This window comes from Streptomyces shaanxiensis, from assembly GCF_039537145.1.
GTDB classification, from domain to species: domain Bacteria; phylum Actinomycetota; class Actinomycetes; order Streptomycetales; family Streptomycetaceae; genus Streptomyces; species Streptomyces shaanxiensis.
The window spans coordinates 255581-311944 of the sequence record NZ_BAAAZY010000028.1; the positions used below are offsets into that span (position 1 = coordinate 255581).

The 56364-nt window shown below is 71.6% G+C and carries 52 protein-coding genes and 2 pseudogenes (1 of these 54 running past the window's edge); 26 read left to right on the forward strand and 28 right to left on the reverse strand.

All coding sequences use genetic code 11. From position 1 onward, the window contains the following. Positions 1–32: 32 nt before the first annotated feature. The 4 genes from ABD932_RS39375 to ABD932_RS39390 all read right to left on the reverse strand — a co-directional run bounded on the left by ABD932_RS39375 (position 33) and on the right by ABD932_RS39390 (position 3231). Complete coding sequence (locus ABD932_RS39375; protein ID WP_345020694.1) at positions 33–995, reverse strand: electron transfer flavoprotein subunit alpha/FixB family protein; 963 nt, start codon at positions 993–995, stop codon at positions 33–35. Positions 996–1068: 73 nt separating this feature from the next. Further along, complete coding sequence (locus ABD932_RS39380; protein ID WP_345020695.1) at positions 1069–1857, reverse strand: electron transfer flavoprotein subunit beta/FixA family protein; 789 nt, start codon at positions 1855–1857, stop codon at positions 1069–1071. 242 nt (positions 1858–2099) lie between these two features. Beyond that, entirely contained in the window at positions 2100–2609 is a 510-nt protein-coding gene (locus ABD932_RS39385; protein ID WP_345020697.1) for a flavin reductase family protein, read from the reverse strand. Between the two features lie 208 nt (positions 2610–2817). Next, the gene (locus ABD932_RS39390) at positions 2818–3231 is read right to left on the reverse strand and encodes a TlpA family protein disulfide reductase (protein ID WP_345020699.1); all 414 of its coding nucleotides are present in this window, start codon (positions 3229–3231) and stop codon (positions 2818–2820) included. Positions 3232–3307: 76 nt separating this feature from the next. Here ABD932_RS39390 and ABD932_RS39395 point away from each other — a divergent pair, with 76 nt between their 5' ends. Further along, on the forward strand, positions 3308–3724 hold the full coding sequence (locus ABD932_RS39395) for a DUF4395 domain-containing protein (protein WP_345020701.1): 417 nt from the start codon (positions 3308–3310) through the stop codon (positions 3722–3724). Between the two features lie 188 nt (positions 3725–3912). Further along, positions 3913–4641, forward strand: a complete 729-nt coding sequence (locus ABD932_RS39400; RefSeq protein WP_345020703.1) for a lysophospholipid acyltransferase family protein — start codon at positions 3913–3915, stop codon at positions 4639–4641. A 12-nt stretch (positions 4642–4653) separates the two neighbouring features. Here ABD932_RS39400 and ABD932_RS39405 read toward each other — a convergent pair whose 3' ends face one another. The 5 genes from ABD932_RS39405 to ABD932_RS39425 all read right to left on the reverse strand — a co-directional run bounded on the left by ABD932_RS39405 (position 4654) and on the right by ABD932_RS39425 (position 9285). After that, complete coding sequence (locus ABD932_RS39405; protein WP_345020705.1) at positions 4654–5349, reverse strand: B3/B4 domain-containing protein; 696 nt, start codon at positions 5347–5349, stop codon at positions 4654–4656. Between the two features lie 8 nt (positions 5350–5357). Next, positions 5358–5951, reverse strand: a complete 594-nt coding sequence (locus tag ABD932_RS39410; RefSeq protein ID WP_345020707.1) for a transglutaminase domain-containing protein — start codon at positions 5949–5951, stop codon at positions 5358–5360. A 75-nt stretch (positions 5952–6026) separates the two neighbouring features. After that, a complete protein-coding gene (locus ABD932_RS39415) occupies positions 6027–7097 on the reverse strand; it encodes a threonine aldolase family protein (protein WP_345020709.1) in 1071 nt (356 codons plus the stop codon). Then, positions 7094–7843 carry an SDR family NAD(P)-dependent oxidoreductase gene (locus ABD932_RS39420; RefSeq protein ID WP_345020951.1) on the reverse strand — a complete coding sequence of 250 codons (750 nt, stop codon included), beginning with the start codon at positions 7841–7843 and terminating at the stop codon, positions 7094–7096. Before ABD932_RS39420 ends, ABD932_RS39415 begins: the two co-directional genes overlap by 4 nt. Before the next feature lie 44 nt (positions 7844–7887). Beyond that, a complete protein-coding gene (locus ABD932_RS39425) occupies positions 7888–9285 on the reverse strand; it encodes a DUF6421 family protein (RefSeq protein ID WP_345020711.1) in 1398 nt (465 codons plus the stop codon). A gap of 389 nt (positions 9286–9674) precedes the next feature. On the opposite strand from ABD932_RS39425, the gene ABD932_RS39430 reads away from it, so the two are divergent. After that, positions 9675–10358, forward strand: a complete 684-nt coding sequence (locus ABD932_RS39430) for a glycerophosphodiester phosphodiesterase (protein ID WP_345020712.1) — start codon at positions 9675–9677, stop codon at positions 10356–10358. Between the two features lie 19 nt (positions 10359–10377). Here ABD932_RS39430 and ABD932_RS39435 read toward each other — a convergent pair whose 3' ends face one another. Then, entirely contained in the window at positions 10378–10929 is a 552-nt protein-coding gene (locus ABD932_RS39435; RefSeq protein ID WP_345020714.1) for a GNAT family N-acetyltransferase, read from the reverse strand. Positions 10930–11000: 71 nt separating this feature from the next. On the opposite strand from ABD932_RS39435, the gene ABD932_RS39440 reads away from it, so the two are divergent. Continuing rightward, positions 11001–11393 (forward strand): VOC family protein, encoded by a 393-nt coding sequence (locus ABD932_RS39440; RefSeq protein ID WP_345020716.1) that lies wholly within the window; start codon positions 11001–11003, stop codon positions 11391–11393. On the opposite strand, the gene ABD932_RS39445 is transcribed toward ABD932_RS39440, so the two are convergent. After that, complete coding sequence (locus ABD932_RS39445; protein ID WP_345020718.1) at positions 11390–12301, reverse strand: GNAT family N-acetyltransferase; 912 nt, start codon at positions 12299–12301, stop codon at positions 11390–11392. The genes ABD932_RS39440 and ABD932_RS39445 overlap by 4 nt on opposite strands. Before the next feature lie 166 nt (positions 12302–12467). Between ABD932_RS39445 and ABD932_RS39450 the strand changes: the two genes are divergently transcribed. Continuing rightward, the gene (locus tag ABD932_RS39450; protein ID WP_345020720.1) at positions 12468–13232 is read left to right on the forward strand and encodes a VOC family protein; all 765 of its coding nucleotides are present in this window, start codon (positions 12468–12470) and stop codon (positions 13230–13232) included. A 7-nt stretch (positions 13233–13239) separates the two neighbouring features. Here the strand turns inward: ABD932_RS39450 and ABD932_RS39455 are convergent, their stop codons facing one another. The 3 genes from ABD932_RS39455 to ABD932_RS39465 form a co-directional block, all read right to left on the reverse strand. Continuing rightward, positions 13240–15834 carry a cellulosome protein gene (locus ABD932_RS39455; protein WP_345020722.1) on the reverse strand — a complete coding sequence of 865 codons (2595 nt, stop codon included), beginning with the start codon at positions 15832–15834 and terminating at the stop codon, positions 13240–13242. 157 nt (positions 15835–15991) lie between these two features. Continuing rightward, complete coding sequence (locus ABD932_RS39460; RefSeq protein ID WP_126389111.1) at positions 15992–16528, reverse strand: MarR family winged helix-turn-helix transcriptional regulator; 537 nt, start codon at positions 16526–16528, stop codon at positions 15992–15994. Further along, entirely contained in the window at positions 16525–18039 is a 1515-nt protein-coding gene (locus ABD932_RS39465; protein ID WP_345020724.1) for an FUSC family protein, read from the reverse strand. The genes ABD932_RS39460 and ABD932_RS39465 overlap by 4 nt, the downstream gene beginning before the upstream one ends. Before the next feature lie 179 nt (positions 18040–18218). Here ABD932_RS39465 and ABD932_RS39470 point away from each other — a divergent pair, with 179 nt between their 5' ends. The 6 genes and pseudogenes from ABD932_RS39470 (at position 18219) to ABD932_RS39490 (ending at position 22045) form a co-directional block, all read left to right on the forward strand. Next, positions 18219–18758, forward strand: a complete 540-nt coding sequence (locus tag ABD932_RS39470) for a DUF5134 domain-containing protein (protein ID WP_345020726.1) — start codon at positions 18219–18221, stop codon at positions 18756–18758. A gap of 56 nt (positions 18759–18814) precedes the next feature. After that, positions 18815–19171: pseudogene (locus ABD932_RS44170) on the forward strand (M56 family peptidase); the annotation flags it as partial. A 145-nt stretch (positions 19172–19316) separates the two neighbouring features. Next, positions 19317–19988: a phosphatase PAP2 family protein gene (locus ABD932_RS39475; RefSeq protein ID WP_345020728.1), complete on the forward strand. Its 672-nt coding sequence runs from the start codon at positions 19317–19319 to the stop codon at positions 19986–19988. Beyond that, positions 19976–20500, forward strand: coding sequence for a hypothetical protein (locus ABD932_RS39480; RefSeq protein WP_345020730.1), 525 nt, complete (start codon positions 19976–19978; stop codon positions 20498–20500). The genes ABD932_RS39475 and ABD932_RS39480 overlap by 13 nt, the downstream gene beginning before the upstream one ends. A gap of 10 nt (positions 20501–20510) precedes the next feature. After that, the gene (locus tag ABD932_RS39485; protein WP_345020732.1) at positions 20511–21242 is read left to right on the forward strand and encodes an HAD family hydrolase; all 732 of its coding nucleotides are present in this window, start codon (positions 20511–20513) and stop codon (positions 21240–21242) included. Positions 21243–21391: 149 nt separating this feature from the next. Next, on the forward strand, positions 21392–22045 hold the full coding sequence (locus tag ABD932_RS39490; protein WP_345020734.1) for a TetR/AcrR family transcriptional regulator: 654 nt from the start codon (positions 21392–21394) through the stop codon (positions 22043–22045). Positions 22046–22074: 29 nt separating this feature from the next. Here ABD932_RS39490 and ABD932_RS39495 read toward each other — a convergent pair whose 3' ends face one another. Continuing rightward, positions 22075–23577, reverse strand: coding sequence for an LVIVD repeat-containing protein (locus ABD932_RS39495; RefSeq protein WP_345020736.1), 1503 nt, complete (start codon positions 23575–23577; stop codon positions 22075–22077). Positions 23578–23639: 62 nt separating this feature from the next. On the opposite strand from ABD932_RS39495, the gene ABD932_RS39500 reads away from it, so the two are divergent. Beyond that, complete coding sequence (locus tag ABD932_RS39500) at positions 23640–24329, forward strand: DUF305 domain-containing protein (RefSeq protein WP_345020738.1); 690 nt, start codon at positions 23640–23642, stop codon at positions 24327–24329. Positions 24330–24365: 36 nt separating this feature from the next. On the opposite strand, the gene ABD932_RS39505 is transcribed toward ABD932_RS39500, so the two are convergent. Further along, complete coding sequence (locus ABD932_RS39505) at positions 24366–24824, reverse strand: DUF6214 family protein (RefSeq protein ID WP_345020740.1); 459 nt, start codon at positions 24822–24824, stop codon at positions 24366–24368. A gap of 219 nt (positions 24825–25043) precedes the next feature. Between ABD932_RS39505 and ABD932_RS39510 the strand changes: the two genes are divergently transcribed. Next, positions 25044–26387: an FAD-dependent oxidoreductase gene (locus ABD932_RS39510; protein WP_345020742.1), complete on the forward strand. Its 1344-nt coding sequence runs from the start codon at positions 25044–25046 to the stop codon at positions 26385–26387. 131 nt (positions 26388–26518) lie between these two features. Continuing rightward, positions 26519–27928 (forward strand): nucleobase:cation symporter-2 family protein, encoded by a 1410-nt coding sequence (locus ABD932_RS39515; RefSeq protein ID WP_345020744.1) that lies wholly within the window; start codon positions 26519–26521, stop codon positions 27926–27928. Here ABD932_RS39515 and ABD932_RS39520 read toward each other — a convergent pair. Next, positions 27848–28201, reverse strand: coding sequence for an ArsR/SmtB family transcription factor (locus ABD932_RS39520; protein WP_345020746.1), 354 nt, complete (start codon positions 28199–28201; stop codon positions 27848–27850). The genes ABD932_RS39515 and ABD932_RS39520 overlap by 81 nt on opposite strands. Positions 28202–28321: 120 nt before the next feature. On the opposite strand from ABD932_RS39520, the gene ABD932_RS39525 reads away from it, so the two are divergent. After that, entirely contained in the window at positions 28322–29401 is a 1080-nt protein-coding gene (locus ABD932_RS39525) for an NADH:flavin oxidoreductase/NADH oxidase (protein WP_345020748.1), read from the forward strand. Positions 29402–29404: 3 nt separating this feature from the next. Here ABD932_RS39525 and ABD932_RS39530 read toward each other — a convergent pair whose 3' ends face one another. From ABD932_RS39530 to ABD932_RS39540, 3 genes are all read right to left on the reverse strand, one after another. Further along, positions 29405–33736 (reverse strand): cation-translocating P-type ATPase, encoded by a 4332-nt coding sequence (locus ABD932_RS39530; RefSeq protein WP_345020750.1) that lies wholly within the window; start codon positions 33734–33736, stop codon positions 29405–29407. 181 nt (positions 33737–33917) lie between these two features. Next, on the reverse strand, positions 33918–35231 hold the full coding sequence (locus tag ABD932_RS39535; RefSeq protein WP_345020752.1) for an extracellular catalytic domain type 1 short-chain-length polyhydroxyalkanoate depolymerase: 1314 nt from the start codon (positions 35229–35231) through the stop codon (positions 33918–33920). 48 nt (positions 35232–35279) lie between these two features. Beyond that, positions 35280–36086, reverse strand: coding sequence for a non-reducing end alpha-L-arabinofuranosidase family hydrolase (locus ABD932_RS39540; RefSeq protein WP_345020754.1), 807 nt, complete (start codon positions 36084–36086; stop codon positions 35280–35282). Positions 36087–36384: 298 nt separating this feature from the next. Between ABD932_RS39540 and ABD932_RS39545 the strand changes: the two genes are divergently transcribed. Both ABD932_RS39545 and ABD932_RS39550 read left to right on the forward strand, forming a co-directional pair. Continuing rightward, positions 36385–37365: a pectate lyase family protein gene (locus tag ABD932_RS39545; RefSeq protein ID WP_345020756.1), complete on the forward strand. Its 981-nt coding sequence runs from the start codon at positions 36385–36387 to the stop codon at positions 37363–37365. Between the two features lie 59 nt (positions 37366–37424). After that, positions 37425–38207: a pectate lyase gene (locus ABD932_RS39550; protein WP_345020758.1), complete on the forward strand. Its 783-nt coding sequence runs from the start codon at positions 37425–37427 to the stop codon at positions 38205–38207. A 131-nt stretch (positions 38208–38338) separates the two neighbouring features. Here ABD932_RS39550 and ABD932_RS39555 read toward each other — a convergent pair whose 3' ends face one another. Further along, positions 38339–39130, reverse strand: a complete 792-nt coding sequence (locus ABD932_RS39555) for a PaaX family transcriptional regulator C-terminal domain-containing protein (RefSeq protein WP_345020760.1) — start codon at positions 39128–39130, stop codon at positions 38339–38341. Between the two features lie 74 nt (positions 39131–39204). Here ABD932_RS39555 and ABD932_RS39560 point away from each other — a divergent pair, with 74 nt between their 5' ends. Beyond that, complete coding sequence (locus ABD932_RS39560) at positions 39205–40902, forward strand: DNA alkylation response protein (RefSeq protein WP_345020762.1); 1698 nt, start codon at positions 39205–39207, stop codon at positions 40900–40902. A gap of 637 nt (positions 40903–41539) precedes the next feature. On the opposite strand, the gene ABD932_RS39565 is transcribed toward ABD932_RS39560, so the two are convergent. Then, the gene (locus ABD932_RS39565; protein ID WP_345020763.1) at positions 41540–42127 is read right to left on the reverse strand and encodes an Rv1733c family protein; all 588 of its coding nucleotides are present in this window, start codon (positions 42125–42127) and stop codon (positions 41540–41542) included. 277 nt (positions 42128–42404) lie between these two features. Here ABD932_RS39565 and ABD932_RS39570 point away from each other — a divergent pair, with 277 nt between their 5' ends. The 4 genes from ABD932_RS39570 (at position 42405) to ABD932_RS39585 (ending at position 46272) form a co-directional block, all read left to right on the forward strand. Next, a complete protein-coding gene (locus tag ABD932_RS39570; RefSeq protein WP_345020765.1) occupies positions 42405–43490 on the forward strand; it encodes a WD40/YVTN/BNR-like repeat-containing protein in 1086 nt (361 codons plus the stop codon). A gap of 73 nt (positions 43491–43563) precedes the next feature. Continuing rightward, positions 43564–44241: a uracil-DNA glycosylase gene (locus ABD932_RS39575; RefSeq protein WP_345020767.1), complete on the forward strand. Its 678-nt coding sequence runs from the start codon at positions 43564–43566 to the stop codon at positions 44239–44241. Next, a complete protein-coding gene (locus tag ABD932_RS39580; RefSeq protein WP_345020769.1) occupies positions 44238–45212 on the forward strand; it encodes an N-acetylglucosamine kinase in 975 nt (324 codons plus the stop codon). The genes ABD932_RS39575 and ABD932_RS39580 overlap by 4 nt, the downstream gene beginning before the upstream one ends. A 136-nt stretch (positions 45213–45348) precedes the next feature. Further along, positions 45349–46272, forward strand: a complete 924-nt coding sequence (locus ABD932_RS39585) for a sirohydrochlorin chelatase (protein WP_345020770.1) — start codon at positions 45349–45351, stop codon at positions 46270–46272. Positions 46273–46344: 72 nt separating this feature from the next. Here the strand turns inward: ABD932_RS39585 and ABD932_RS39590 are convergent, their stop codons facing one another. The 4 genes and pseudogenes from ABD932_RS39590 to ABD932_RS39605 form a co-directional block, all read right to left on the reverse strand. Then, a complete protein-coding gene (locus tag ABD932_RS39590; RefSeq protein ID WP_345020772.1) occupies positions 46345–47397 on the reverse strand; it encodes a lactonase family protein in 1053 nt (350 codons plus the stop codon). Positions 47398–47625: 228 nt separating this feature from the next. Beyond that, a pseudogene (locus ABD932_RS39595) lies at positions 47626–47712 on the reverse strand (LysR family transcriptional regulator); the annotation flags it as partial. Between the two features lie 32 nt (positions 47713–47744). Continuing rightward, entirely contained in the window at positions 47745–48224 is a 480-nt protein-coding gene (locus tag ABD932_RS39600) for a MarR family winged helix-turn-helix transcriptional regulator (RefSeq protein WP_345020774.1), read from the reverse strand. Positions 48225–48300: 76 nt separating this feature from the next. Beyond that, positions 48301–49803, reverse strand: a complete 1503-nt coding sequence (locus ABD932_RS39605) for an FUSC family protein (protein WP_345020776.1) — start codon at positions 49801–49803, stop codon at positions 48301–48303. A gap of 194 nt (positions 49804–49997) precedes the next feature. On the opposite strand from ABD932_RS39605, the gene ABD932_RS39610 reads away from it, so the two are divergent. From ABD932_RS39610 to ABD932_RS39620, 3 genes are all read left to right on the forward strand, one after another. Beyond that, on the forward strand, positions 49998–50477 hold the full coding sequence (locus ABD932_RS39610) for an Lrp/AsnC family transcriptional regulator (protein WP_126389169.1): 480 nt from the start codon (positions 49998–50000) through the stop codon (positions 50475–50477). Positions 50478–50496: 19 nt separating this feature from the next. After that, complete coding sequence (locus tag ABD932_RS39615) at positions 50497–51177, forward strand: HAD family hydrolase (RefSeq protein WP_345020778.1); 681 nt, start codon at positions 50497–50499, stop codon at positions 51175–51177. A 119-nt stretch (positions 51178–51296) separates the two neighbouring features. After that, a complete protein-coding gene (locus ABD932_RS39620) occupies positions 51297–54137 on the forward strand; it encodes a beta-L-arabinofuranosidase domain-containing protein (RefSeq protein WP_345020780.1) in 2841 nt (946 codons plus the stop codon). 64 nt (positions 54138–54201) lie between these two features. Here ABD932_RS39620 and ABD932_RS39625 read toward each other — a convergent pair whose 3' ends face one another. Next, positions 54202–54987 (reverse strand): LysR family substrate-binding domain-containing protein, encoded by a 786-nt coding sequence (locus tag ABD932_RS39625; RefSeq protein ID WP_345020782.1) that lies wholly within the window; start codon positions 54985–54987, stop codon positions 54202–54204. A gap of 58 nt (positions 54988–55045) precedes the next feature. On the opposite strand from ABD932_RS39625, the gene ABD932_RS39630 reads away from it, so the two are divergent. Further along, positions 55046–55426 (forward strand): DUF5997 family protein, encoded by a 381-nt coding sequence (locus tag ABD932_RS39630; protein WP_345020784.1) that lies wholly within the window; start codon positions 55046–55048, stop codon positions 55424–55426. A gap of 72 nt (positions 55427–55498) precedes the next feature. Here ABD932_RS39630 and ABD932_RS39635 read toward each other — a convergent pair whose 3' ends face one another. Next, positions 55499–56364 carry the 3' portion of a Dyp-type peroxidase gene (locus ABD932_RS39635; protein WP_345020785.1) on the reverse strand. 88 nt of this gene lie beyond the right edge of the window, so only the last 866 of its 954 coding nucleotides appear in the window; its start codon lies beyond the right edge, outside the window — the gene reads right to left on this strand; it ends in the stop codon at positions 55499–55501.

Genomic DNA, 56364 nt, shown 5'->3' on the forward strand with positions numbered 1-56364 from the left:
GTCACGGGGGCCTCGATGCGCCTGTTCGGGGATCAGCCCTTGCGGGACTTGATCTCCTCGGTCAGGGCGGGGACGACGTCGAAGAGGTCGCCGACCACGCCGTAGTCGACCAGCTCGAAGATCGGGGCCTCGGCGTCCTTGTTGATCGCCACGATCGTCTTCGAGGTCTGCATGCCCGCGCGGTGCTGGATCGCGCCGGAGATACCGGAGGCGATGTACAGCTGCGGCGAGACCGACTTACCGGTCTGGCCGACCTGGTTGGTGTGCGGGTACCAGCCGGCGTCCACCGCGGCACGCGAGGCACCGACGGCCGCGCCGAGGGAGTCGGCGAGCGCCTCGATGATCGCGAAGTTCTCCGCGCCGTTGACGCCACGGCCACCCGAGACCACAATCGCGGCCTCGGTCAGCTCCGGACGACCCGTCGACTCACGCGGCGTGCGCGCGGTCACCTTGGTGCCGGTGGCCTGGGCGGAGAAGGACACGGACAGGGCCTCGACCGCACCGGCGGCCGGAGCGGCCTCCACGGCGGCCGAGTTCGGCTTGACCGTGATGACCGGGGTGCCCTTGGAGACACGGGACTTGGTGGTGAAGGACGCGGCGAACACCGACTGGGTGGCCACCGGGCCCTCGTCGCCGGCCTCGAGGTCGACGGCGTCGGTGATGATGCCGGAGCCGATGCGCAGCGCCAGACGCGCGGCGATCTCCTTGCCCTCGGCGGAGGAGGGTACGAGGACGGCGGCCGGGGAGACGGCCTCGACGGCGGCCTGGAGGGCGTCGACCTTCGGGACGACCAGGTAGTCGGCGTACTCGGCGGCCTCGTGGGTGAGGACCTTGACGGCGCCGTGCTCGGCGAGGGCGGCGGCGGTGTCGGCGGCGCCGTTGCCCAGCGCGACGGCGACCGGCTCGCCGACGCGGCGGGCCAGGGTCAGCAGCTCCAGCGTGGGCTTGCGGACGGCACCGTCCACGTGGTCGACGTAGACGAGAACTTCAGCCATGGGAATGCACTCCTGCGGATTGCGAAGTCTGAGGGGCGGTAAGGGGATTGAGCCTCAAGCGGGCCAGCGACCCTTAGATGAACTTCTGGCTCGCGAGGTACTCGGCGAGCTGCTTGCCGCCCTCGCCCTCGTCCTTGACGATCGTGCCGGCGGTGCGGGCCGGGCGCTCGGCCGCGGTGTCCACGACGGTGTACGCACCCTCGAGACCGACCTCCTCGGCCTCGATGTCGAGGTCCGACAGGTCCCAGGACTCCACCGGCTTCTTCTTGGCGGCCATGATGCCCTTGAAGGACGGGTAGCGCGCCTCGCCCGACTGGTCGGTGACCGACACGACGGCCGGCAGGGAGGCCTCGAGCTGCTCGGAGGCGGCGTCGCCGTCCCGGCGGCCCTTGACCGTGCCGTCCTCGACGGAGACCTCGGACAGCAGGGTGACCTGCGGGACACCCAGACGCTCGGCGACGAGCGCCGGGACGATGCCGCCGGTGCCGTCGGTGGACGCCATGCCGGAGATCACCAGGTCGTAGCCGGCCTTCTCGATCGCCTTGGCCAGCACCAGGGAGGTGCCGATGGCGTCGGTGCCGTGCAGGTCGTCGTCCTCGACGTGGATCGCCTTGTCGGCGCCCATGGACAGCGCCTTGCGCAGCGCGTCCTTGGCGTCCTCCGGGCCCACCGTCAGAACGGTGATCTCCACGTCGTCGTCGGAGTTCTCGGAGATCTGCAGCGCCTGCTCGACCGCGTACTCGTCGAGCTCGGAGAGCAGACCGTCCACGTCGTCCCGGTCGACGGTCAGGTCATCGGCGAAGTGCCGGTCGCCAGTGGCGTCGGGCACGTACTTCACAGTGACAACGATCCTCAAGCTCACGCCGGCTCTCCTACTGCGTCGACATTTCTCTGCTGCCTACTTGCAGGCAGCATAGGCGCCCCAAGCGGCCGATCCCGATCGGGGCGACCCGCGCCCCGAGCGAAATATTACTCGTCAGTACACCCAGTTCTCGCTCGCTAAGCAAGCGCTTTGAACTGTGACCTTTGCAACGCAGCGTAATCGGAGTTCGACGGCTTCGCAGAACGACGGAGGGGCTGATCGGTCACATCGGCACGGTGAGGTCAGTCACGCAGGCCGTTGAACCGGCCCTGGTGGTACACGAGGGGACGGCCGGGACCGGCGGGATCACCGAGGACGACCTCGGCCACCACGATGCGGTGATCGCCCGCGGGCACCCGCCCCACGATCCGGCACACCATCCAGGCGGGGACGCCGTCGAGAACGGGGACGCCCTCGGGGCCCTCGCGCCAGGCCGTGGGCGAGCCGAAACGGTCGGCACCACTGCGGGCGAAGGTGGCGGCCAGTTCCTGTTGGTGCTCGCCGAGTATGTGGACACCCACGTGGTCCGTGGCGGATATCGCGGGCCAGCTGGAGGCGCCCGTGCCGATGCCGAAGGAGAGCAGCGGGGGCTCCGCGGAGACGGAGCTGAGGGAGGTGGCGGTGAAGCCGACCGGGCCCGACTCACCGCGGGCGGTGATCACGGCCACCCCGGCGGCATGGCGCCGGAAGACGGAGCGGAGCAGGTCGGGAGAGGCGAGCTGGGCGGTGCCGAGGTCGGACGTGGCCGTCATGGAGTTGTCCTTCTGCGAGGGGAGGCGTACGGACCGGTGACTGCTCAACGGCCCGGACAGCACGCGCTCGCGGTGCGGGCCAGGTCGACATGGGCCCGCCCGAAGAGAAGGAGTTCCTCTGGCATACGGTCAGGCTGACGATAGTTGGCGTGCACAGTCAAGTACGTTCCGCTATGTGGGAGATGACTCACCCTCCCCCTGAAGTCCGTCAAACCGCCTCCCCCAGAGCCGCGATCACGTCCGCCTTGCGGGGCTGACCGGTGGCCCGCCGTACGACGTTGCCGTCGGCGTCGAGGACCAGCACGGTCGGTGTCTTGAGGATGTCGAGCCGGCGTACGAGGTCCAGATGGTCCTCGGCGTCGATCTCGACGTGGGTCACACCGGGGACCATGCCGGCGACCTCGCCGAGCACTCGCCGGGTGGCCCGGCAGGGCGCGCAGAAGGCGCTGGAGAACTGCACGAGGGTGGCGCGCTCACCGAGCGCCTCGCCCAACTCGGCCGCCCCGAGCCGCTTTCCGTCGTCGCGCCCGCGCACCCGTACTCTCCCGCTCCGCCGCCGGTGCAGCACTCCATAGGCGCTCGCCACCGCGAGCACCACCACACACGCCACAAGTCCGGTCATCACCCTCCTCAAGCATTCACGAGACTGCAAAGATTCCCGGCTCCCCCGAGCCTTGCCACTACGGAATGCTTGATTCATGGACATCGATGTGAGGGGGCCGCGCTTCGGCGCGGCCCTGACGACCGTGGTGCTCGCGGTCGTCCTGGTCACTGGAAGCGCCTGGCTGCTGGCCTGGCAGACGCTGGCCTTCGCGCTGGGCGCGGCGGGCGGGGTGCCCCGTTCGCCGTACGGCTGGCTGTTCCGCAGGGCCGTACGTCCCCGGATCGGGCCGCCGACCGAGTTCGAGGCGCCCGAACCGCCTCGGTTCGCACAGGCGGTGGGGCTGGTCTTCGCGGGCCTGGGGCTCGTCGGCTACACGCTCGGGCCCGACTGGCTGGGGCTCGCCGCGACCGGTGCCGCGCTCGCGGCCGCCTTCCTGAACGCCGTGTTCGGGTACTGCCTGGGCTGCGAGATGTACCTGCTCGTCCGGCGGGTGACGGTGCGCGCAGAGTAAGGGTGGCGGCGGGATCCGGGGTGGATCGCTGGGCCGACGTGACGAGGATCTCGCCGTTCCCAGGCACTTGGGCTTGGCCCTCGGCCGTTCTTGGGGCACGATCTGCGACATGCCGTATACCTACGGCTGCGTAACTTTCCCACTGGGAGCTTCCTTCCCAGGCAAAGAAGGAAGGGTCCACCCCGTCCATGGCAGAGCTTGTCTACCGTCCCGTCGTCGGTTTCGCCCAGACGTTGTTCAAGGCGTGGGACCTCAAGATCGACTGCAAGGGATCGGAGAACATTCCACGCTCGGGCGGCGCTGTGCTGGTGAGCAACCACATCAGCTACCTGGACTTCGTCTTCAACGGGCTGGCGGCGCTCCCGCAGAAACGTCTCGTTCGTTTCATGGCGAAGGAGTCCGTCTTCCGGCACAAGATCTCGGGTCCGCTGATGCGCGGCATGAAGCACATCCCGGTGGACCGCAAGCAGGGCGAGGCAGCGTACGCCCACGCGCTCGACTCACTCAAGTCCGGTGAGATCGTCGGAGTCTTCCCCGAGGCCACCATCTCGCAGTCGTTCACGCTGAAGAGCTTCAAGTCGGGTGCCGCGCGACTGGCCCAGGAGGCGGGCGTACCGCTGGTCCCGATGGCCGTGTGGGGCACGCAGCGGCTGTGGACCAAGGGCCACCCGCGCAACTTCAAGCGCAGCCACACCCCGATCACGATCCGGGTCGGCGAGGCGCTCGAGGCGTCCAAGGACAAGTACGCGGGTGCGATCACCCGCCAGCTGCGCGAGCGCGTCCAGGAACTCCTGGAGGCCGCGCAGCGGGCGTATCCGGTGCGTCCGAAGGACGCCAACGACACCTGGTGGATGCCGGCCCACCTCGGCGGTACCGCACCGACGCCGGAGCAGGTGCGCGAGGCCGAGGCTCGCTGAGACCCACCGGTTTCAGGAGGCCGGGGGACGGACCGTGATCCGCGCTCCCGGGCTGAACTTCTCCAGCAGTTCGGCGAGTTCGGCTGCCGCCCGCTCGACGTCGGGGACGGGCATCGGCGCCAGGCTCTCCAGCAGGAAGACACCCGAGGTGGTCCCCTCGGTGAGCCGGGTGCGCGGCCCCTGGCGCCAGTTCCAGCGGCGGCAGGTCACGCCGGCCTCGTCACGCCACACGACCTCGCCCGCGTCGGGGTGCTCGACGACCTCCTCGCCGCCCGCGACGGTCACGAAGTCCTCCTCGCCGGTCGCACGCACCAGGCGCATACCGCCCTCGATGCGGTCGATGTCCTCACCGCCCACGGGGATGAGGTGGGCGACGCTGATGGCGTTGTAGAGGTCCACCAGCTGGTTGATGCGGGGCAGTCCCGCGTCCGACAGGGCCCGCTTGGCCAGCGCCTCCGCGGAGTTTCGGGTGCGGGACGGCTTCGACCCGAACGCCGTGTAGGCCTCCCGCCAGGCCACCATGTGCGGGTCCTCGTGCGGGGCGCGCCCGTCCAGGCGTAGAGCGAGGCGGCGGGCCGCGTCGTCGAGCAGCGCGGAACTGGCCTCGGTGGTCGGGCCGTTGACCAGACCGTGCGCCTCGATCGCCACGTGGGTGAAGCCCGGCGCGAGGGCGCGTACTTCGTCGGACACGGTCAGGGAGAGAGTCATCGTCTGCCTCAGAGTGCGGTGGGGAGCGTCTTCCACAGATACGGCCGGTCGGGGGCGGCCTTGAGGGCACCGAGCACGGCCGGGTGTGGTTCAGCGTACAGGACCGGATAGTCCACCTCGCTGGACTTGGCGTCGGCCACGAAGGCCAGCCGCTCGCCGTCGAGCGAGAAGCGGGCGTCCACTCCCGGCTTGTTGCCGCGCGGATCCTGCCGATGCCACGCACCGTTGAACCGTACGGCGATCATGCCGTGCACGGCGTATCCATCGCCGTCGTCGTGCGCGAGGCGCTGGTAGCACAGCGCGGTGGGGATGTCCTCGGCCCGCAGCAGCGCGGCCAGCGCGTGAGCCTTGGCGTAGCAGATGCCGGTGCCCTGTTCCAGGACGTCGGAGGCCCGCCAGGTGACGCGCATGTCCCCGGAGTCCTGTGAGTGCGGAATGGTGTCACGCACGAACTCGAAGGCCAGCCGCGCATAGGCATACGAGTCATCGGCCGCCCTGGCGAGGCGCGCAGCCGCCTCCAGGACGACCGGATGGTCATGATCGATGGCCTCGTCCGCAACCAAGTACGCGGAAAGATCGGGGGTGTTCTGGATCAGCTCCATATCCGCAGAGCATAGGAAAGCGATCACCCGACAGTCAATTACTTTCCGGGTGACCGCATACCTATGCATTACTTCCTAGCGGGCCGTCTCCTCCTTCAGCGCCGCCACGAACGCGTCCACGTCCTCCTCGGTCGTGTCGAACGCGCACATCCAGCGCACGACGCCCGCCGCCTCGTCCCAGAAGTAGAAGCGGAACCTCTTCTGCAGGCGCTCGCTCACGTCGTGCGGGAGCTTGGCGAAGACGCCGTTGGCCTGCACCGGGTACAGGATCTCCACGCCGTGGACGGCGCGTACGCCCTCGGCGAGACGCTGAGCCATCTCGTTGGCGTGCCGGGCGTTGCGCAGCCACAGGTCCTTGGCGAGCAGCGCCTCCAGCTGCACCGACACGAAGCGCATCTTGGAGGCGAGCTGCATGGACAGCTTGCGCAGGTGCTTCATGTGGCTGACGGCGTCCGGGTTGAGGACGACCACGGCCTCGCCGAACAGGGCGCCGTTCTTCGTGCCGCCGAGGGAGAGGAGGTCGACGCCGACCGCGTCGGTGAACGTCCGCATGGGCACGTTCAGGGAGGCGGCCGCGTTGGCTATCCGGGAGCCGTCCAGGTGCACCTTCATGCCGTGCGCGTGGGCGTGGTCGCAGATCGCGCGGATCTCGTCCGGCGTGTAGAGGGTGCCGAGCTCGGTGCTCTGGGTGATCGAGACGACCTGCGGCATCGCGCGGTGCTCGTCCTCCCAGCCGTACGCCTGCCGGTCGATCAGCTCGGGCGTGAGCTTGCCGTCGGGTGTGGGCACGGTGAGCAGCTTCAGGCCGCCGATCCGCTCCGGCGCCCCGCACTCGTCGACGTGGATGTGCGCGCTCTCGGCGCAGATCACCGCGCCCCAGCGGTCGGTGACCGCCTGGAGCGCGACGACGTTCGCGCCGGTGCCGTTGAAGACCGGGAACGCCTCCGCCGTGGCGCCGAAGTGGCTGCGGATGATCCGCTGGAGGTTCTCGGTGTAGTCGTCCTCGCCGTACGCGACCTGGTGCCCGCCGTTGGCCAGGGCAAGGGCGGCGAGCACCTCCGGGTGGGCGCCGGCGTAGTTGTCACTGGCGAAGCCGCGGACGTCCGGGTCGTGATGACGCCGGGCGTCGGTCTTCGGAGGGTTCACGGCTTCTCGGTCAGCCACAGACGGTTTCCGTTCACTTCGGCGGCGGGCTTGTCCCAGACGCCGACGACAGCGTCGGCCAGGTCCTTGACGTCCGTGAAGCCCGCGAACTTCGCGTTGGGTCGCTCGGCGCGCATCGCGTCGTGCACCAGCGCCTTCACCACCAGGATGGCAGCCGCGGACGTCGGGCCCTCGGGACCCCCGGCCTTGCGGAAGGCGTCGGCCAGCGCGAGCGTCCACGCCTCGGCGGCGGCCTTGGCGGCGGCGTAGGAGGCGTTGCCGGCCGTCGGCTTCGTGGCGCCGGCGGCGCTGATCAGCACGTACCGGCCGCGGTCGCTGCGCTGCAGGGCCTCGTAGAAGGCCAGCGACGTGTGCTGCACGGTGCGGATCAGCAGCAGCTCCAGGAAGTCCCAGTCGTCGAGGCTGGTCTTGATGAAGGTCTCGCTGCCGCGCCAGCCGCCGACGAGGTGGACCAGGCCGTCGACGCGGCCGAAGTCCTTCTCGATGTGGTCGGCCCAGTCGCGGGCGGACTGCAGGTCGAGCAGGTCGACGGGCTCACCGGTGACGGTAGCGCCGCCCGACGCGTAGCGGGCCGCGTCCACGGCCTCCGCGAGCCGCTCCGGATCGTTGTCCGCGCCGACGACGGTCGCGCCCGCCTCGGCCAGTCGCAGCAGCGCCGCCCGCCCGGCGGGCCCGCCCGCGCCGGCCACCGCGATCACCGCACCGCTGAGAGCTCCGTTCCCCGCCATCTTCTTCGCCTCCTGCTGAGCCGTGTTCTCGGTGCCAAGGTCGCTCACGCGGCGACTCGCTCGGCGCTCTCCGCCGTGATGCCCTTCGTGGAGGCGATCACGTTCTTGAGCTTCTTGGAGAGAGCCTCATAGAACATGCTCAGCGGAAACTCGTCCGGAAGCACGTCATCGACGAGTTTGCGCGGCGGCTGGGTCAGGTCCAGGGCGTCCGGGCCCTTGGCCCAGCGGGAGCCCGGGTGCGGGGCGAGATAGGTGGAGACGAGCTCGTAGCCGGCGAACCAGTGGACGAGCTTCGGGCGGTCGATGCCGTCGCGGTACAGGTTCTCGATCTCGGCGCACAGCTGGTTGGTGACCTGCGGGGCACGGTCCCAGTCGATGTGCAGCTTGTTGTCGGTCCAGCGGACGACGTCGTGCTTGTGCAGGTAGGCGAAGAGGAGCTGGCCGCCGAGGCCGTCGTAGTTGCGCACGCGCTCACCGGTGACCGGGAAGCGGAACATGCGGTCGAACAGCACGGCGTACTGCACGTCACGAGCCTGCGGTACGCCGTCCGCCTGCAGCTTCACGGCCTCCTTGAAGGCGGTGAGGTCGCAGCGCAGCTCTTCGAGGCCGTACATCCAGAACGGCTGGCGCTGCTTGATCATGAACGGGTCGAACGGCAGGTCGCCGTGGCTGTGGGTGCGGTCGTGGACCATGTCCCACAGGACGAAGGCCTCCTCGCAGCGCTTCTGGTCGTGAACCATCGCGGCGATGTCCTCGGGCAGGTCGAGGCCCAGGATGTCGACCGCGGCGTCGGTGACCCGGCGGAAGCGGGCGGCCTCGCGGTCGCAGAAGATGCCGCCCCAGCTGAACCGCTCGGGCGCCTCGCGCACGGCGATCGTCTCGGGGAAGAGGACGGCGGAGTTGGTGTCGTACCCGGCCGTGAAGTCCTCGAACTTGATGCCGCAGAACAGCGGGTTGTCGTAGCGGGTGCGCTCCAGCTCGGCCAGCCAGTCGGGCCAGACCATGCGCAGGACGACCGCCTCGAGGTTGCGGTCGGGGTTGCCGTTCTGCGTGTACATCGCGAAGACGACCAGGTGCTGGAGGCCGTCGGCGCGGCCCGCGGCCGGCTGGAAGGCCAGCAGCGAGTCGAGGAAGTCGGGCACCGCGAAGCCGCCCTCGGCCCACCGGTTCAGGTCCTTCACCAGGGCCTGGTGGTACGCGGCGTCGTGCGGCAGCAGCGGGGAGAGCTCCTCGACGGCTTCCACGACACGCCGTACGGCGGCCTCGGCGTCCGTGCGGGAGGGCGCGCCCTCGGCCTCGAAGTCGATCGACCCGTCCTTGGACTGCCATGGCCGGATGCGTTCCACGGCGTCCTTGAGCACCGGCCACGCCGGGTGCTCGACCACCCTGGTCGCGGGAGGAATCCGCTCCTCCGTAGCCGCCTGCACAAGAATTTCCGTCATGTCCCATCCTCCACGGGAGAACCTCGCGTAAGGACACCGTATGCATACGAGGTTTCTCCCAGCAAGAGGAACCTCGGGAAATTATCCTGCATGTCGCCAAGGTCACCGAACTTTTTCCTGTCGGTCATCGCGACGGCGCATACTCCGGCAGCGCGTGGGCATACGCGGAGCCGACCGACGCATACCGGTCAATCGCCGCGGGACTCGCCCACGCCAGGGTGACCACCCGGAGCCGCACGATCCAGCTACGACATGTCCAGCGCCGCAAACGCAGTGCACACGTGGGGTTCATCACGCGCCCGGGCCACTAGGCTGCGGCACTGCCGCGTGAACAGTCCGCTCCGGTTCGCGCGTGAGCCGAGCCGCCGTCGACGGAAGCGAGTTGAATCTTGAACTTCCTTACCATCGGTCACCGCGGAGTCATGGGTGTCGAACCCGAGAACACCCTCCGTTCCTTCGTCGCCGCCCAGCAGGCCGGCCTCGACGTCATCGAACTCGATCTCCACCTGAGCAAGGACGGCGCCCTCGTCGTCATGCACGACACCGACGTGGACCGCACGACCGACGGCACCGGCCCGATCGCCGACAAGACCCTCGCCGAGCTGCGCGCCCTGGACGCGGGCCGCGGCGAGCACGTGCCGGTCTTCGAAGAGGTCCTCGACGCCGTGCGCTCCCCGCTCCAGGCCGAGATCAAGGACGTCGCGGCGGCACGAGCGCTCGCCGAGGTCATGACCACGCGGGACCTGATCTCCCGGGTCGAGGTGTCCTCGTTCCACGACGAGGCGGTCGCCGAGATCGCCCGCCTGGTTCCCGGTGTACGGACCGCGCTGATCGCCAGCCGCTACGGCACCGACATCGTGGAGCGCGCCGTCGAGGCCGGCGCGGCGACCGTCTGCCTGAACATCCGCCGGCTCACCCTGGAGGTCGTGGAGCACGCGCGCAAGGCGGACCTCAGGATCATCGGCTGGGTGGTCAACACCCAGGACCACCTGCGGCTGGTACGGGCTCTGGGACTGGACGGCGCGACCACCGACTACCCGGAGATCAAGCGCACGGGTCGTTTCACGGCCTAGTCGCCCACGGGCGGAACGATTATGCGAGTTCCTTGACCAAGAGCTCGAACTGCAGGTCGTCGCGCTGCGGGATGCCGAAGCGCTCGTCGCCGTACGGGAACGGGGTCATCCGGCCCGTACGGCGGTAGCCGCGCCGCTCGTACCAGGCGATGAGGTCGTTCCGTACGGAGATCACGGTCATGTGCATCTCGCGCACGCCCCAGGCCGCACGGGCCTGCCGCTCCGCCTCCGTGATGATCACCTTGCCGAGGCCGGCGCCCTGGAGTGCGGGGCTGACCGCGAACATCCCGAAGTAGGCGTGGCCGTCGCGGTGTTCGAGCTGGCAGCAGGCGACGACCTGCCCGTCCCGCTCGACCGTCAGCAGCCGGCTGTCGGGCGACTTGATGACCGCCAGCACCCCTTCCGGGTCGGTCCGCTGCCCTTCGAGGATGTCCGCCTCCGTCGTCCACCCGGCCCGGCTGGAGTCCCCGCGGTAGGCGGACTCGATCAGCACGACCAGCGTGTCCACGTCGGCGTCGGTGGCGTCGCGGAAGGTGAGTCCGGAGGCGGCGGGGGTCGCGGCGGTTTCCATGGGGCGCTTCTCCAGTTCTCGGGCGCGGCTCGGGCACCGCTGAGCGTAACGCGCCATTAGGCTCCGGCTGCATGGTGCACGTACTGAGCGGACGGACCCTCCTCCAGCCCCTCGACCCCGAGCGCTCCCGCGTCTTCTACGGTGAGCAACTGGGCCTGTCCGTCTACCGCGAGTTCGGGACGGGGCCGGAGCGTGGCACGGTCTACTTCCTGGGCGGGGGCTTCCTGGAGGTCTCGGGGCGGTCCGAGACGCCGCCCTCCCCCGCCGTCCGGCTGTGGATGCAGGTCGCGGACGTGGCGGCGGCGCACGACGAGCTGCGCGCGAAGGGCGTCGAGATCGTGCGGGCTCCGGTGAAGGAGCCCTGGGGCCTGATCGAGATGTGGATCGCCGACCCGGACGGGACGCGGATCGTGCTGGTGGAGGTGCCCGCCGACCATCCGCTGCGCTACCGGCCAGGAATCTAGGGCCGGTGTTCCCAGCCTCGGTCGGTTCGGGTCAGCTCCCGGAAGCCGGCCGAGGTCAGGTGGTCGATCGTCGTGCCGTCGGCGGCCGCCTCGTAGGCGAGGAGGCGGTCCACCCCGCACAGGCGCAGCCAGTCGGAGGCCTGCCCCAGCAGCCAGTGCTCCAGGCCCTCGCCGAGCGCCGTCGGGTCGATGTGCAGGTTGCCGATGTCGGCGAGGCCGAGGCCCCGGGTGTGGCGTTCGGGGCGGGACAGGGCGGTGTCGACCTCGATGAATCCGAGGGCACGACCGTCGGCGTACGCCGTCAGGCGCGTGCCGCACTCCCCCAGCGTGCGGTCGACGGTGACTCCGGGCCGCGGTTTGTGCAGCGGCAGGTCGGTCGTCCGCGCGATCAGGACGACCTCGGTGTCGCCGACGTGCCGGAAGCCCGAGCGTTCGTAGAGGGCCCGGATGTGCGGCCAGTTGCGGGGCAGTCCGTAGACGGCCGGGGCCGGGAGGTCGCCGCTCGCGTACCGGGCGCGTACGTTCCAGCGGGCCAGCCGGGCCAGGCAGGCGCTCATCAGCAGGTCCGCGGCCTCGTCGGAGTCCGGCCAGAAGGTGGCGGGCGGACGGTGGACGAACCAGTCGATCTCGCCGATGTCCCGGTGGTCCGCGCCGACCTCGTCGTCCGCCCGGTAGCGCAGCAGATGGGCCGCGGCCACGACGTGGTCGCGCTGCTCGGCGACGAGGGTCACGCGCTCGCTCACCCAGGGGTCGGTGATGAACTCGTCCGGCTGTCGCTCCAGAGCGCTGAGCACCGTGTTCACGGAGACGGAGACGCCGGGGACGACGGTGGCGACATGCAGGTTGATCAGTTCGGTGAGCTGGTCGCGGTCGGCGCGGCGGAAGGGGCGCACTTCGAGCGCGGGCATGGGGGACCTCCGGTCGGAGAACGGTGTCGGGAGGCCGCCATGCGGTGCGGTACGGGGTCGAGCGTACGGCGTCGGCGGCGCCGGGCTCCAGTGGGTTTCGCCGGATGGCCGGGGCCCGGGGCGGGGCTTAGCGTGCTGGAGGGGGTTTCCCTTCGGAAGGAACGCCATGAAGCTCGACAAGCCGGTGACCGGTGGGCCCTGCTGGACCGAGCTCGGGACCAGTGACCTGGCATCCGCCAAGCGGTTCTACGAGGGGTTGTTCGGCTGGCGGGCCGAGACCGATCCGCGTCAGGAGGCGGGCGGTTACACGATCGCGCACCTCGGGGACGCGGCGGTGGCCGCGCTGACCCCGCTGTACCAGGAGGGGCAGCCGGTGGCGTGGAACGTGGCGTTCGCGGTGCCGGACGCGGACGCCGCCGCCGCGCAGGTGACTCAGGCCGGCGGTGTGGTGCTGGTCGGTCCGATGGACGTGTTCGACGTGGGCCGCTTCGCGGTGGCCGTGGACCCCACCGGTGCGGCCTTCCAGCTCTGGCAGGCCCGGGCGTTTGCGGGCGCGGGCCTGCTCAACGCGCCCGGCTCGCTGGGCTGGGTGGAACTCATGACCCGGGAGCCCGAGCGGGCCGTGGACTTCTACACCACGGTGTTCGGCTGGAGCGTCAACGCCTCGGAGCACTACACGCAGTGGGGCATCGAGGGCGCCGACTTCGGCGGCATGGTCACGATGGACGACAAGTTCCCCCACGAGGTGCCGGCGCACTGGCTGCCGTACTTCGCCGTGGCCGACGTGGACAGCACGGCGGCGGACGCGACGCAGGCGGACGGCACCGTCCTGATGGAACCCACCTCCGTCCCCGACGGACCGCGCATCGCCGTGCTGCGGGACCCGCAGGGGGCGATGTTCGGCGTGTACCGCGCGGACTACGAGCGCTGACCGCGCCCTAGTCCAGCGGGTCGCCCGGTCGCCACGGGCCCAGCGGTGTCACCACCACGCGGTCGATCACCGGCGCGTACGCGGAGCGCTGCCCGTGCGCGTTCCTGGACTCCCCGTCGAAGTCCGGGAGTTCGTCGGCGGTGAAGGTGAGGGTGTTGGCGCCCCGGGCGAGGGTGACGGGGACGGTGAGGGTCCAAAAGGCGTTGAAGTGAAAGGTGGTGGGGAACAGGACCCGGTGCGGATCACCGCCGTTGACCGTGATGTCGGCGTGGCGGCAGATCGGGTCCGGGTTGTAGTGGGTGGCCGGGGCCTGTTCGCCGTTGGAGTAGCGGATCGTCAGGGCGTGACGGCCGGCGTGCCCGGCCGTGACCGTCAGGGTGAGGGCGTTGTCGGGGCCGGCACCGATGCCGTCCACGGCCTTTCCGCCGGTGGCGTACGGGTACGCGGTCACCTTCGCGGTGCCGGTGAGGGTGCCGTCCTCGGCGGCGTACGCCGCGTCGGCCAGCAGGCCGCGGGACGGGCCGACGCACAGCCGGTCGACTATCAGGCGTTCCGAGGTGCCGGTGACCGTGATCTTGTTGATGCCGCCGGCCAGGAAGAGCGGCAGCGCGCCCTCCTCGGCGCGGCCGACCTCCTCTCCGTTGACCGTCACGACGCCTTCTCCGGGCCCGAGCCGGTCGACGGTGACCGTCGCCTCGCCGTCGTCGGCCGCGTGCACCCAGAAGGTCGCGGTGCCGCCCCGGGGCAGTACGGCGACGCCGGGGCCCGAGGCGCCGCGGTGGGCGTGGCTGACGCGGGCGCCCTCGCGCAGGTCCGCGTACTCGGCGTCGTGGAGAGCGGGGCCCTCGGTGTCGCGCAGGGTGAGGTCCAGCTTGTCGATGACGGCGTCGCCCTTGGTGGCGCCGAGGTCCGGGTCCTGCGCGGCCAGGGTGATCCGGTGCCTGCCCGCGGTGAGTTCGGCCGTGGTGTCGGTGTGGCCCCACACCGCCCACTTGTAGCCGAGCGGCAGCAGCAGTTCGCGCGGCTGCTCGCCGTCGACGCGCAGGAAGACGTTGGTGGGTCCCGACTCGCGCACCAGGTCGGCCTCGTTGTGGGAGTTGGCGTACACGCTGATCTCGTACGTCCCGTCCCGCGGGACCTCCACGTCGAAGGCGAGGACGCCGTCGGAGCCGGTGCGCAGGCCGCCCACATGGTGGCCGCCGGAGGTGGCGAACCTGTCGACGGCGGACGGGGAGCCCTCGGGGCCGTTCTTGGAGTAGCCGCCGCCGCTGTACGTCGCGTCCTCGGCCTCGTACGTCCGCCGCCAACGCACCGCGGGTGGAAGGGGGTCGGCGCCGTGGCCGCCCGGCGACAGGATCGCCTGGTACGCGGACATCTCGTCCAGGCCGGTGACGGACAGGGTCACCGTGCCGTCCACGACGGGCAGTTCGTCGTCGCGCAGCCGCAAGGGTGGCTCGGACGCTCCGACTTGGCCGGTCCAGCGGATCTCGTCGAGCCGTACGTGCACCGTCGTGCCGAAGACCTCCGGGTCGACGTGCGCGAAGACGATCTCCGCGGCGCCGCCCGAGCCGCCGAACAGCAGCCGGGACTGCCGTTTCGCCGCGTCCAGGGTGGCGACGCCCTGCAGGGTGTACTGCACGTCGGGATGCGGCGCGGTGACCCGTACCGTATTGCCGGTCATCCGGCCGTAGGCGTTGAACAGCCACCACTGGCCGTTGCCCTTGTTGGCCTCGACCGCCGAGTCGTTGAGATTGCCGGCGATGTTCCAGTACGCCATGTCGGCGTCGACCTTGGACTCCTCGATGGCGGAGATCCACTGCACCATCTGGCCGGGCACGGACAGGTGGTAGTTGTGGGCGTACTCGTTGAGGTTCACGGGCAGCGGGCCGATACCCAACTCCCGTTCCCATTCACGGTACTTTGCGACGTTCGTGCGCACCGCGGCGGGCGAGGACAGCTCGTGCCAGGTGATCACGTCGGGCAGTACGCCGTGTTCCTTCGCGAACTCCAGGAAGCCCCGGACCTCCGGGTAGAGGACGCATGTGTTGGGTCCGGCGATGCGCGCCCCGGGGTGCAGGCCCTTGATGAGGTGGTAGGTCTCCTGCCAGGCGGCGAAGTAGTGGCGCGGGTCGGTGTGCCAGGAGACGCGGTCGTGGCTCCACTCCCCCTCGCCGAACATGTTGCCCTCGGGTTCGTTGAACGGGACGTACACGATGTGCTCGGCCGACTCGCCGAGCGTGAGGGCTTGTCGGACCTGACGCCGGACGACCTCCTTGAACCCGGCGAACCGCTCCTCCCCCGTGGCGCCCGGCCACTCGTAGGGGAAGCCCCGGTAGAAGTCGGGCAGGTAGACGTAGACGTCCTTGCCGCCCGCCGCGACGAAGGACGGCAGGATCTCCAGGGCGTCGGCGCCGGGATGCTGGACGCCGTCCTGGGCCTTGGTCGCGACCGTACGGACGTACATGCCCTCGACGACGGCACGGCTGGGCACGCCGTCGCCGTACAGGCCGTAGAGCGTGCCGCTCGCGCCACCGTGGAAGGGGCCGGTCACGGTGCCGAGGTCGACGGTGAGCGTCTGTGGGCCGGGGGCTTCGGCTGCCACGGCACCCTCCCTTGGTTCGACATTCCGTACGTACGCCGGTGATCCGAACCGACCCGGTCGAACTTAGGAAGATCGCGTAGGCCGCGTCAACAGGGGATCCCGCTCCGAAACTTCCGACACCGCAGCTCGGCGGGGTCAGAGACGGCGAAGAGGGCACTCAGCCGCGGAGCGCGCCCAGCCGTCCCTCCAGCTGGCTCAGCAACTCGCCGAGCAGGGACGCCAGTTCGTGCTGGCGATGTGGATCCAGGCCGGACAGTACGGCCGTCTCGTAGTCGAGCTGCTCCGGCAGGGTGCCGTCGACGAGCTCCCGGCCCGCGTCCGTGAGCCGGAGGTGGGCGACGCGGCGGTCCCGGCTGTCGCCGCGCCGCTCCACCAGACCGCGTTCGGTCAGCAGCTTGAGGCGTTTGGTGACGGCGGCGCCCGAGGAGAACGTCTCGCGGGCGAGCTCGCTGGGGGTCAGCTCGTGGCCGGTGCGGCGCAGCGCGCCGAGCAGGTCGAACTCGGGGCGGCTGAGCCCCGCGCGGCGCAGGGGGGCGTCCTCGGCCTGCTGGAGGAGGGCGGCGCAGCGGTTGATGCGGCCGATGATCTCCATGGGGGCGGTGTCGAGGTCGGGGTGGACGCTCTGCCACTGCCTGACCACGGCGGCCACCGTGTCCTGTCTCGTCCCGGTCGGCCCGCCGTTGGTCGCCGTCATGGCCGTACGCCCTCCGTCGTTTCGCTGCCCGTGCGCTGGTCCGCGCGTTGGTCCGGGTGCAGACCTCGGCTCCGCCCCGTAGCCGCGAGCGTACGGGGTGCTCTCCCCTCGGCGCGCACGACCCGCTGCCACCGCCGGTCGGGTACGGCCACCGCGGCGACGAGGCCGAGCAGTGCGCCGACGAGGGTGTCCACGATCCGCTCGGTGATCAGCCGCCCGGGCTCCTGGAACCCGGCGAACTCGGTGACGAGCAACGCCATCGGGGTCACGCAGACACTGCCGAGCCAGTAGTTGCGGCCGATCAGCGCCTCGGCACCGAAGTTGAGGGCGAGGCAGCACAGCACCAGGGCGACCCCGCCGATGTGGGCCACCGGAACGAGCGCGGCGAAGAGAAGGACGCCGATCAGGTTGCCCACGACACGCTGGACGCCACGGCCCCAGGTGAGCGTGAGGTTGGCCTGATACAGCGATGCCGCGGTGACCAGGGCCCAGTAGGGGCGGCCGATCCCGAGGGCGAGGGAGGCGTAGCCGGCGAGGGCGCAGCCGAGGGCGACGCGCAGGGCCAGCGGGGCCACCGGTCGGAGGCGGCGCCACAGCGGGCCGGGCGGCCCGGCAGGTCCGGCGCCGAGGCCCGGGAGGTCGTCGACATGCGGTACGGGGCGGTTGCCGCGCACCTGCCGGGCCCAGGTACGCAGCGGCGCGGGGTCGGCGTCGGCCGGGGATGCGAGGGCGACCTCGGCGCGGACGCGGAGGCGTTCGAGGGCTTGGCGGGTCTCGGAGGGGCGGCCTGCGGAGAGCAGGGCTTGGCGGGCGGCCTGGACGGCGGTGGCGGCGGTGGCGTGGGTTCGGGCGACAGCGGTGGCGTGGGGTCCGGCAGTGGTGGCGGCGTGGGTTCGGGCCCGGTCCTCGACCTGGCCGCCTGAACGTCCGGCACCGGCCGTCTCGACGTACGCGGCGGCCGCGTGCAGGGCGCCCGCGACGGCCCGGCGCTCCGGTCCGTGCGGGCGCAGCAGGCCCGGTGCCATGCCGACGAGCCAGGCCCAGGCGCCGGACGCGGCGGCGAGCGCGAGATGGCCGGGGACCTCGGCGAGGGACTGCGGGGTGAACAGGGCGGCGGAGCTGATGAAGGTGAGGACCACGTTGCCGGGCGGACCGATCCGGGTCGCGTCGCACAGCACCTTCTGCACGGCGGCCAGTACCGCGCCCACCGTGACCAGCACGACCGCGCCGGGGGCGAGCGAGGCCGCGACCAGGGCGGCGGCAAGGCCGCCGAGCATGCCGAGCACCACCCACGCCAGGGCGCGGGCCCGGGCGGCGTAGGGGCGGTTGTGAGCGTAGAGCGCGCACAGGGACCCGGCCATGGTGTACATCGCCAGGTCGAGGCGGCCCAGCACCAGCAGGGCGATGTTGGGCGGGGCGACGGCGACGACCACGCTCAGGGCGGGCTTGAACCAGATGTCGGAGGGCCGGCCGAGGCGCAGCACTCCGGCCAGCGGGAGACGACTGCTCATACCCATAAGCTTAGCAAGTGTTTTATTCGTGAAACGTTACGTTGGTGTCGGGGATCGGCGACGTGCCGACCTGGTGCGCTCCGCCGAACGCTCCCCGTGTACACCCTTGCGCTCGCGTGCGCACCGCACGGCCGGGGCATCGACGGACTGTCCGAGACCGTCGAGCGGGGAGGGTGCGCGTGCACGGACCGGCTTCGCACGGCTGGCTGCTGGTCGCGCTGTGTGCGGCGACCGGGGCCTACTGTCTGCTGCGGATGCGCAGCCACGTCGAGGAGCAGCGCCGGGCCGCGGGCGGCGAGGCCTTGATGGGCTTCGGCATGGCGGCGATGGCGGTGCCCGCCGCGGCGTTCACGCCGCCGTCATGGGCCTGGCCCGGCTACGCGGCCTTGTTCGGCGCGGCCGCCCTGCACGCGCTCTGGTCGGCGCGGGCCGGGGCCCACCATCTGCACCACCTGGTGGGAGCGTCGGCCATGGCCTACATGGCGGTCGCGATGGCCGCCTCACCCGGGCACGCGAGCGGCCCCGGCGGTTCCGGGATTCCGCTGGTGACGGGCCTTCTGCTCCTGTACTTCACGGGGTACGTGCTGCTGTCCGGCGTGCGGCTGGTACCCGTCGCAGCGGGCGGCGACGGCGTCGGCTGGGGTGACCGGCCGGAGCTGGCGCGGGCTTGCAGGCTGTCGATGGGGATCGCGATGGTGGCGATGCTGCTGACGATGTGAAACGACCCCCGGCCGCTCGCCCGGGCCGGCCGGACCGCTAACCGGTGGTCGTCCTCTGGCATGCCGTTGGCGGCCATCTGTTCGCACCTGCGCCGCGTGCCGTCGTGGAGGCGTACGCGCTCGGTGCGGGCGGTCCGTGGGCGGCGACGACCGCGGTGCCGCTCGCGTGCGGTGGGCCGCGGACGGTGGCGAGGCTGGTGCGGGAGGTCGTACTCGTACGTGCCCGGCGTCGGCGACGACGTGCTCAACTCCTCGTCCGTGCCCCGCTGTCGCGCCGCACTGCGCCGCCCGAAGGGGCGGCAGTTGGACGCCCTACCGCCCTGCCGTCCCGTACGCAGGGCCGCGCGCAGGCCCCCGCACGACTGGCTGCTGCACTGCTCGGAGCGCCGGCGGGCGGGTTTCCGCAGGTGCCGGAGTCGGGATAGCCCGATCCGCGGCTGGGTACCCGGTTCGCCTCCGGGGCGCATTTCCCGGAACAGCCGGTTACTCGTGTGGCGGGCGTCGCAAACCCGCCCCCGGCATTGGCCTCTCGCCCCTTCGGTCGGCGAGGATCGCACTATGCACACCCAGTCCGTCGAATCCCCGCCCCGCCCGCCGGCCGAGCGCGGCCACGCCCGCTGGGCCGGCGCCCTGGCCCTGTGCTCGGCGCTGCTGCTCGCCCTGGTCGCGGTCCGGTGGAACCCGCTGATCGCCCTGGACGACGACATCGCCGAGACCACACACCGCTGGGCGGTCGACGAGAAAGGCGTCACGCACACGTTCCGCATCCTGACGGACTGGGTCTGGGATCCGTGGACGATGCGGATCCTGGCCGCGGCGGTGGCGGTCTGGCTGGTGTGGCGCAGAGCGGCCCGCTGGACGGCCGTGTGGCTGGTGGCCACATGTGCGCTCGGCACGGCGCTCCAGCAGTCCCTCAAAGCCCTGCTCGACCGCCCCCGTCCCGTCTGGCCCGACCCCATCGCCTCCGCCCACTTCGCCGCCTACCCGTCCGGCCACGCCATGACGGCCACGGTGGTGTGCGGCCTCCTGCTGTGGCTCCTGCACCGCTACGGCCCGGCACGCGCCCTGTGGCGCACGGCCGTCGCCCTGGCCGTGATCTCCGTGGCCGGCGTCGGTCTGACCCGGGTGTGGCTGGGCGTCCACTGGGCCACGGACGTCGTCGGCGGCTGGCTGCTGGGCGCGCTGGTCGTGGTGCTGGCGGTGCGGGTGCACACCCGATGGCGGGGGTGAGCGGGCCCGAGCGCCGCTACCGCTACGTGGGTCCGGCGGAGCTGACCGCCCTGGTCCGGCCGGAGGCCGAGGGCCGGGTCGTCCGGTCGGCCGCCGACCTGGACGACTGGCTGGCGGAGTGTGCGCGCGCCGAGCGAGCCGAACCGTTCACGTACGTCGTCGGCACGGACGGCCGACTGCGACTCGCCGCCCGCCGGAGCGAACATGTGGTGTGCGCCGGGGGCCGGGACGTCCTGGCCGCCGGTGAGGTGCGTTTCGAGCACGGCTCGGGGCACTGGACGGCCGTGGAGATCAGCAACCAGTCCACCGGCTACTGCCCCGACCTCGACTCGTGGCCCGCGGTCGCCCGCGCCCTCGACGGGGTCGGTGTCGGCCATCCCGGCGGGTTCACGCACGCGGTGGTGTTCCGGCGATGCGAGGAGTGCGGGGAACGCGCCATCGTGCGCGAGGGCGACTTCGTCTGTGTGTTCTGTGGCGGCGATCTTCCCGCGCGCTGGAACGTGGCGCCGTAAGATCCGCAGCATGACCGCAGTCCTGTTCGATTTCTCCGGAACCCTCTTCCGTGTCGAGTCCACCGAGTCCTGGCTACGCGGAGCGCTCGCCGAGGCCGGGATGGAGCTCGGCGAGACCGAACTGGCCGAGACCGCGCAGGCGCTGGAGGCGATGGGGGCACTGGCGGGCGGGATCGATCCCTCCTGGCTGCCCGAGGACGTCGCGAGTGTCTGGGGCGTGCGGGACAAGAGCGCGGAGCTGCACCGGGCCGCCTACACCGGACTGTCCCGGCAGGTACAGCTCCCGGACGACCGGCTGCACGACATCCTCTACGACCGCCACATGGCACCGGCCGCGTGGGTCCCGTACCCCGACACCGCCGAGGTACTGCGGACGCTGCGTGAGCGCGGCGTCGGCGTGGGAGTGGTCAGCAACGTCGGCTGGGACATCCGTCCGGTGTTCCGGGAGCACGGTCTCGATCCGTACGTGGACACCTACGTGCTGTCGTACGAGCACGGCGTCCAGAAGCCCGACCCCCGGCTTTTCGCGGTCGCCTGCGCGGCCCTCGACGCCGATCCGCGTGACGTCGTCATGGTCGGCGACAACCGGCGGGCGGACGGCGGTGCGGCGGCCCTGGGCTGTGCGGTGCACTTCGTGGACCATCTGCCGGCGGCACAGCGGCCGGACGGGCTGCGGCCGGTGCTGGATCTCGTGGGCACCGCCGCGCCGTCGAACGGCTCCGGGCCTCGGACGGACAAGTAGCCCCGGCCACCCTCACAAGACGCTCGCCTGCCTCGGACGATCCCCCGCGTCGCCCGAGGCAGACGGCAACCCCGACCAGGCCGTATCGGGGCCGGGCCGGAAGTGCTGAGTATAGTTGGCTGGCAGCCAGTCAACGCAGGAGTTACAGCATGTCCCCGCGCAGCGCCTCGGTCAATGAAGAGCTGCGGCGGCGATCCCGGGAGCGGCTTCTGCAGGCGGCCGTCGAGCTGGTCGGCGAGCGGGGGTACGACGCCACGACGCTGGGCGACATCGCGGACCGGGCGGGCTCGGCGCGCGGTCTGGTGTCGTACTACTTCCCGGGCAAACGCCAGCTGGTGCAGTCCGCCGTGCACCGGCTGATGCACCGCACACTGGAGGAGGCGCTGGAGCGCGAGCCGCGCAGCGAGGACGGCCGGGAGCGCATGGCCCGGGCCATCGACGCGATCCTGGGCCTGGCCCGTGACCGGCCCGTGCTGATGCGCCAGCACATGGCGGGGATCCTGCTGGGCGAGGGCTTCGTCCAGTGCCCGGAGCAGCGGCGTCTGGCCGAGCTGCTGCGGGAGACCTGCGTACGGCACGGCTCGCCGGACGTCGACGCCGACTACCCGATGCTGCGCGCCCTGCTCATGGGTGCCGTCTACGCGGCGCTGGTCCCCGGGGTGCCGATGCCGGTGCCGGTGCTGCGGGCCGAGCTGTTCGCGCGCTACCGGCTGGAGTGGTCGATGGGAGTCCCGCCGGACTCGGAGGCCGAGCCCGGCGGGACGAGCGACACGGATCTGTCACGGTTCTTCGCTACCGGGTAGCCAACGCAGTCACCCGGCTGCCCGGACGGTCAGTCGAAGTAGTCCGGCTGCGTCTGGACGTTGAGTTCGCGCAGCTTGACCCAGCGGGCCGGGTCCGTGCGCCGGTCGTCGATCTTCAGGACGTCGAAGCCCCGGGCCATCTCGTTCGAGTAGATGTAGCCGTTGTAGTAGTACGCCGACCACGAACCCCCCGACCGGAGCGTGTCGGTGCTGATCGGACCACGGTCGAAGTACGCGATCTCCTTCGGGCGGGCCGAGTCGGTGAAGTCCCAGACGGAGACGCCGCCCTGGTACCAGGCCTGGACCATGAGGTCCTTGCCCTTGACCGGGATCAGCGAGCCGTTGTGGGCGACGCAGTTCTCGGTGTCCGCCTGGTGCCGGGGGATCTTGAAGTAGCTGCGGAAGACGAGCTTGCGCTTGTCGCCCTTGCCGACGATGTCGTAGATGCCGTCGGCACCACGGTCCGGGCCGATCTGCGCGTTGCAGGTGGCCGCGCCACCGCCGCCCAACTCGTCGGTGAAGACGACCTTGTTGGCCTTCTGGTTGAAGGTCGCCGAGTGCCAGAACGCGAAGTTGACGTTGTCCTGGACCTGGTCGATGACCTTCGGGTGCTCGGGATCCTCGATGGAGAGCAGGATGCCGTCGCCCATGCAGGCTCCGGCGGCGAGGTCCTTCTCGGGCAGGACCGTGATGTCGTGGCAGCCGGTGGTCTTGGAGACGCCCGGGTTGGTGGGCGCGCCCGGGTTGCCGCCGCCGTCCGGGCCCTCACCGGGGAACAGCACCGGGAAGCTCACGACCGCCGCCTTCTCGGGCGCGTACCGCGGCACCTTGATGACGGAGATTCCGTCGTGCGGCGGCTGGCAGTCCGGGTAGGTGGCGTTCGGCGAGTACGAGGAGACGTAGACGTACACGTTGCGGCGCTCGGGCACCAGCGTGTGGGTGTGCGAGCCGCAGGCCGTCTCGACCGCGGCGACGTACCGGGGATTCGTCTTGTCGCTGATGTCGAAGACCTTCAGGCCCTCCCACGAGGACTTCTCGGTCACGGGCTGCGTGGTGCTGTTGCAACTGCTGTCGCTGCGCGAGGAGTCGGTGGACAGGAACAGCAGGTTGCCGGAGACCGTGATGTCGTTCTGCGAGCCGGGGCACAGCACCTGCGCGACCGTCTTGGGCGCCTTCGGGTCGCTGATGTCGAAGATGCGGAAGCCGTCGTAGTTACCGGCGAAGGCGTACTTGCCCTGGAAGGCGAGGTCCGAATTGGTGCCCGGGAGCACGTCCTTGGGGACGTTGGCCACGTGCTTGATGTTGGCGGAGTGGACGATCTCGTCCTGGCCGGGTATCTCGCCGTCCGCGAGAGCCTCCTGCACCTCGGCCCGAGTGCTCTTGGATATCTCCTTCTCCGCGACGGGTCCGTCCCCCGGATCAGGGGTGGCGACAGCCGGCTGCGCGGTGAGCAGCGCGGCCAGCAGGCCGGTGGCGGCTGCGGCAACTCCCAAACGTCTGCGTCGCGTTCGGGTAATACTCAACAGGATCACTGTTTCCTCCCTTGTCCGTTCCCACTGGAACGGTTGATGCAAGCCCGAGTATCGTCATGGCCATGCACATAACAACAGGGGGCAATGAACATGTAACGAAGACGCCCTTCCGCCGGACACCCGCCTTCACTGCCGTACTGGCCGTACTGGCCGTACTTACGCTGGGCGGCTGCGAGTCCGAACCGAAGGCGGCCGAGGAGAGCGGACCTTCGGTGATCGTGCCCGGCAAACCCGGCGAGGCGAACCAGAAGCTGTCCGCCGAGGAGGCCGCACGGCAGCGCGCCGAGGACGACTCCCCCAACTCGGCCGACGTCGCCTACGCACGCATGATGATCGAGCACCACACCCAGGCCCTGGAGATGACCGAACTCGTCCCGGACCGTGCCGAGTCGACGAAGGTCAAGGCGCTCGCCGAACGGATCGCCGCCGCACAGGGCCCGGAGATCGCGGCCATGAAGGGCTGGCTCAAGAACCACGGCAAGTCCGAGAAGGCCGGGGAGAGCGACGGCCACGAGCAGCACGCCTCGATGCCCGGCATGGCGACCGAGGCACAGCTCGAGAAGCTGCGTGCCGCGCACGGGAAGGCGTTCGACCAGCTCTTCCTCACGTTGATGATCACCCATCACGACGGGGCGCTCACCATGGCCACGGACGTGAAGGGGCAGGGCAACAACATCGTGATCGAGGAGATGGCCGACGAGGTGGTCGCTCAGCAGACGAGCGAGATCACGCGGATGCGCGACATGCTCTGACGGACCCGTTCGGTCCGGTCCGCCTGAGGGCCGCGCTCAGCGGCGGGCGCGACGCGGCGTCAGGAAACCCGCGTCGCGCGCCTGCCCGATGAGCCTGAGCGACCTCCGCCGGCTGTGCCCCGTCGCCCGCATCACCGCGAGCACGGGGTCGCCACCCTGTTCCTGGGCCGCGCGGTACTCCTGCGCGACGAGCCACTGCCCCTCGACGCCGAGCGGCCAGGCCGGCCGGGCGCGGCTCGCCCTGGTGCCCCCGCCGTCCGGTTCGGCCGCGATCCCGCACGCCTTGGAGAGCGGGTCCTCGATCCAGTCGGCGAGCGCCGCCAGGTCGTCGAGGGAGAGCGCCGGGCGGGCCCGTACGTCCTCGATGGAGACGCCCTCCTCGGACACCACGGCAAGCGCGTCGACGTGGGCGCCGTCGCCGAACTCGAGCCGGACGCCCAGCCATGCCGTGGCGCCGGCACCGTCCCGCACTTCCCACGCGGGCCACACGGACACGCTGCCGTCCGAAGCACAACGATCGGAAAGATTAAGAAAGGATGCTTCCAGCACACACGCAACGTAACCGCATGATCACATTCCATACTGAACGAACACGCGCCTCGACGGGCGCACAGCACCCTGTCAGCGGAGCGGCAGCGGTGCGATGCTGGACTCGAGAGCGACTCCTGAAGTTCCGCGAAGCCCCCGACCAACCCTCGCCCAAGGAGTTCCGCCGTGCTCCGTATCGCCGTCGTCGGCTCCGGGCCGAGCGGGTGCTACACCGCCCAGAGCCTGGTACAGCAGGACCCCGACGCGCTGGTCGACGTCCTGGACCGGCTGCCGTGCCCGTACGGTCTGGTGCGGTACGGGGTGGCGCCGGACCACGAGAAGATCAAGTCCCTCCAGAACAACCTGCGGACGGTTCTGGAGCACGAGCGGGTGCGGTTCCTCGGCGGCGTCCAGATCGGTCCGGGCGGAGTGCCGACAGCCCGGCTGCGGGACCTCTACCACGCGGTCGTGTACTGCGTGGGCGCCGCCACCGACCGCCACCTGGGGATTCCCGGCGAGGACCTGCCGGGCAGCTGGTCGGCGACCGAGTTCGTGTCCTGGTACAGCGCCCACCCGGACTCCGTCGACGACGGCTTCGTGCTCGGGGCGCGGTCGGCGGTGGTCATCGGCATCGGGAACGTCGCGGTGGACGTCACTCGGATGCTGGCACGGGGCACGGCGGAGCTGAGCCCCACCGACATGCCCCAGGCGGCGCTCACCGCCCTCGGCGCGAGCCGCGTGACCGAGATCAGCATGGTCGGGCGCCGCGGTCCCTCGCAGGCCCGCTTCACCACCAAGGAACTGCGCGAACTGGGCACGCTGCCGGACACGGCGGTGACCGTGGATCCGGCCGAGCTGGCGCTGGATCCGGCATACGCCGACCCTTCCGGCCTCCCCGCCCCGCAGCGCCGCAACATCGAGGCACTCCGCGCCTGGGCCGAGACCCCGCCCCAGGACGCCGGCCACCGCATCCGGCTGCGGTTCTTCCTGCGCCCCGTCGAACTCCTCGCCGAAGCCGGGCGCGTGAGCGCGGTCCGCTTCGAACGAACGGCACCCGACGGCCGGGGCGCGGTCACGGGGACGGGCCGCTACGAGGACATCGAGGCCCAGCTGGTGCTGCGCTCGGTGGGCTACCGCGGTGTGCCGCTGGAGGGCCTGCCGTTCGACACGGCGACCGGCACGGTGCCGCACTCCGACGGGCGCGTCCTGCGCGAGGGCCGCGTGGCGCCGGGCGAGTACGTGGCCGGCTGGATCAAGCGGGGCCCGACCGGCGTCATCGGCACCAACCGCCCGTGCGCGAAGGAGACGGTGACGTCACTGCTGGCGGACGCCTCCGTACTCGTACGGAGAGAAGTGGCCGAGGACCCACTGGCGGCACTGCGCGCCGAGGGGGTCGAGCCGGTGGAGTGGGCGGGGTGGTGCGCGATCGAACGGGCGGAGGCGGAGCTGGGTGCGTCGCTGGGCAGGGGTGTGGTGAAACTGCCTGATTGGCAGTCCCTCATGACCGCCGCGCACGACAGCGCCCCGTAAGGGGCGCGGGGCTGTATCGATCTGCGGCTCCCCCGCGTGGGCGCGAGCAACCACGAAGGCCCCGCACCCGGCAACCCATCAGCAACACCCTTGAAATCAACAAACTGTTCAAGGAGCCTACGGTCTCGCCCATGACTGAGAGCGCACCCGTACACCCCGTCGACGAGATCCCGCCCAAACGCCACCTGGCCGCCTTCGGCCTGCAACACGTCCTCGCGATGTACGCCGGCGCCGTGGCCGTCCCCCTGATCGTCGGCGGAGCCATGAAACTCCCGCCCGCCGACCTGGCCTACCTGATCACCGCCGACCTGCTGGTGTGCGGCATCGCGACACTGATCCAGTGCATCGGCTTCTGGCGCTTCGGCGTACGGCTGCCGATCATGCAGGGCTGTACGTTCGCCGCCGTCTCCCCGATGGTGCTGATCGGCACGACGGGCGGCGGACTCCCCGCGATCTACGGCTCGGTGATCGTCGCGGGCCTCGCGATCGTGCTGCTGGCGCCGGTCTTCGGGAGGCTGCTGCGGTACTTCCCTCCCCTCGTCACGGGCACCGTGATCCTGATCATCGGCCTCTCGCTGCTGCCGGTCGCGGGCAACTGGGCCGCCGGCGGCGCAGGTTCCGCGGACTTCGGGGAGCCGAAGAACCTCGCGCTGGCCGCCTTCGTCCTCGCGGTGGTGCTCGGTGTGCAGCGGTTCGCGCCGGTGTTCCTCAGCAGGATCGCCGTGCTGATCGGCATCGCGGTGGGGCTGGCGGTCGCCGTGCCGTTCGGGTTCACGGACTTCGGCGGGGTGGGCGACGCCGACTGGGTCGGGGTCAGCACGCCGTTCCACTTCGGGGCGCCCACGTTCGAGTTCTCGGCGATCGTGTCGATGCTGGTGGTGGCGCTGGTGACGATGACCGAGACGACCGGTGACCTGATCGCGGTCGGCGAGATGACCGACCGCAAGGTCGAGCCGCGCTCCCTCGCGGACGGCCTGCGCGCCGACGGCCTGTCGACGGTGCTGGGCGGTGTCTTCAACACCTTCCCGTACACGGCGTACGCCCAGAACGTGGGCCTGGTCGGCATGACCCGTGTGCGCAGCCGCTGGGTGGTGGCCACCGCGGGCGGCATCCTCGTGCTGCTCGGCCTGCTGCCCAAGCTGGGCGCGGTGGTGGCGGCCATACCGGCTCCGGTGCTGGGCGGTGCGGGACTGGTGATGTTCGGGACGGTCGCCGCGAGCGGGCTGCGCACCCTGGCCGAGGTGGACTTCAAGGGCAACAACAACCTGACGGTGGTGGCCGTTTCCGTGGCCATGGGCATGCTGCCGGTCGGTGTGCCGACGATCTACGAGAAGTTCCCGGACTGGTTCCAGACGGTGATGAACAGCGGCATCAGCGCGGGCTGTCTGACGGCGATCGCGCTGAACCTGCTCTTCAACCACCTGCCGGCGAAGGCCGGTTCAGGAGCCGCCGAAGCGGATTCAGGCGCCGCCGAGCCGGGCGGCCTGCCGGGTGGCGGCGTCGAGAAGGGCGTCGAGCAGCCCCGGGAAGAGGCCGTCTAGGTCGTCCTTGCGCAGGCCGTTCATCTTGGCCGTGCCCCGGTAGACCTGCTGGATCACACCGCTCTCGCGCAGCACCCGGAAGTGATGGGTGGTGGTGGACTTGGTGACCGGCAGGTCGAAGTGCGAACAGGAGAGCTCGTCGCCCACGGCGGCGAGCTCTCGCACGATCTGCAGCCGCATCGGGTCGGACAGCGCGTGCAGCACGCCTTCCAGACGGATCTCCTCGCGCGTCGGGTGCGGGAGGTCTCGGCTGCTGACAGCGGGGCTGGTCACGGCGGCTCCACTTCGTCGGGTTCCTCCATTGTACGAGAGCCCTCGTAGTTTGACACTTCCCGTACTACGATGCCTATCGTACTAGTCGACCGATGGTCCCCGTGACGAATGGAGTCCGCCATGAGTGCGCTCTTCGAGCCCTACACCCTGCGCGAAGTGACGATCCCGAACCGGGTGTGGATGCCCCCGATGTGCCAGTACTCGGCCGCACCGGAGGGCCCCGAGATGGGCGTCCCCAACGACTGGCACTTCGCGCACTACGCGGCCCGCGCGGCCGGCGGCACCGGGCTGATCATCGTCGAGGCCACCGGCGTCAGCCCCGAGGGCCGGATCTCCCCGTACGACCTGGGCATCTGGAACGACACCCAGGTCGAGGCGTTCCGCCGCATCACGCGGTTCCTGGTGTCGCAGGGCACCGTGCCGGGCATCCAGCTCGCCCACGCGGGCCGCAAGGCGTCGACCGACCAGCCCTGGAAGGGCGGCGCGCCGGTGGGGCCGGACACGCATGGCTGGCAGCCGGTGGCGCCGAGCCCGCTCGCGTTCGCCGACGGGCACCCGGTGCCGACCGAACTGACGGTCGCCGAGATCCAGGAGATCGTCGGGCAGTTCGCGGACGCCGCCCGGCGCGCCCTCGCCGCCGGCTTCGAGGTCGCCGAGGTCCACGGCGCCCACGGCTATCTCATCAACGAGTTCCTCTCCCCGTACTCCAACCACCGCACCGACGAGTACGGCGGCTCGTACGAGAACCGCACCCGTCTCGCCCTCCAGGTCGTGGACGCCGTACGGGAGGTGTGGCCGGACGACAAGCCGCTGTTCTTCCGTATCTCGGCGACGGACTGGCTGGAGGAGAACGGCTGGACCGCCGACGACACGGTCCGCTTCGCCGCCGACCTCCGGGCTCACGGCATCGACCTGCTCGACGTCTCCACCGGCGGCAACGCCGCCCGCGCCCGCATCCCCGTCGGACCGGGCTACCAGGTGCCGTTCGCCGCGCGGGTCAAGGCCGAGACCTCGCTGCCGGTCGCCGCGGTCGGACTGATCACCGACGCCGAACAGGCCGAGAAGATCGTCGCCAACGGCGAGGCGGACGCCGTCCTGCTCGGCCGCGAGCTGCTGCGCAGCCCGTCGTGGGCACGGCACGCCGCCCGGGAGCTCGGCGGGGACGTGCATGTGCCGGACCAGTACCACCGGTCCGTCTGATCGTCACCGGAAGCGAGTCGGCAGGTACCGGCTCATCAGTCGCTCCAGCTGGGGCACGGCGCGCTGGCCGGACACCGCGAGCGCGATCGACGCGGCGACGCCCGCCCAGGCGACGGGACCGAGCGGTGTGCAGCCGAAGAGGTGGCTGACGCCCGGGGTCTCGACCAGGACGAACAGAGCGGCCCCGGAGCCGAGGGCGGTGGCGCGGACCAGCGGGCTGCCCCGGCGGTCGGCCAGCGTCTGGGCGAGCTGCGTCCCGACCACCGCGCACAGGGCCATCGTGGTCGAGCGACGGGCACTGCCCGGTGTGAAACGGCCGAACAGCCAGGCGGACGTCGCGCCCAGCGTGGTGGTCAGGGCACGGTGGCGGATCTTGCGGATCAGGGGCGCGCCGAGGAGTGAGGTGCCGAGGGGTTCGGTGGCTTCGGTGCCGTTGCGGCCATCCGGGCTCTGCTCGCTGTCCGCGGCCCCCGGCTTCTCCGGCTCCTTCGGCGTCACGGCCACCGCCATCGCCGGGAACAGGTCGGTGAACAGGTTCACCAGCAGCATCTGGCGGGTGGACAGGGGCGCCGCGCCCGACAGGAGGGTGCCGAGGAGGCCGAAGCCCACCTCGCCCGCGTTGCCGCCGATCAGGATGGCGATGGCGTCGGCGACGCTGTGCCACAGGGCCCGGCCCTCGGCGACCGCGTCGATCAGGACCGTCAGATCGCCGTCGGTGAGGACGAGGTCGGCCGCGTTGCGGGCGGCCGCCGAGCCGCGGGCGCTGATGCCGACGCCGATGTCGGCGGCACGGATGGCGGCGGCGTCGTTGGCTCCGTCGCCGACCATGCCGACCACCCGGCCGGCGTCCCGCAGCGCCTCGACGACCTGGAGTTTCTGCTCGGGCGCGACCCGGGCCACGACGCCCATGTCGGCCAGCATCCGGGTGCGTGCCTCCCGGTCCGCGGACGCCAGCTCGTCACCGGTGACCACGCCGGTGTCCTCGGGCCAGCCCAGCTCAGCGGCTATCGCCCGGGCGGTCTGCGGATGGTCGCCGGTCAGCATGACGGGCCGTACGCCCGCCTTGCGCAGCCCCTGGACAAGGGCCGTGGAGGTGTCGCGCGGCATGTCGGCGAAGGCGAGCAGACCGGTGAACTCCAGCTCCTCCAGGGATTGTTCGAGGACGTCCGCCGCCTTGTCCGGCGCGTCCAGCCTGCGCCGGGCCACCGCCAGGACGCGCAGTCCCTCGCCGGCCAGCGACTGCGCCGCCTCCGTCGCCGACGAGGTCAGGCCGGAGCAGGCGGGCAGTACCGTCTCCGGGGCGCCCTTGACCACGAGCACCGGAGTGTCGTCCTCGGCCCGGCCGACGGCGGCGGCGTAACCGCGGCCGGCCTCGAAGGGCAGGCCCTCGGTCTGGGACCACTGGGGGTCGGGGGCGGCCGCGTCCAGGACGGCCTCGTCGGTGGCGTGCACGGGCCGGTCCGAGTCGCCGTCGAGCTGGGGGCAGGCTCGGGCCGCGACCCGCAGCGTGGCGTCGGCCGCCTGCTCGTCCGGCTTGCGGGCCGTGCCGTCCGCGTCGCTCACGCGCACCAGACGCAGGCGGTTCTCGGTCAGCGTGCCGGTCTTGTCGAAGCAGATGGTGTCCATCCGGCCGAGCGCCTCCAGGGTGCGCGGGGCCCTGACGAGGACTCCCCCGCGGCTCAGCCGACGGGCGGCCGCCAGCTGAGCCACGGTCGCCACCAGCGGCAGCCCCTCGGGCACCGCGGCCACCGCCACGGCCACCCCACCGCTCACGGCGCGGCGGATGGGGGTGCCGCGCACCAGCGACAGAGCCGTCACCCCGGCGCCGCCTGCCAGGGTCAACGGCAGGGCCTTGTCGGTGAGTTCGCGCAGCCTGGCCTGGACTCCGGCGGACGGTGGCGTACGGGCGGCGAGGGTCACGGCCCGCGAGGCCTCCGTTCGCTCCCCGGTGTCCACCACGACGGCCCGGGCCTGTCCGGCGACCACGGTCGTGCCCTCGAACACCATGCAGCGGCGGTCCGGCACGGCGGCGTCCGGCGTCGGCTCGGTGCCCTTGTCGGCCGACAGGGACTCTCCGGTCAGCGCGGACTCGTCCACCTCCAGGCCGTCCTCCCACAGCAGCCGCGCGTCGGCGGGCACCACGTCCTCCGCCCGCAGCTCGATCACGTCGCCGGGACTGAGCTTGGTGGCGTCCACGATCCGCGCCCGGGACGACGGCTCCTCGGTGGTGACCCGAGCCTTCTGCTTCTGCTTGGCCAGCAGCCCGGACAGCGCCCGCTCGGCCCGCATCCGCTGGACGCCGCCTACCAGCGCGTTCAGGTCGAGCGCGCCGACGACCAGCAGGGCGTCCAGGACCGAGCCGAGGATCGCCTCGGCGGCCGAGCCGACGGCCAGGACCGGGGTGAGGGGGTCGTCCAGTTCTCCGCGCACCGCCCGGGCCAGCCGCAGTGGCCCGCTCACCGGTGCGAAGACGCGCCGCCGGCCCATGGCCTGGAGGGTCTGACGCGCACGGTCGGTGACCTGCTCGGACAGGGTCGGCTCCGGGCCCGGCTCGTGCTCCAGCCGGTCGCGGACCTCGGTGGGCTCCAGTTCGTGCCAGGCCACGCGGGGCCGGGGGTGCGGGGCGCGGGCCGCCGCCACGCCGAGGGCCGCGCGCACGCCGCTCAGCAGGGCCCATGCCGCGCTCGCGTCGACCGGCGTGTGCCGCAGGCCGGGCCATGGCGTACGGCGACCGCGCCGGGACTTGCCCACAGCCACCAGGATCCCGGACAGGGCGGCACCGGACCGGGCCAGGGTCTGCGACCTGCGGCCGACCCCGCGCGCGGCCGGGACCGCCCGCAGCAGCCGCCACACGTCGGCCAGGCCGTGCGGGACCAGCACGTCCGCACCCCAGACGACGGCTCCATCCCGGTCGGTGAGGGCGACGGCCACATCTCCGGCGAGCAGCCCGGTGAGCACGTCCTCGTCGGCCACGTCCGGGCGGGCGACCGTGACGACGACGCCGTCCTTGTCGCGCACCGCGTCCACCACGTCGCTCAGCGACCGCTGGTCGCTCACCACCTGGTCGGCGAGATTCGTGAAGTCTGCCAGTGCGGGGTCGTCCACCATCACGACCCGCAGGCCGGCGCGCCGCGCCGCGTCCAGCACCGCCTCGGCCCACGGGTCCGCGCCGGCTCCGGGGGTGCGCATCGCGCTCGGGTGCAGGACGACCGTGTCGGCCATCTCCAGCTGACGCAGTCGTTCGGTGTCGCGCACCAGGACGCCCGTGCGCGACAGCGCGGAACTCAGTACGGCGTGGAAGGCCGCGGGTCCGTAGCGGGCGGCCTTCGGGGAGCCCGCCAGCACCGCCTCCGCAGCCTCGGTGCCGTCGTGCTTGACCAGCAGCGTGGCCAGCGCGCCCACCAGGCTGCCTGCCTCGGCGTGTCCGGCGTACTCCTGGGCGGGCGAAGTGCGCAGCGGCGGGCGCGAGCGGTGGTCCCCGGCCACGCCTGCCCGCTCCGGCACGCACACCTCGTCGTGGACCATGTCGAACGCCGCCGCGCGGGCCACCGTGTCCGCCAGCTGGAGCGTGCGCAGCGCGCCGTCGAGCACCAGCGCGGTCGGGGTGCGGCCGACGCCGTGGGCGGCCGCGTTCGCGATCGCCAGTGCCACGTCCATGCGGGAGCGGCCGAGCCTGGCCCGCAGCCACCCACGGAAGCGTGGATTCTCCCGCAGCAGCGTCACCAGCGCGGTGACCGACCGGGGTGAGGCCGGCAGGCGCAGGACGTACCCGGTGAACGCGGTCGCGATGCCCAACCCGTCGGCGGCGAGCGTCGTGGCGGCGGCCCGCACTCCGGCGGGGTCGGCCGGGTGCGGGATGTCGTCCACCGCCTCGTCGGCGGGAGCGAGTCCGTGCCGGGCCGCGATCTCGGTCGCCTTCTCCAGCACCCGGTCACCGGCCGACTCCTCGACGGCGGTCACCACCAGCCGGCGCAGCCCGCCGTCCCAGTACGCGAGGGCCACGTCGGGCCGATTCGCCAGCGCCGTGGCGACACGGCGCGCCGCGTGCTCGGTCCCGCCCTCCCGCCGTACGCGCTCCGGCGCCTCGGCCCGCAGCGCGAGGTGGGTCCGGGTGCCGGACCGCCAGGGGTGCGGGCGGACGGGCAGCGTGCCGCGGGCGACCCGCACGACGCGCGCCGCGGCGTCGGCGGTGCGTACCCCGGCCCGGGCCGTCGAGGCCACGGCTCCCACGGCGGCTCCCACCGCGGGTGCGGCTCCCTCGGCCAGCAGCCGCGGCCCGGCCATCACCAGCCCGGCCGCGGCCGCGGCCGGACGTGTCAGGAGTCCCAGAACCATCGCTCGCCCTCGCTCCACCTCGCTCGACAGCGCCTTCCGTGCGCCCCGGGTTCCCGCAAAACGGCATGTCATCCGCGTACGGGCGCCCCGGCAGGGGATGCCGGGGCGCCCGTGGGCCGAGGGCGTAGCGTCGAGCGAGGGCGTCGTCAGGCGCTCGGCTCGCACCGCGGTTCCGCTGGTGTCAACCAGTCGTGCAGGCTGTCCCGTTGAGGGTGAAGGCGCCCGGTGCCGCGCTGTTGCCGGTGTGGTTCGCCTGGTAGCCGATGCTGACGCTCGCTCCTGGTGCGAGCGCCGCGTTGTACGAGGCGTTGCTCGCCGTCACCGCGCCGGAGCCCGGCGTATAGGTGGCTCCCCAGCCGTTGGTGATGGTCTGGCCGGCGGGCAGGGTGAAGCCGAGCTGCCAGCCGTTGACCGCCGTCGTGCTCGTGTTGGTGATCGTCAGCGAGGCGGTCAGGCCGGTGTTCCAGGCGTTGGTCGTGGCGGTCACCTTGCAGGCGCCGGGCTGGGGCTGGGGTGCGGGGCCGCCGCTGCCCAGGCCGAAGAAGGTGAGGACCCGGGCCCCCATGCCATTGCTGTAGAGGTTGTGGCCGACGCCCTGGAGGCTGATCGCCTCGACGGGGGCCCGGTCACCGGTACCGCCGTAGCGGGTGCGGGTCCAGCCGGACTGGGGCGTGTCCGTGACGGAGGGGGTCTGGCCGACGCCCTGGACGTTCGTCCACTGCTTGATCATCTCCCCGAAGTTGGGGTGGCGCAGGACGTCGTCCTCGGTGCCGTGCCACAGCTGCATACGGGGCCGGGGCCCGGTGTAGCCGGGGTACGCGGCGCGGGCGATGTCGCCCCACTCCTGCGCGGTGCGGGTCACGGTGCCCTGTGCGCAGGCGCTGTTCCACTCGGAGCCGTCGGTGGTGGCGAAGCAGCCGAAGGGGACGCCGGAGAAGGCGGCGCCCGCGGCGAACACGTCCGGGTAGTCGCCGAGCAGGACGTTGGTCATCATCGCTCCGGAGGAGATGCCGGTGGCGAAGACCCGGCTCGTGTCGGCGTCGTAGGTGCGGGTGACCCAGTCGACCATCGACTTGATGCCGACCGGGTCGCTGCCGCCGTCGCGCCGGAGTGCCTGGGGCGAGGAGACGTCGAAGCACTTGCTGCTGCGGGTGACGGACGGGTAGACCACGACGAAGCCGTACCGGTCGGCGAGCGTGTCGTACTCGGTGCCGTTGTACATGTCCGGGCCGGAGCCGGTGCACCAGTGCACGGCCACCAGGACCGCCGGATGGGTGGTGACGCTGTCCGGCACGTACAGGTACATGCGCAGGTCGCTGGGGTTGGTGCCGAAGTCGGTGACCTCGGTGAGCGTCGCGGTGGGGACCACGTCGGCGGCCTCGGCGCGGGCGGAGGCCGCGGGTGCGGTGACGAGCAGTGCCGCCAACAGCGGCAGGAGAGCGGCGATTAGCGTCCGGAGCTGTCTTGTCACGGTCGTGCGGATGGGGGTGGGCACGTCCTTGTCCCTTCTGGTCGCGGCTCGTGGACGTGGTGCGGCGGTGGTTCAGCAGGAGCTGTTCGTACGGGTCAGCAGGCCGAGCTTCCAGGGGAGCCGGGAGTAGTCGCCGCTGGATGCGGGGTCCATCCCCTGGTACAGGAACTGCAGGCGGCAGGGGTCGATCGTGAGGGTCTGGTCGACGCCGTCGTGGCCGTTGCCGTCCGAGGAGAACAGGTAGCAGTCGGTGTCGTCGCAGATGACCCAGAAGTCGAGCCGGCCTCCCTCGCCCTTGTTCTCCGTGACGATCGGCGGCTCGGCGTCGAAGAAGTTCCGCGGAGCGCTCCAACTGCCCGGGTTCGCGGGGTCGTCGGTGGTGGAGAAGGACGGCGGCCCGGTCTGGTGGACCATGTACCACTTCCTCTGCGGGGCGAAGTAGAACACCTGGGGAGCGGCCGCGTACCGGTTGCCGATGTTCGGATTGGTGTCGAGGAACGTCTGGGGTGCGCCGGCCGCCTGGGACCAGTCGGCGAAGCTGGTGTGGGCCAGACTCCAGCGGCCGGAGGTGTCGGCCGTCGTCATGTAGACGTGCCACCGGTCGTCGTACCGGAAGACGGTCGGGTCCTTGACCGAGACGACCGGGTGGCCGGCATCCGGCTTGGGCGCGATCAGCGGGCTGGTGGACGACCAGGCGAAGGAGCCCGGTAGCCCGGCGACGGGGTCGGTTGCCCCGGTTAAGGAGTCGGCCCGCTCCGCCGCGGGGCTGTCGGCGTCCGCGTGGTCCGGAGCAGGGGACGGGGACACGGCCACGGCGCCGAAGGCCGCCAGAGTGAGCGCCAACGCGCCGATCAACGTACGCATATAGGGAGTCGGCATGGACTCGCCCTCTCGCAGGGAAAGCGTCCGGACAGGCATCGTGGCATGGACACGCCCATCATGGAAGCGCTCCCACGCCAGCCGTCAAGAGAGCCCTTGCCTCCCACCAGGACTGACGGATTTCTTCTGCGCAAAGCGTTGACTAGAAAGCGCTTGCATCCTACGTTCCGTTCAACAGTGTGACCGAGCCGCCCGTGCCAGACCCCCACAAGGCCACACTGTCCGCGCACGGCGTTCAACATGTCGCACATCGTTCACGTACACGATCGAGTAGGTCCTTCCGAAGGGACGCACCCGCATGCGCACTCTCCCCCCACGTGCACGCCCGCAAAGAACCGCGGTGGCGACGGCCGCCGCAGCCGCGCTCGCCACTGCGGCTGTCATGATCCTGCCCAATCAGGCCGGAGCGGCCGAGACCTCGCCGATCGGGTTCGGCGCCGGGACGACCGGCGGCGGCAGCGCCTCGGCGGTCACCGTCTCGACGCTGGACGCGTTCAAGTCGGCGGTGACCGGCAACTCGGCCAAGGTCGTGCGGGTCAACGGCCTGATCTCGCTGAGCGGTCAGGTCGACGTCGGCTCCAACACCACGGTGCTGGGCGTGGGTTCGTCGTCCGGGTTCACCGGGGGCGGGCTGCGGCTGAAGAACGTCACGAACGTCGTCGTCCGGAACCTGAACATCAGCAAGCCGCTGGCGCCGTCCGACGGCATCACGGTGCAGGCGTCGACGAAGGTGTGGATCGACCACAACTCCTTCTCGGCCGACCGCGATCACGACAAGGACTACTACGACGGCCTGTTGGACATCAATCACGGCTCGGACAACGTGACGGTGTCCTGGAACACCTTCAAGGACCACTTCAAGGGCTCGCTCGTCGGACACAGCGACAACAACGCGAGCGAGGACACCGGGCACCTGAAGGTCACGTACCACCACAACCAGTTCAGCAACGTCTACTCGCGCATCCCCAGCCTGCGCTTCGGCACCGGGCACTTCTACAACAACTACGTGGCCGGCGCGGACACCGCCTGCCACTCGCGCATGGGCGCCCAGATGCTCGTGGAGAACAACGTCTTCCGCGACACGAAGATCGCCGTCACCACGAACCGCAGCAGTGACGTCGACGGCTACGCCAACCTGCGCGGCAACGATCTCGGTGGAGCCGCGACCGAGATCTCCCAGGCCGGCACCTTCACCACGCCGCCCTACAGCTACACCGCCGAGTCCGCGTCCACCGTCGTCGCCTCGGTGACGGCCGGTGCGGGTGCCGGAAAGATCTGATCACCCCCCAGGAAAAGAAGGATCCGACCACCCCCCAACTGGAAGAAGGCATACGGGACATGACTTCACCAGCAAAGCCCCACGCCCGCCGGCGCGCACTGACCAGCGGCCTGGCCGCACTCGGGCTCTCGTCTGTCATGATCACGACAGTAGGTGCGCCACCGGCGAGCGCCGCCACCTGGCCGACGCCCACCAGCAGCCAGCCGGTGAGCTCCACGATCTCCGTGTCCGGTGTCCGGGACGGCGGCATGGTCCGCTACTACGGCAGCGGCGACCTGGCCGGTGACGGACAGGAAGAGGGTCAGGACCCGATCTTCAAGCTGGCCGCCGGCTCGACGCTGAAGAACGTCATCATCGGCGCGCCCGGCGCCGACGGCATCCACTGCGAGGGCAACTGCACTCTGCAGAACGTGTGGTGGGAGGACGTCGGCGAGGACGCCGCCACCTTCCGGGGCGGCTCCACGTACACGGTGACCGGCGGTGGCGCCAAGAAGGCCGCCGACAAGGTCTTCCAGCACAACGGGCCGGGCACGCTGAACATCTCCAACTTCGCCGTCAGCGAGTTCAAGACGCTGTACCGCTCGTGCGGCGACTGCTCCACGCAGTACACGCGCAAGGTCAACCTCAGCAACATCGAGGTGACCGGCACCGGGTCCACGGCGCGCCTCGTCGGCATCAACGTCAACCGGGGCGACGTGGCGACACTGCGCGGCATCACGATCCTCAACGACTCGAGCCGCAAGGTCATCCCGTGCCAGAAGTACAACAACAACACGGCCGTGGGCACCGGCCCGGACAGCACGAACTGCCTGTACTCCAGCTCGGACATCACCTACAGGTAGGCACCGGCCGCAGAATTCCCCCGCGGTGAAGGCGGTCGTACGAAGCGTCCCCGCACGGCGCTTCGTACGACCGCCGCGGTGCGTGTGGGCACGCGCGCGTACGTTCGCTCTCCACCCACCGGTGTTTTCGGCTACCGGCCGCCACGCGCGTGTGCGCCTTCGGCCGCCTCCTCGTGGTCACGCGCGCGTACCGCGTCGGCCACCTCCCGCCGGTAGTCCGCGTACGCGTCCCGCAGCCGCGCGCCCGGCCAGTCGGGCGGGAGGAGTTCGGGTGGCAGCACCGGATCGGCGAGCAGGTGCCGTACGACGGCCGCGAAGGCGGTGAAGCGGTCGGAGGGATGCCGCGCACGGGCGACATGGGCGAGCAGGGCGTGCCCCGTTCCGCTCCACGCGTCCAGCGGCCACAGGGTCGCGGCCAGCTCGCGCGCGGGACGGTCGGGGCGGGCCGTGCAGCGCTCGGCGACCTGGCCGAGGTCGTCCGGCAGCGGGCGCAGCAGGTTGGCGGGCCGCAGCCAGACGCCCTCGCGCAGCTCCGCGAGCCGGAGCCGGGTCAACTCGGTGCGCAGTTCCGCCCGTTCGGCCGGACCTCGACCCGTGGCCGTGACCACGACCATCTCCCAGTCGCCGGTCCAGCGCAGGGTCTCGGGGTGGACCGCCTCGTCCTGGCGGCGCTGGCGGTCCAGGAGCCGGTCGCTGAGCCGGTAGACGGTGTCCGCCCGCCGCAGGTCTCCGGCAGCCACCATCCGGCTGAGCGCGGCCCGCACAGTGGATCCCGCGATGCCGAACGGCTCCACGCTGCGCACCAGGTCCTTCACCGGCAGCTCGGGCGGATGCAGCCCCAGCAGCAGGCTCAGGACGACCGACCGGGCGGACAGCGGGCGCAGCTCCACGTCGTCGGCCTGCGGTGACGCGTTGTTCGGCATGGCCACGACTGTACGGGGCAGGGCGACGTATTACAGGATTGCTGCAGTCGCAGCGATGGTGCAACACTGACGGCATGGTCTCGATACTTGCCCAGGAGCCGTCCGGAGCCGCGCACGAGCGGTCGTCCGGGCAGTACGCCACGCACGACGTCACCAACCAGCCCCCGCCCGTGGCCCCCTACGACGCGTCCGAGGACGCGGCCCTCCTCGAAGGGCTGCGCCGTGAGGGCGCCGCATGGGCCGAGGAGGACATCCGTCGGCTGGGCCGGCGGGCCGGCGGCGCCGAGGCCCAGGAGTGGGGTGAGCAGGCCAACCGTTTCGAGCCCGAGCTGCGGACACACGACCGGTACGGCCATCGCGTCGACGAGGTCGAGTTCCATCCGAGCTGGCACCACCTGATGCGGGTCGCGGTCGCCGAGGGGCTGGCGGCGGCGCCCTGGGCGGACGAGCGGCCCGGCGCCCATGTCGCCCGGACCGCGGGCGGGCTGGTGTGGGGGCACACCGAGGCCGGGCACGGCTGTCCGACGTCGATGACGTACGCCGCCGTCCCCGTGCTGCGTCGCCAGCCCGAGCTCGCGAAGGTCTACGAGCCCCTGCTGACCAGCCGGGAGTACGACCCGGGGCTGCGTGTGCCGACCGAGAAGCGGGGTCTGCTCGCGGGCATGGGGATGACCGAGAAGCAGGGTGGCTCCGACGTCCGTACGAACACGACCACGGCCTGGCCGAGCGCCGAGCCCGGTGTGTACACGCTGCGTGGGCACAAGTGGTTCACCTCGGCGCCCATGTGCGACGTCTTCCTGGTGCTGGCCCAGGCACCCGGCGGTCTGTCCTGTTTCCTGGTGCCGCGCGTCCTGCCCGACGGCAGCCGCAACACCTTCCGTATCCAGCGCCTCAAGGACAAGCTGGGCAACCGTTCCAACGCCTCCTCGGAGCCCGAGTTCGACGGGACCGTCGCCTGGCTGGTCGGGCCCGAGGGACGCGGCGTCAAGACGATCATCGAGATGGTCAACTGCACCCGGCTGGACTGCGTGATGTCCTCGGCGACGCTGATGCGCAAGACCCTCGTCGAGGCGGGGCACCATGTGCGCCACCGCAGCGCGTTCGGGGCGCGGCTCATCGACCAGCCGCTGATGCGCAACGTCCTGGCCGACCTCGCGCTGGAGTCCGAGGCCGCGACGACGCTCACCCTGCGGCTGGCCGGTGCGGCGGACCGGACGGTGCGCGGGGAGGGCGCGGACGGGGGCGAGGCCGCATTCCGCCGGATCGCCACCGCCGTCGGCAAGTACTGGGTCACCAAGCGGGGCCCGGCCTTCACCGCGGAGGCCCTGGAGTGTCTGGGCGGCAACGGCTACGTCGAGGACTCGGGCATGCCGCGCCACTACCGCGAGGCTCCGCTGCTGTCGATCTGGGAGGGCTCGGGGAACGTCAACGCCCTCGACGTGCTGCGCGCGTTGGTCAAGGAGCCGGGCACCGCCGAGGCGCTCTTCGCCGAACTCGCCCTGGCGCAGGGTGCGGACACTCGGCTCGACGCGTCCGTCACCCGCCTGAAGAGCCTGCTGTCCACCGGCTCCGAGGCCGGCGCCCGCCGCCTGGTCGAGCTCATGGCCCTGACCCTCCAAGCCTCCCTCCTGGTCCGCCACGCCCCCGCGACCGTCGCCGACGCCTTCTGCGCGACGCGCCTGGGCGGCGACTGGGGGCATGCGTTCGGGACGCTGCCGGATGCGGCGGACGTGGACGGGATCCTGGGGCGGGCGCTGCCGGGTGGGGAGTGAGGCTGGGGCGGGAGGTTGAGGCGTGAGGCTGGGCCGGGATGACGGGGGTGGCGGTCGCCGAGATGGCGTGGTCCGGGTGGGGGTTGAGGGATCGGGGACTTGCCGGCGGAGTGGGCGACCATCGCCGAGCTGAGGTAGCACGGGTAGTTAGGCCGAGGGCAGGGGCGTAGCCGGCGGCGTGGACGGTCATTGCCGGACGGTCATTGCCGAGCTGAGGTGGCCCCGGTGACGGCGTCGAGGGATCGGGGCGCAGCCCGCCGCGCGGACGGCCGACGCCGAGCTGAGGCGACCCCGGTGACGGCGCCGAAAGACTGGTGTCGGCGGAGCCGTTGGTGCGACGGGGGCGCCTTCGCACTCGAGGGTGCACGGCTCGTATGACGGGCTGCGGACTTGTCAGTCGGGTCACCGAATGCCTGCCGCGGGCCGATCCACATCAGGCCGGCGGCCGGGACGATCTCGGCCGCGTGACCGTGTCCCCGTAGCTGAGGGGGCGGGCCGATCCATATCAAGCCCTCGTCCGGCGCGGCCCGGGCCGCGCGAGCGCGTCCTGCCCCGTCACGCCGACCTCTACCCCACCGTCCGCCCCACTCTCCCCAGACCCCTCACCTCGTCGTCCATCCCACTCCCCCTAAAGCCCTCACCCCGTCGTCCGCCCACCCCACAACGGCCCGAACCGCGCCCATTCATAGCCCCACTGATCGATGCGCCGGCTCTCCAGGCGGCTGCGCAGGGCTCGGCCCGCGACGAAGGGGACGGACGCCGCGGACACGCCGGCGAGGCCGCCGACCAGGGCGGCGCGTGAGCGGGCCTCGGACGGAGAGGCGGGCTTGGTCACCAGGCGGCCCTGGGGGTCCGTCCAGACGGTCACCGGTGTGCCGACGTCGCTGCCGGGCCGGACGCGGGCCTGGCCGGTGTGCGTGGAACCGTCCTGCGCGCTCCAGCGGACCTTCGCCCACACGGTCGCGCCGCTCGGCGTGACCGTGCGCGAGTCGGCCGTGCCGGGCGCCTGCTCGGTGAGCAGCGCGACGACCGGCCGCCACTCCACGCGCTCTCTGGCCATGCCGCGCTCGACCGTGCCGGCCGTCGCCAGGCCGGCCAGCACTCCGGCGAGGGCGGTGAGTGCCCAGGCGGCGAGCAGTACCCAGGCCTCCACCGCATCGGCCCGGCGCTTGAGCGGATTGCGCCGCCAACGCCACAGCCACACCTTCGGACCACGGAACGCCATCGAAGGCTTCCTCCTCATGAGCACACGAACATGCCGGACCGACCGCACTTCCATACGGGAGACGACAGCCGGTTGCTCACGGCACGCACTCGGGAGTCGAGCGTCACACGGACCCTGCCGCCCTCGTGGGCGACTTCGCGAAAGTGCCCCGCGGCGCGCGGCGGCGAGCTATCCTCGCCGCCCTGACCTGCGACGTAGACCTTTCCAGAGGTGACTGTCAGTGCCGGGGTGCAGACTGGCCCGTGTCTGAGACAAAGGCGTCGCGGAGGTGATCGGCATGACCGAGGTACTACTCGCCGTGGGCACGCGCAAAGGCCTGTTCATCGGGCGGAGGCGAGGTGGCAGCTGGGAGTTCGACGAGAGTCCGTACTTCAACGCGCAGGCCGTGTACTCGGTCGCCATCGACACCCGGGGCGAGCGTCCGCGGCTGCTGGCCGGCGGCGACAGCGCGCACTGGGGCCCGTCCGTGTTCCACTCCGACGACCTCGGGCACACCTGGACCGAACCGGCGCGGCCGGCCGTCAAGTTCCCGAAGGACACGGAGACCTCCCTGGAGCGGGTCTGGCAACTGCACCCGGCGGCCGCGGAGCCGGACGTGGTCTACGCGGGCACGGAACCGGCCGCGCTGTACCGCTCGGAGGACCGCGGCGAGACCTTCGACCTGATCCGCCCGCTGTGGGAACACCCGACGCGGTCGAAGTGGGTGCCGGGCGGCGGCGGTGAGGGCCTGCACACCGTGATCACGGACAAGCGCGACCCCAAGGCCGTGACGGTCGCCGTCTCGACGGCCGGGGTGTTCAAGACCGCCGACGGAGGCGCGAGCTGGGCTCCTTCCAACTCCGGTGTCTCCGCGGTGTTCCTGCCGGATCCCAACCCGGAGTTCGGCCAGTGCGTGCACAAGATCGCGCAGGACGCCACGACCCCTGACCGTCTCTATCTGCAGAACCACTGGGGCGTGTACCGCAGCGACGACGCGGGCGCGCACTGGACGGACATCGGCGAGGGCCTGCCGTCCACCTTCGGCTTCGCTGCCGCCGCCCACCCCCACCGCGGCGGGACGGCGTACGTCTTCCCGATCAACGCCGACTCCGACCGCGTACCGGCCGACCATCGATGTCGCGTGTTCCGTACGGCGGACGCGGGCAAGACCTGGGAGCCGCTGTCGACGGGCCTGCCGCAGGAGGACCACTACGGCACGGTGCTGCGCGACGCCATGTGCACGGACGACGCGGACCCGGCGGGCGTGTACTTCGGCAACCGCAACGGCGAGGTGTTCGCGTCGGCCGACGATGGCGACAGCTGGCAGCAGTTGGCATCGCACCTGCCGGACGTGCTGTGCGTGCGGGCCGCGGTGATCGGATGAGCCGTCAGGGCTTACGGGCCGGCCTTGGCCACTGGTTGATCGCCACTGTCCGTACGGCAGTAGGGTGACGCCCGTGGCACCACGACCCTTGCATGAAATCGTCGAACCGGGCTGGGCGAAGGCCCTGGAACCCGTTGCCGAACGGATCGCCGCGATGGGCGACTTCCTGCGCGCGGAGATCGGCGCGGGACGCACCTATCTGCCGGCCGGGCCGAACGTCCTGCGGGCCTTCCAGCAGCCCTTCGACGACGTGCGGGTCCTGATCGTCGGACAGGACCCGTACCCGACACCGGGACATGCCGTGGGGCTGTCGTTCTCGGTGGCGCCCGACGTGCGTCCGCTGCCCGGCAGCCTCATCAACATCTACCGGGAGCTGAACACCGACCTGGGGCTGCCGCAGCCGTCCAACGGCGATCTGACGCCGTGGACCGAGCAGGGTGTGCTGCTGCTCAACAGGGCGCTCACCACGGCCCCGCGCAAACCGGCCGCCCACCGCGGCAAGGGCTGGGAGGAGGTCACCGAGCAGGCCATTCGCGCACTGGCCGGACGCGGCAAGCCGCTGGTGTCCATCCTCTGGGGACGCGACGCCCGCAACCTCCGCCCCCTGCTCGGCAACCTCCCGTCGGTCGAGTCCGCGCACCCCTCCCCCATGTCCGCCGACCGCGGCTTCTTCGGCTCCCGCCCGTTCAGCCGGGCCAACGACCTGCTGATCCGGCAGGGAGGACAGCCGGTGGACTGGCGCCTGCCGTGACCGACCCCTCCGGGTTCCTCGCCGTCGACTCCGGTGGGTCCGGGCTGCGCGTCGTCGTCGGGACCGTGGCCCGGGGTGCGCTGGCCCGCCGGGAGTCACGCGATCCGGTGCGTACCGGGGATCGGGGCATCGACCCCGGGCATCTGATGGAGCAACTGGTTCCCATGGTGCGGTCGTCGGTCGCCGAGGCCGGTGTCGATCGGCTGGGGGCGGCCGTGATCGGGGCCGCCGGGCTCGCCTCGCTGGGTGATGCCCTGCGCGCCGAGCTTCCGGCCGCGCTGGGGCGGGAGTTCGGCATCGGGCGGGTCGCTCTCGTCGCCGATGCCGTCACCGCGTATGTCGGCGCCCTCGGGTCCCGGCCGGGTGCCGTCGTCGCCGCCGGTACGGGGCTGATCGCGATGGGCACGGATCTGACGCGCTGGCACCGTGCCGACGGCTGGGGGCATCTGCTCGGCGACTGCGGCAGCGGTGCCTGGATCGGGCGGGCGGGGCTGGAGGCGGCGCTGCGCGCGTACGACGGGCGGAGCGGCGGGTCGGCCGGGCTGCTGGCCCGCGCCGAGGAACTGTTCGGCCCGATCCAGGGACTGCCCGCCAAGCTGTATCCGCGCCAGGACCGTCCCGCCGTCCTCGCCTCCTTCGCTCCCCACGTGGCCGCCCGCGCCGACACCGACCCGATCGCCGCGGAGATCCTGCGCGCCGCAGCTCGGCACATGGCCGAGTCCGCGGCGGCCGTGTGCCCCGGCACCGGTGAGCCCCAAGTCGCGCTCACCGGCGGCCTGTTCAAGATGGGCGACCCTCTTGTCGTACCTCTGGAAGAGGAGTTGGCGAAGCGGCTGCCGCACGCACGGCGGGTGCCGGCCGCCGGGGATCCGTTGCTGGGGTCGGTGCGGATCGCGACCGATCTGGCGACGGACGCGCTCACTCTGCCGAGTGACGACAGGCTGCTCTGCGTGGTGACAGAAAGCCGGTGACCCAAAAGGGGGACTGATCCCCCACGCCGTTCGGTTCCGCACTGCAGGTAACTCAATCAGACAAAAGCGGACGGATACCGCTCACCTGCACCCTCCCCGAACAGGGGAGCCCAAGAAGCCAGTAACATGCGTCGCCATGAGCTCCCCCACTGGGCCCGCGTCCGGCCTGCCAGTACGAATGCCGCGACCTCGTCAGCCCGGGCGGCACCGCCGACCCGAGCCCCTGGCGGCTCCCGAGGGCGCGCCCGCGCTCGTTCTCGCGGTGCCGGGCACGCCGAGCGCCGCCACCCGTGGCCTCGCCGAGGAGGTCGTGAGCATCGCCCGCTCCGAGCTTCCCGGTCTCGACGCCCGGATCGGGTACGTCGACGGTGACGACGCGGAGTTCCCCACGATCCAGGCCGTGCTCGTGCACGCCGCGGAGGAGCGCACCGCCCGCTACGAGCAGGCGCTCGCCGCAGGCGTGGAGGTCAAGGAGCCGGAGGGGCCCGTCGCCGTCGTGGTGCCGCTGCTGGCCGGCCCGGACAACGCGCTGCTGCGCGTCATCCGTCAGGCCGTGATGGACAGCCGGGTCGCGGCCGACCTGACCGACGTGCTGGGCCCGCACCCGCTGCTGGCCGAGGCGCTGCACGTGCGCCTGTCGGAGGCCGGGCTGGCCCGCGCCGACCGTGCCCGCCTGTTCACCGTGGCGACCGCCGCTGACGGCATCGTCCTGGCCTCGGTCGGTGGCGAGGAGGCCGTGCAGGCGGCCGGGATCACCGGCATGCTGCTCGCCGCGCGTCTGGCCGTGCCGGTGATGGCGGCGGCCCTGGACCAGGAAGGCTCGATCTCGGCGGTGGCCGAGCAGCTGCGGTCCTCGGGCTCGCAGCAGCTGGCGCTGGCGCCGTACCTGATAGGGCCGGAGATCGACCCGAGCCTGATCGCGGAGGCCGCGCAGGAGGCGGGCTGCTCCGCCGCCGAGGCGCTCGGCCCGTACCCGGCGATCGGCAAGCTCGCCCTGTCCAAGTACACGACGGCGCTGGGCATCGCCCCGCAGCAGCCGCAGGGCACGCCGGTCCGCTGACGCGCAGACCGCAGCCGCAGATGTGACGCCGAAGGCCCGCTCCTCATCGGGGAGCGGGCCTTCGGCGTACGGTCATGCCCGGCCCGCCTCCGGGCCGATGACCACGCAGGACGCGGCGGGGGCCTCGATGGAGCCCTCGTAGCGCGGCAGACCCCGGTCCGGGTCCAGGGCGAACCACGACACGTCACCGGAGCGCTCGTTCGCGACGTACAGGAACCCTCCCGCCTCGGTGATCGCGCGCGGCCAGTGCCCGGCGCAGGTCACCGTCCCGGTCAGCCGCAGTTCGTCGCCCTCGACGGCGAACGTGGACAGCACGTCCTCGCCGCGTGTCGCGGTCCATACGAAGCGGCCGTCGGGCGAGGCGACGATCCCCGAGGGATAGGCGTCGCCGGCCGGTGCCCCCGGCAGGACCGGCGTCTCCACCAGGGGCTTCAGCGTGCCGTCGTCGGCGTCCCAGTGGCAGACGGTGACGGTGGGGGTGAGTTCGTTGAGGACGTAGGCGTAGGTGCCGTACGGGTGGAAGGCCAGGTGGCGGGGTCCGGAGCCCGGCCGCAGGGCGATCTCCCGGTGCAGGTCGAGCGGGCCGTCGGCCAGGGTGCACACCCGCACCGAGTCGGTGCCGAGGTCGACGCTGACGGCCCAGCGGCCGCTCGGGTCGGGCAGCACCTGGTGGGCGTGCGGGCCCTGCTGGCGGGGCGTGTGCGGGCCGGAGCCGGTGTGGCGCAGGACGGCGGACGGGGCGTCCGCGAGGGTGCCGTCGGCGCGGACGGGGACGGCACTGACGCTGCCGGAGCCGTAGTTGGCGGTCAGGACGTGGCCGGCGAACAGGCTGAGGTGCACGGGCCCGCTCCCGCCCACCGGCACCGGCGGTCCGAGCGGCTCCGGCGTGTGTCCGGTCACGCGGTACGCGGCCACCGCGCCCTCGGCCGTCTCACTGACGGCGTAGAGCGTGTCGCCGCCCGGCGACAGGGCCAGGTACGCGGGGTCGGGCAGGTCGTCCACACCGCTCAGGACGGTCAGCGCGCCGCTGCTCCCGTCCACGGCGGCCGTGATGATGCCCTGGCCACCGGCCGCCGTGAACGACCCGATGTAGGCCCGCCCTCGCCTCCTGCCGACGTCTGCCACCGCTGTCCCCTTCCGGTCGGGTGCCGTCCGGGGCGACGGTAGCAGTGGATCAGTATCGGTCTAGACCAAGAGTCCCGTGCCGCAGGGAGAGTTCCGTACGGCACACCCCACCGGGCTCACACCGGGCTCCCCCGCGGGCCGCTCCCGCGCGGCTCGCGGGGTCCGTGACGTCCGATGGCGCGGAGTTACCCGGCGATGCGGCTGATCCACCCTCCGGATGGCCGATAAAGCGATCGGCTGGATCGGCGTGGCGGGCAGCCGGACGGTGTCGCCGGCGGCGGTCCAGGGCATGACGGCGTCGATGAACCCCATGAACGAATGTGGCGCGAGCCACCGCGCGGGCTCGCTCACGCCTCGCCGTCTCCGGAATGGGCGAACCGGGTCAGCAGATCCATCAACTGCTCGGGCTCACCGGGCGCCAGTCCGGCGACCAGCCCCTCGGCCAGCGGTTCCGCCGCCGCATGAGCCGCGTCGAAGAGTTCGAGCCCTTGGGGCGTGATCTCCACCGACCGCGCCCGCCGGTCCCCCGGGACGGCCTTGCGGACGGCCAGCCCTTTGCGTTCCAGGTCGTCCACGACCCGCATGATCCCGGCCTTGTCCGACCCGGTCGCCGCCGCCAGGTCCCGCTGCACCGTGGGCCCCTGGTCGACCAGCACGATCAGCACGGCGAAATGCCGCAGCTCGACACCCAGCGGCCGGAGCGCCTCGCTCATCACCGCGGCCGCGCGCCAGTGCGCACGGCGCAGCAGCAGCCCGAGAGCGAACGGCGAGGCGCCACCGGGACGGCCGGTGGCACGCGCGGCAGGGGCGGGGACGTCGGCGGTCATGAGGTCACCGTACCGCCGCCCACTCGATCGATACGGTATCGACTGAAACCAAATGGCCTGCGGGAAGGCGGAAGCCCTACGGCTGCTGCGCCACGAGCCGTGAACCGGAACCGGACGGCGTGCGCAGCGGCTGGGCCAGTTCGGCCAGCGCCCGCTCGAGCCCGTGCAGGTGGGCCAGCGCGGGGTCCGACGCGGCTGGCTGCGTGGTCGGGGCGGTGACGTCAGTGCCGCCGGTGAGCGCCTCGACCGCGGCTTCCACACGCCAGCACGCGGCGGCCAGCCGGGCGTCGTGCGAGGCCTCCGGGTCGGCGGCGACGGCGACCAGGCCGCGGATCTCGCGGGCGCAGTCGTCGAGCAGGGCCAGGACCTGTCGAGCGCGCCGCTTGCGGGCCGGCACCGGGTTCAGCGGGTGCACCAGCGGGGCGACCGAGAGCCGTACCCGAGCCAGCAGCTGCTCCAGTTCGGCCACCCGCGAGGCCGGGTCGGCACTCTCGTCACCGGCGAGGCGGGCGGCGGCCTCGGCGGTGGCCGCGTGGACGCAGCGCAGGGCGCGCTGGATCCAGGCGTCGGTGACGGTGTGCGTGGTGACCGGCAGGACGAACAGCACGGCCAGCACGGCGCCGACCGCCCCGACGCCGGTCTCGGCGAGCCGCAGCGCCAGCAGGGCGGGATCGAGGACGCCCAGGAGGCCGTAGAGGAGCTCGGCGAGCACCGTGACGCAGAGCATCATCCAGGTGTAGGAGACGGCGGCGGTGTAGAAGATGCCGAAGACGCAGACGGCTAGGAGCACGGCCGTCGGGATTCCCGCGCCGTTCAGCGGGACGGCGACCAGCAGGCCGAGGCCGATGCCGATCACCGTGCCGAGGACCCTGCGGAAGCCGCGGACCAGGGTCTCGCCGCGCGAGGTGGTGTTGACGAAGATCCACCAGGTGGCGCCGACGGCCCAGTACCAGCGCTGCCCGGACACCAGCTGGCCCACGACCAGGGCGAAGCCCGCGCCGGCGGTGGCCTGGATCGCCTGGCGCGTGGTCACGCGGGCCAGTCCGCTGCCGCCCGGCGGTGCGGGCACGGGGGCCGGGGGCATCCGGCGCTCGTAGCACCACAGCCCGAAGCGCACCGCCGACGCGGTGAGCAGGGACAGCAGGACGGCGGCGTAGAGCTCGGGGAGCTGCCCCGGGGTCGCCTGGAGGAACTGCGCCACGAAGAAGGTCATGAACGCGAACACGCCGAGGCTGTGCCCGCGCGGCCCCCAACGGCGGGCGTACACACCGGCGCCGATGACGGCGAGGAAGGTGAGGTCGCGGGCGACCGGGTGGTCGTGCAGCTCGGCCGCCGCCGCGAGGACGGGGAGGCCGACGAGGGGCAGCAGCGCGGTGGTGAGCGCCTGGCCGCGGACCGTGGCGTCGGTGACGGTGAACAGGGCGAGCAGCGCGGCGAGCCCGCCGGTGACGGCGCCGACGAGGGAGTGTCCGGCCACCCCGCAGACGACGACCGCGAGCCCGATGCCGAGGACGGCCCGCATGGCGAAGCGCAGCCGCGCCCGCCCCGGGTCCGGCGCCGCGAACACCCTCTTCAGCACTACTCTCCGCCCCTTCGCACCGGCATGAAAAAGGCGCCGCGGGGTCCGCAGCGCCATCGACCGGTCCATTGCAGCATCACCGGGGAGACTGGCTCAAGTGCCACCCAATATGCTGGGCCATTGGCACAGACATACCGGTCCCGGCACGTCCATCAGCGAGCCAACGGACCACAAGCGAGGAAGGGCCGGACCCCATGGCCGTGGACGAGCTCGACACCCGCATCCTGCGGCTGCTCCTGGAGCAGCCCCGCACCAGCGTCCGTGAGTACGCCCGCATCCTCGGCGTCGCGCGCGGCACGCTGCAGGCGAGGCTCGACCGGCTGGAGCGGGACGGCGTGGTCACCGGCACGGGGCCCACCCTCTCCCCCGCCGCCCTCGGCCATCCGGTGCTGGCCTTCGTGCACATCGAGGTCACCCAGGGCCACCTCGACGACGTGGGCGACGCACTGGCCGCCGTACCGGAGATCGTCGAGGCCTTCTCGATCACGGGCGGCGGGGATCTGCTGACCCGCGTGGTGGCCCGCGACAACGCCCACCTGGAGGACGTGATCCAGAAGCTGATCAGCCTGCCCGGCGTGGTCCGCACCCGCTCCGAGGTGGCCCTGCGCGAGCGCGTCCCGCACCGGCTCCTGCCGCTGGTGGAGTCGATCGGGCGGGCGGCGGCCCGGAGATGACCTTTGACATGCTGGGGCCATGAGCGGTCTCGGCGGTACTTCGGTCATCTTCGATCTCGACGGAACACTCGTGGACAGCGAGCCCCACTACTTCGAGGCGGGCCGCGACATCCTGGCCGAGCACGGGGTTCCCGGCTTCACGTGGGCGGATCACGAGCGGTACGTCGGCATCAGCACGCTGGAGACGGTCACGCTCTGGAAGCGGGAGTACGGTCTGCGGGCCTCCGTCGACGAGCTGCTAGCCGCCAAGAACCGTCGCTATCTGGAACTCGCCCGCACCTCCACGCGCGCGTACCCGCAGATGCGCGAGTTCGTGGAACTGCTGGCGAGCGAGGGTGTCCCGATGGCCGTGGCGTCGGGCTCGTCGCCCGAGGCCATCACGGCGATCCTGGCCGGCACGGGCCTGGACACCCATCTGCGCACCGTCGTCTCGGCCGACGAGGTCGACCGCGGCAAGCCCGCTCCCGACGTCTTCCTGGAGGCGGCCCGCCGACTGGGCGTCGCACCGGGCGACTGCGTGGTCCTGGAGGACGCGGCCCCCGGCGCCGCCGCGGCCCACGCCGCCGGGATGCGGTGCATCGCGATCCCGTACGTGGCCGCACAGGCCGATGCCCCGGAGTTCGCGACGGCCGATCTCCTACTGCGGGGCGGTCAGGGAGAGTTCACGGCGCGCGCGGCGTACGACTGGCTCCTGAACTGACCGGAATTAAAACGCTCCAGACCCATTGACCCCTACTCGCCCCATCCCTATCGTCTGGTCGACCATCCGCACGCCGTTCGTAATACCGAACGGATGTCCCCCCGCGTGGAGGAGTCCACATGGCATCGCCCCTCTCCAGACGATCCCTTCTGCGAGCCGCGGCGCTCGCGGCGGCGACCCCGGCGGTCTCGCTCGCCGCAACAGGCCGGGCCTCGGCCGCCGTCGAGGCGCCGCAGGCCGCTGTCACCGCCGCAGCCGCTGCCGCCGCCCCGGCCGCCTGGACCGTCCAGCCGTTCGCCCTCGACGACGTGGCGCTCAGGCCGGGCATCTTCGCCACCAAGCGCCAACTGATGCTCGACCACGGCCGCGGCTACGACGTGAACCGGCTGCTCCAGGTCTTCCGCGCCAACGCCGGGCTCGCCACGGGCGGCGCGGTCGCACCGGGCGGCTGGGAGGGGCTGGACGGCGAGGCCAACGGCAACCTCCGCGGTCACTACACCGGCCACTTCCTGAGCATGCTGGCGCAGGCGTACGCGAGCACCGGGGACCAGGTGTACGCGGACAGGATCGGGACCATGGTGGGGGCGCTGAACGACGTGCGCGAGGCGTTGCGCCGCGATCCGCGCATGCTCAGCGTCACCGGGAAGTTCGGCACCGCCCAGGAGAACGTGCGCGGCTCGTACCAGTACGTCGACCTGCCGTCCGCCGTGCTCGGCGGCGCCTCCGCGATCACCCTGTCGGCCTGGGTGAAGCCCACCCACAACGCCAACTGGGCTCGCGTCTTCGACTTCGGCAACAACAACACCCGGTACATGTACCTGGTCGGGCGCAACGCGAGCGGCGTCCCGCGGTTCGCCGTCACCACCAACGGGCCCGGCGCCGAGCAGGGCCTCAACGGCACCGCCGCGCTGCCGCTGAACCAGTGGAGCCACCTGGCGGTGACGATCGGCGCCGGCACCGGCACGCTCTACGTCAACGGCACGGCCGTCGCCACGAACACGTCGATGTCGCTCAACCCGGCGGCGCTGGGCACCCTGGCGAACAACTGGCTCGGCCGCTCCAACTTCTCCGGCGACCCGGTGTTCGCGGGCGCCTTCGACGAGTTCAACGTCTGGTCGCGGGCGCTGACCGCCGCCGAGATCACGGCGCTGCAGAGCAACCGGGCCTCGGCGACGTCGGCCGGCCGGGGCAACCTGGCGTCGTACGACTTCTTCGAGACCGCCGGCGGCACCTTCGCGGACGCCTCCGGCCGCGGGCTGACCGCCACCCTGCGCCGCACCTGGGGCGGGCCGAGCCACCCCGGGTTCCTCGCCGCGTACCCGGAGACCCAGTTCATCGAGCTGGAGTCGATGACCAGCGGCGACTACACCAAGGTGTGGGCGCCGTACTACACCGCGCACAAGATCCTCAAGGGCCTGCTGGACGCCCACCTCGCCACCGACGACGCCCGCGCCCTCGACCTGGCGTCCGGCATGTGCGACTGGATGTACTCGCGGCTGTCCAAGCTGCCCGACGCCACCCTCCAGCGGATGTGGGGCATCTTCTCCAGCGGCGAGTTCGGCGGCATCGTCGAGACGATCGTCGACCTGCACGCGATCACCGGCAAGGCCGAACACCTCGCCCTGGCCAAGCTGTTCGACCTCGACCGGCTCATCGACGCCTGCGCCGCGAACACCGACATCCTGGACGGCCTGCACGCCAACCAGCACATCCCGATCTTCACCGGTTACGTCCGGCTGTACGACGCGACCGGCGAGTCCCGCTACCTGACCGCCGCGAAGAACTTCTGGGGCATGGTCGTCCCGCCCCGCATGTACGGCATAGGCGGGACGAGCACGGCCGAGTTCTGGAAGGCCCGCGGGGTCATCGCCGGCACGATCAGCGACACCAACGCCGAGACGTGCTGTGCGCACAACCTGCTCAAGCTGAGCCGGATGCTGTTCTTCCACGACCAGGATCCGAAGTACATGGACTATTACGAGCGGGCCCTCTACAACCAGGTGCTCGGCTCCAAGCAGGACAAGGCCGACGCGGAGAAGCCGCTGGTCACCTACTTCATCGGCCTGAAGCCCGGGCACGTGCGCGACTACACGCCCAAGCAGGGGACGACCTGCTGCGAGGGCACCGGCATGGAGAGCTCCACCAAGTACCAGGACTCGGTCTACTTCAAGAAGGCCGACAACTCCGCCCTGTACGTGAACCTCTACAGCCCCTCGACCCTCACCTGGTCCGAGAAGGGCGTCACGGTCACGCAGACGACGGACTTCCCCAGGGAGCAGGGCTCCACCCTCACCATCGGCGGGGGCAGCGCGGCTTTCGAGCTGAAGCTGCGCGTGCCGTCCTGGGCGACCGGCGGCTTCAAGGTGACCGTCAACGGCAGCGCGGTCAGCGGCACTCCGACCGCGGGCAGCTACTTCACCGTGTCCCGTACCTGGCGCAGCGGCGACACCGTGCGCGTCACCCTGCCGTTCCGGCTCCGCGTCGAGAAGGCCCTCGACGACCCGTCCCTGCAGACCCTCCTCTACGGCCCGATCAACCTGGTCGGCCGCAACTCCTCCACCGACTACCTCCAGCTGGGCCTCTACCGCAACGCCGGTCTCTCCGGCGACCTGCTGCCGTCACTCACCCCCGTGACCGGCAAACCGCTCCACTACACCCTGAACGGCACCGAGTTCGCCCCCTTCCTCGAGGGCACCGAGGACCCGACCCACGCCTACTTCCGGCGCTCCGAACCCCGGGTGGTCTTCGGCACCACCGACTCCGGCGTCGCCAACCCCGCGAAGTCCGACGGCACCACGCTGCTGGACGAGATCTGGGCCGGGGCTCCGTTCGCCGGCAAGGGCGCGCTGGTCACGCGTGTGCGGTCCACCGTGAACGCGTGGGTGACCGCGGGCCTGCTGAGCCAGGCCAACGGGGCGACGGTCGTACGTACGGCGGAGCAGGCCACGTACGCCCCCTGAGCCGCCGCCGTCAGCCGTCCAGCCGTCCAAGGGCCCCGGGAGCGCATCCGGGGCCCTGCCGGTCTCAGCGGTTGCGGGGCTTGCCGCGCCGGGTGCCCTTGGTGCCCTTCGTGCCCTTGGCTCCGCCGGAGCCCGCGCGCCCGCTCCGGCCGCCGGCTCCGGGCTGCCGCCGTGCGCTGCCGCCGCCCTCGGGGCGCTTGCGCTTCGGCTGCTCCTTGGCGGCCGGGGCCTGGGACGTCGTACGGCCCCGGGTGCTGTTGACCGTGCGGCCGCGGACGACGCCGATGAAGTCCTCGACCTGGTCGGTGGTGGCGTCCTCGGGCCAGGACAGGGCGACGCTCGACTGGGGGCCGTCCACGAGGGGGCGGTAGGTGAGGTCCTTGCGGTGGTGGAGACGGGCCAGTGACTGGGGCACGACGAGCAGGCCGACGTTCGCCGCGACGAGCTCGACGGCGTCAGCGGTGGTCGCCGGGCGCTCGAAGGCGGGCTCCCCCGGCGGCCGCTCCCAGTCGAGGACGTCGTCGAGGGGGTGGAAGACGACCTCGTCGGCCAGCTCCTCGACGGTCACCTCGTCCACGGCGGCGATGACGTGGTCCTTCGGGACGACGACGACCGTCGTCTCGGTGTAGAGGGGGATCGCGCTGAGGACCGTACGGTCGACCGGCAGCCGTACGAAGCCCGCGTCGGCGTCGCCCGCGCGGAGCACGTCCGGCGCCTCGGCGGCGGTCACCGAGTGCAGGGCGAGGGGGACGTCCGGGAAGCGCTCCTCCCAGATCCGCACCCACTTCGCGGGGGTCACGCCCGGGACGTATGCGAGCCGAAACGAGGGGGGTACTTCCGAGCCTGTCACCTGGCCAGGTTACCGGCCGTGGTCGGCGACCGTTCACCCAGTCGATACCCTGGGGACCATGACGTCGCACCAAAGCACCCAGTCCATGAAGCCCGCGACCGCGGCGAAGAAGCTGGGTGTGTACCTCGAAGCCACCCCCGCCGAGTTCCGGGAGGGTGTCGTCACGCGCGCCGAGCTGAACGCTCTCCAGGCGGAGCCGCCCCAGTGGCTGCAGGACCTGCGGCGCAACGGCCCGCACCCCCGCCCGGTCGTCGCGCAGAAGCTGGGCGTCTCCATCGCGGGGCTCGCCCGCGGCGGCGTCACCGAGGCCCTCACCACCGAGCAGATCGAGGCGCTGAAGCAGGAGCAGCCCGAGTGGCTGCAGAAGGAGCGCGCCACTCAGGCCGAGGTCCGCAAGGAGGCGGCCCGTCTGAAGGCGCGGGACGCCGAGCGCTCCTGACCTCTCCCTAGTCGTAGCCGTCGCCGGCGGTGAGGCGAGCCGCCCTCGCGACCCGCCTCACCGCCGGACGGTTCAGTCCGTCACAGAGCGTTCCGGAATCGCCTCCAGGAAGGTCACCGAGGGGATGAAGAACAGGGTTCCGGTGACGGCCTGGGAGTAGTCCAGGATCGGATCGGGGCCGGATTCCGGGCCGCCCAGGAACATCTTCCGGAGCATGGCCTCCGGTATCTCGGGCGTACGGGCGTAGGCGATGAAGTACGTGCCGAACTCGCCGTGCCCCGGCCGGCCGAACGGCATGGCGCCGCGCAGTACCTCCAACTCCTCCCCGTCCGGGCCGGTGACCGTGTTCACGTCGATGTGGGAGCCGGGTACGTCGAGTTCGATGTTGGTCAGCTTGGAGCGGCCGATCACCTTCTCCTGGGCCTCGACCGCCAGGGCCTCCCAGGCGTCGACGTCGTGCAGGTACTTCTGGACGATCGCGTAGCTTCCGCCGGTGAACGCGGGATCCTCGTCACCGACGATCGCCGCCTCGGCCGCCGCCTGGCCCACCGGGTTCTCCGTGCCGTCGACGAAGCCGAGGACGTTGCGCGAGTCGAAGTAGGCGAAGGCCTGGACCTCGTCCTGGACGGTGACCGCGTCGCGCAGCCGCTTCATGATCTCCGCGGCCAGGGCGAAGCACAGGTCCGTGCGGGTGGCGCGGATGTGGAACAGCAGGTCGCCCGGGGTCGCGACGGCGCGGTGCCGGGACCCCTCCAGTTCCTGGAACGGATGCAGCTCCGCGGGGCGCGGGCCGCCGAAGAGCCGGTCCCACGCCGCTGACCCCACACCGGCGACGCAGCACAGGCCGCCGTCGGGGCTCGGGAACCCGACGGCCCGCACGAGTCCCGCGAGCCCGGCGAGCAGATCGAGCGCCTCGGGCTCCCGGCCGGGTTTGATCG

Coding starts and splice junctions, on each gene's coding strand:
- ABD932_RS39425 (WP_345020711.1), bottom strand. CDS start 9,285: ATGACGGAAATTCTTGTGCAGGCGGCTACGGAGGAGCGGATTCCTCCC.
- ABD932_RS39630 (WP_345020784.1), top strand. CDS start 55,046: ATGACGTCGCACCAAAGCACCCAGTCCATGAAGCCCGCGACCGCGGCG.
- ABD932_RS39445 (WP_345020718.1), bottom strand. CDS start 12,301: ATGCCCGCGCTCGAAGTGCGCCCCTTCCGCCGCGCCGACCGCGACCAG.
- ABD932_RS39440 (WP_345020716.1), top strand. CDS start 11,001: ATGGTGCACGTACTGAGCGGACGGACCCTCCTCCAGCCCCTCGACCCC.
- ABD932_RS39490 (WP_345020734.1), top strand. CDS start 21,392: ATGTCCCCGCGCAGCGCCTCGGTCAATGAAGAGCTGCGGCGGCGATCC.
- ABD932_RS39560 (WP_345020762.1), top strand. CDS start 39,205: ATGGTCTCGATACTTGCCCAGGAGCCGTCCGGAGCCGCGCACGAGCGG.
- ABD932_RS39405 (WP_345020705.1), bottom strand. CDS start 5,349: ATGACTCTCTCCCTGACCGTGTCCGACGAAGTACGCGCCCTCGCGCCG.
- ABD932_RS39565 (WP_345020763.1), bottom strand. CDS start 42,127: ATGGCGTTCCGTGGTCCGAAGGTGTGGCTGTGGCGTTGGCGGCGCAAT.
- ABD932_RS39545 (WP_345020756.1), top strand. CDS start 36,385: ATGCGCACTCTCCCCCCACGTGCACGCCCGCAAAGAACCGCGGTGGCG.
- ABD932_RS39525 (WP_345020748.1), top strand. CDS start 28,322: ATGAGTGCGCTCTTCGAGCCCTACACCCTGCGCGAAGTGACGATCCCG.
- ABD932_RS39485 (WP_345020732.1), top strand. CDS start 20,511: ATGACCGCAGTCCTGTTCGATTTCTCCGGAACCCTCTTCCGTGTCGAG.
- ABD932_RS39465 (WP_345020724.1), bottom strand. CDS start 18,039: ATGAGCAGTCGTCTCCCGCTGGCCGGAGTGCTGCGCCTCGGCCGGCCC.
- ABD932_RS39515 (WP_345020744.1), top strand. CDS start 26,519: ATGACTGAGAGCGCACCCGTACACCCCGTCGACGAGATCCCGCCCAAA.
- ABD932_RS39460 (WP_126389111.1), bottom strand. CDS start 16,528: ATGACGGCGACCAACGGCGGGCCGACCGGGACGAGACAGGACACGGTG.
- ABD932_RS39435 (WP_345020714.1), bottom strand. CDS start 10,929: ATGGAAACCGCCGCGACCCCCGCCGCCTCCGGACTCACCTTCCGCGAC.
- ABD932_RS39620 (WP_345020780.1), top strand. CDS start 51,297: ATGGCATCGCCCCTCTCCAGACGATCCCTTCTGCGAGCCGCGGCGCTC.
- ABD932_RS39410 (WP_345020707.1), bottom strand. CDS start 5,951: ATGGAGCTGATCCAGAACACCCCCGATCTTTCCGCGTACTTGGTTGCG.
- ABD932_RS39500 (WP_345020738.1), top strand. CDS start 23,640: ATGCACATAACAACAGGGGGCAATGAACATGTAACGAAGACGCCCTTC.
- ABD932_RS39480 (WP_345020730.1), top strand. CDS start 19,976: ATGGCGGGGGTGAGCGGGCCCGAGCGCCGCTACCGCTACGTGGGTCCG.
- ABD932_RS39600 (WP_345020774.1), bottom strand. CDS start 48,224: ATGACCGCCGACGTCCCCGCCCCTGCCGCGCGTGCCACCGGCCGTCCC.
- ABD932_RS39450 (WP_345020720.1), top strand. CDS start 12,468: ATGAAGCTCGACAAGCCGGTGACCGGTGGGCCCTGCTGGACCGAGCTC.
- ABD932_RS39570 (WP_345020765.1), top strand. CDS start 42,405: ATGACCGAGGTACTACTCGCCGTGGGCACGCGCAAAGGCCTGTTCATC.
- ABD932_RS39530 (WP_345020750.1), bottom strand. CDS start 33,736: ATGGTTCTGGGACTCCTGACACGTCCGGCCGCGGCCGCGGCCGGGCTG.
- ABD932_RS39540 (WP_345020754.1), bottom strand. CDS start 36,086: ATGCCGACTCCCTATATGCGTACGTTGATCGGCGCGTTGGCGCTCACT.
- ABD932_RS39550 (WP_345020758.1), top strand. CDS start 37,425: ATGACTTCACCAGCAAAGCCCCACGCCCGCCGGCGCGCACTGACCAGC.
- ABD932_RS39475 (WP_345020728.1), top strand. CDS start 19,317: ATGCACACCCAGTCCGTCGAATCCCCGCCCCGCCCGCCGGCCGAGCGC.
- ABD932_RS39555 (WP_345020760.1), bottom strand. CDS start 39,130: ATGCCGAACAACGCGTCACCGCAGGCCGACGACGTGGAGCTGCGCCCG.
- ABD932_RS39390 (WP_345020699.1), bottom strand. CDS start 3,231: ATGACCGGACTTGTGGCGTGTGTGGTGGTGCTCGCGGTGGCGAGCGCC.
- ABD932_RS39395 (WP_345020701.1), top strand. CDS start 3,308: ATGGACATCGATGTGAGGGGGCCGCGCTTCGGCGCGGCCCTGACGACC.
- ABD932_RS39610 (WP_126389169.1), top strand. CDS start 49,998: ATGGCCGTGGACGAGCTCGACACCCGCATCCTGCGGCTGCTCCTGGAG.
- ABD932_RS39585 (WP_345020770.1), top strand. CDS start 45,349: ATGAGCTCCCCCACTGGGCCCGCGTCCGGCCTGCCAGTACGAATGCCG.
- ABD932_RS39400 (WP_345020703.1), top strand. CDS start 3,913: ATGGCAGAGCTTGTCTACCGTCCCGTCGTCGGTTTCGCCCAGACGTTG.
- ABD932_RS39420 (WP_345020951.1), bottom strand. CDS start 7,843: ATGGCGGGGAACGGAGCTCTCAGCGGTGCGGTGATCGCGGTGGCCGGC.
- ABD932_RS39385 (WP_345020697.1), bottom strand. CDS start 2,609: ATGACGGCCACGTCCGACCTCGGCACCGCCCAGCTCGCCTCTCCCGAC.
- ABD932_RS39615 (WP_345020778.1), top strand. CDS start 50,497: ATGAGCGGTCTCGGCGGTACTTCGGTCATCTTCGATCTCGACGGAACA.
- ABD932_RS39375 (WP_345020694.1), bottom strand. CDS start 995: ATGGCTGAAGTTCTCGTCTACGTCGACCACGTGGACGGTGCCGTCCGC.